Origin of the sequence: Pricia antarctica, assembly GCF_900101815.1 — a bacterium.
Lineage (GTDB): Bacteria > Bacteroidota > Bacteroidia > Flavobacteriales > Flavobacteriaceae > Pricia > Pricia antarctica.
Map to the genome: position 1 here is coordinate 318,713 of NZ_FNAO01000008.1, position 54,519 is coordinate 373,231.

Sequence of the window (54,519 nt, forward strand, 5' to 3'; positions counted from 1 at the left end):
CAATAATTTTCGAAATACACCTTATCGACACCCCAATTTTCCAAGGTCGTCTTTGCCCATTCCGCCGCTGTATAATACTGATCCGTTCCGGTCAGCCGAGGACCGTAAACATCGGACAAGTCGGAAATCAGACGCATGACCTGCGATTTCTGAAAGCCTTCGGTATTAATTTTAGAAAGTGCCTGTGATTTTGTTTGGCCGATGGCAGACCATCCTATTAAAAGGAATGCGATACTGATTTTAGAAAAGATTTTCATTCGATGATAGGGGTTTATTTGGTTACAATGTAACAAAGAATAACGAAAGCACAACACATCCCGCCAACGATAAGGGCCACCCTAATCTCTAGGGTGTTCGTAATCAGTATTTTAATGATGGATGGATAGCAAAACTACGGGATACGGTTTAAGAACGAGTAAATGAAGCCATTGGTTATGGATGTGATGGCTCTATCGTGAACATCAGACCGCGCTCACCAGACAAAACGAATGATGGCGTACTTTTGAATCAAGATTTTCTTCGTTGATAAAATCTGAAAACTAGAGCTAAGATTACACGCTTTTAGCTATTGGAATCCGCTATTTTTACCATGTCTAAGCTCAAACTCTTTTATAGCTAAAGGCATGTTAAAAGTATTTAAGCAAGGATTATAGGAGTCCATTGTTGAACACAAGTTTCAAAATAAATGAATATTAATCAAGAACATTTAAAAAAGCTCGTTTCTGACTTTAAAAAGAAATCGGATGAGTTAAAAGATATTATTAATCCTATTTTAAATAAAAACACACTCCCTCAAAAGGAAATATTAGAAGTTTGTCAAGTAGCAAAATTTTCCAAAGATATCAATGAATCGATTAAAATAATAGAAAAAGGATTCCCTCCGAGTCCAGATTTTATTATTGAGCATAAAGGTTTTTTGAAAGGATTAGAACATACTCGCATTTTTAACTCAAAAGGTGAAAATATTTCGAAGATAAGATCTTTAATTGAATATTCTGAGAGGATTTTTCTAGAAACATATCCTGAATTAAATATCCTAATTTATATTTCCATTCGGGAAGGCTTCGATTTCAAACAACATCAAAAGAAAAATATTGCTGAAATTATTGTTGACACTATTTACAAGAAATATTTAGGTAAAGAATACCAAATGCCTCCCTTTTTAACTCAATTGAAAATGATGTCACATTCTTTACTCGTTTTTGAATATGAGGAAAATTATGCAGCTCCAGAATATTTACCTAAAGAACTACTGATAACAAGAGTTAAAAACAAAGAGAACAATATAGAAAAATACAAAAGAGGTGAAAGTGGATTAAAAGAGTATTGGTTATTGCTATTATTAGATACAACATCTTCTACGTCTTATGTTCTTGACAAAAATGCGGACTATTCACTAAACACCAGTTTTGATCGTGTTTATTTAATGGAGGATTTAGGTTCCAAAATTATTAGAATTAACTAAAAGCCAGTGTACAACAAAATATTAAAACAATGCTTAAATTAGTTTCAAATAGAAATTCCGGGCTCGCTTGCTACGCCTGATTTTCCTAAAGGTAAAATCAAGCTTGCCAGCCGCACTGTTTTTATCCGAGACGTCAAAAATTTTAGTAAGTAAGAAAAGCAGTATGAAACAATATCACACCCTCCTAAAACACGTCCTAGAAACCGGCCATCAAAAAGGCGACCGCACCGGAACCGGTACGCTAAGCGTTTTCGGCTACCAAATGCGGTTCGACCTCAGCGAGGGCTTTCCGATGGTGACGACAAAAAAACTGCATTTGAAGTCCATCGTATATGAACTGCTTTGGTTTTTGAAAGGAGATACCAATATCGGCTACCTTCAAGAAAACGGGGTTCGTATCTGGAACGAATGGGCCGATGACAAGGGTGATCTCGGACCGGTATACGGCCGCCAATGGCGCAACTGGAACGGTGATGAAATCGATCAGATTAAAGAGGTGGTCGAATCCCTAAAAAACAATCCTAACAGTCGGCGTATGCTAGTTTCCGCTTGGAACCCGAGTGTGCTGCCCGATACCTCAAAATCATTTTCGGAGAATGTGGCCAATGGAAAGGCAGCGTTGCCGCCTTGCCATGCGTTTTTCCAATTTTATGTGGCCGACGGAAAGCTATCTTGCCAGCTCTACCAACGTAGCGCGGATATCTTTTTGGGGGTGCCTTTTAATATCGCTTCCTATGCCTTGTTTACGATGATGATGGCGCAGGTCTGTGGGTATGAGGCGGGAGAGTTTATCCACACTTTCGGTGATGCCCACATATACAACAACCATATGGAACAGGTCGAGCTACAGTTAAGCCGTGAGCCACGGGCGTTGCCCAAAATGGTGATCAATCCTGAAGTGAAGGATATTTTCGATTTTACGTTTGATGATTTTACGTTGACGGATTATAATCCGCATCCGCATATTAAGGGGGTTGTGGCGATTTAATTCACCTATTTAATCTCCCCGATCCTAATATTCCGAAAACTAACTTGCATCTCGTTGCCCGGATGCAATTGAAGTCCGATGGGGCCTTCTTCGGGTACATCGGCGGATTCGAAATTGAGCACTTCGGTACCGTTTATCCAAACGGTGTATACATTGGCGACGGCCTTGACTTTAATGGTGTTCCAATCTTTGGGTTTCAACACGTCGGCCACGCCTTCCGCCTCTACAGGATAACTCTTTCCGGGGATGTATGGTGAACCGGTCATATCGCGTTTTAACGAGCCGGATATGCCCATTTGTATTTGTTGGTCTTCGTTCCTTAAAAATATACCCGTGTCGACCGTGCCTTCACCGTATTTAAAGTCCGTTTCGATGATGAAATCTTTGTAATTCTTTTCTGTCCAAAGGATATTTCCCGTTTTTTTCGGGCCACTTTGGGCTAAGAGCAGTCCGTCTTTGGCGGACCACCAAATATTGTTTTCCGGCACGGTCCATCCCTTTAAATTCTTACCGTTGAACGCTTTTTTCATCTTTGGTTCTTGGGCGGTGGCCGTATATAGGCATCCTATAAAAAACAAAACTAGTATTCCGATTCTTATCATCGTGTATTGTATTTAAGGTTATTCCGAAGAAAAGTAAAAAAATAAATCCAATTTGTGACGTTTCTATGAATAAATTACAAATGCATCCGTCTAAAACTGTATTGAGCATCGGGCATCTTTTGGGGATTAATTATCTTTAAGGCCAAATAAGAATGCTATGATCCTTACCGATTCTCTCTTGGATTTCTTTCTGGAAACCCGACAACACACGGAAAATATTTGTGAACCGCTGGAAATCGAAGACTACGTAGTGCAGCCTATCGCTGATGTGTCGCCCCCGAAATGGCATTTGGGACACTCCACTTGGTTTTTTGAAGAGTTCATCTTAAAACCCCATGCACAAGGATATACCATCTTCGACACCGACTTTTCCTTCGTGTTTAACAGCTATTACGAAACAGTTGGGAAACGTGTGGTGCGCGCGGACCGCGGTAATCTTTCGAGACCATCCGTAGAAAAAGTATATGCCTATCGTGACCACGTTACTCAGGCCATCAAAAACTTTTTTACCGAAAATCAAGATCAAAAAGTGAATGATTTGTTGGAAATCGGTATCCATCACGAAAAACAACATCAGGAGCTTCTGCTGACGGACATCAAATATATTTTAGGAAATAATCCGCTACTTCCGAAATATTCGGAAGGTTTTGAAGAACATTCTATTGAAAGGCATGAAATGGATTGGATTTCGGTGGATGAAGGTATTTATGACATCGGGCACAACGCCGACAGTTTCTGTTATGATAATGAATTGGGAAGGCATAAAGTGTACCTACATTCTTACAAAATAGCCAATAAACTCGTAACCAATTCCGAATATATTGCGTTTATCGATGCCGGAGGCTACAAGAAGTTCGACCTCTGGCATGCAGAGGGATGGGATTGGGTCAACGCGAACAACATTTCCGCACCGCTCTATTGGCACGATGTCGAGGGAACATGGCAACATTATACGCTAAACGGACTCCAAAAAATAGATGGTGACGCCCCGGTGACCCACCTATCCTATTATGAAGCCTTCGCCTTTGCCCAATGGAAAGGCTGCCGACTGCCCACCGAGTTCGAATGGGAAGCGGCACAGGAATGCTTCCCGTGGGGAAAACGCTGGGAATGGACCGAAAGCGCCTACCTCCCCTATCCTGGCTACCAAAAGGCCGACGGGGCTTTGGGCGAATACAACGGCAAGTTTATGGTCAACCAAAAAGTGTTGCGTGGCGGTTCGGTGGCGACCCCAAAAAAGCATACCCGATCGACTTATCGCAATTTTTTCCAGACCGGGCTGCGGTGGCAGTTTACGGGATTGCGATTGGCCAAATAAACCATGTAACAGTGGCAGTAAGCAAATTGCAATAGTTGCGACTTACCGCAAATAAAGTGAGTGCTTTAAAATCAGGGTGAATATACCTGATAGCACATCGATTTCACAACATGGTAACCCAATTAAGTACCACCTACAATTCATAAACCTAGTATTCGTATGCAAGAACTTATTGCCCCCGCCTTAGAAACACAATTCGAAAAAGACGTTTACAAAGGCCTGACGGATTATCCGAAGCATTTGTCCTCCCAATATTTTTATGACGCGACCGGTGACAAACTGTTTCAGGACATTATGGACATGCCGGAGTATTATCTTACGGATCGGGAGTTCGAAATCCTATCCGAAAATACCGAGGAAATCGCACAACTTTTTGCCCAAGGAAACGCATCGTTTAAATTAACGGAATTGGGCGCGGGCGATGGTATGAAGACTAAAATCCTCCTAAAATATTTATCCGAGAACAATTTTGATTTTAAGTACCAGCCCATCGATATCAGTCAAAATGCGCTTGATGGGCTTGAAAAATCTTTACGGAACGAATTGCCGCAAGTACTCGTTGAAACTCGACAAGGCACCTATTTCGAGACCTTATCAGCCATTAACGCGGAGAATGGGACTAAGAAAGTCATCCTATTTTTAGGCTCGAACATCGGGAATTTGCTGCATCCGCAGGCTATGGAGTTTTTAAGAAATATTCAGGAAGTAATGCAGAAGGAAGACCTACTTTTAGTAGGCTTCGATATGAAGAAAAATCCGCAGATCATTTTGGATGCCTATAACGACCCGAAGGGCATCACGGCCACGTTCAACAAAAATGTGCTTACGCGAATAAATCGGGAACTTGACGGTAATTTTAATCTGGATAAATTCCGCCACTGGGAAGTGTATAATCCTGAATCAGGCACTGCCAAAAGCTATTTGGTCGCTATGGAAGGCCACACTGTGACCTTGGAAAAACTTGATTTGCAAGTGAATTTTGAAGCTTGGGAAACTATACATACCGAGATTTCCCAAAAATACGATGACCGAACGATTAAATGGCTGGCCGATAGGGCCGGTCTCAAAATCGTGACCGAATTCGGTGATGCCAAGGGTCAGTATAAGAATTATGTCTTCAGGCGGAAGAAAAAGCAGTAGCGGTAGTAGTAGCAGTAAATTACTTTTTCTAAACTCATAAACTTTTTTAGTATGAAAGCAACTTGGAACAATACCCTTATCGCCGAGAGCGACGCGACCGTAGTCGTCGAAAACAACCATTATTTTCCGGCGGACAGTATCAAAAAAGAATATTTTAAATCAAGCGACAAGCACACAACCTGCCCTTGGAAAGGAAAGGCCTCATACTACACTTTGGAAGTCGACGGAAAGAAAAACGAGGATGCGGCTTGGTATTATCCGGAACCTAAAGCGGCGGCGAAAGAAATTAAAGGTCATATTGCGTTTTGGAAAGGAGTGACCGTTCAGAAGTAAACTGTCGTTAAATTTACTTGGGCCGCTTGCGATGACGTCATAAAAAAAGCCGCAACGTTCTGAACGTTCCGGCTTTTATTTTTTGTTCGCTGAAGACTATAGCTCCAATACAGCGTTTTCGGCACCGGCGAAATCGTTCCATTGGTAACGATCGGCTTCTGGCTCGTTTACGTAGTTGCCATCGATGACGTATTTGAACTCGTATGTGTTTTCTTTTGGAAGTTCAAGAGTGCCCTTGAAGTTTCCGTTCTTCAATTTTTTCAAGGCACTGGCCTTGTTCGCTTTCCAGTTGTTGAAATCACCAACAACGGCTACTTTTTTTGCTTCATCGGCTGATACGGTGAAAGTTACTTTGCAAACCGGTTTTGTTTTGAGATACTGTTTTGAAATTGCCATTTTTTATTTATTTTTGGATTACTAATTAGTTACACATTAAAATTCGGCGCAAAAATAAGGGATTAAACTACTCATTGCCAACGATTAAGATAGATTTATCATTTTCGTACTTTATTTCGTGCTTATTGGCTTTCCTTTAGCAAAGCAGCATGGAATTTTAACTTTATGGAAAATCTATATGCCTGTTTTTAAGAGTTGCATAATGGTATCTATGTCTTTTTCAGTGTTATAAAAGTGAAAACTGAACCGAATTCCGTCACCTCGCTGCGAACAGACCACATTATTATCCTTTAATTTTTGAAATAGCGTCTCATCGCCCTTGATATTAAAAATGGTACTGTGCGATTTTCTGGCGACTACGGCATCCTCTAAAAGTTGGAGTTCGGTAAATTCCTTTTTTGCTTTCGAGGATAATTTTTTTAAGTGATTTTCGATGGACGTCTTTCCAATAGATTCCAAATAATCCAGGGAAAACTTTAGGCTTCCAAAGTTCAGGGTATCCAAGTGGCCGGGTTCGAAATGCATCGCAAAACGAACGTCATCTCGAGCCTTTATATCCGTATCGGCTGCGTTGAAACCCATGGTTTGTGATGAGAATCTATTTTTTATCCCATCCTTAAAAAGAAAAAAACCGTTACCGTATCCGCCCAACAACCATTTATAACCACTGGCGCCTAGTACGTCGATTCCCGAAGCTTCAAAATTAAAATCCGTCGTACCACAGAACTGGGTGCCATCGGCGATGATTATCAAATCGGGATACTCCTTTTTCAGGGATTTCAGGAAATCCATATCGATTTTGATACCATTGACCCACTGCACCAAACTTAAGGCGAGCACCGAAATTTTATCCGATTTTATTTTTTGGAGGATGTTCTCTTCCAAATTGGCATCCAACGCCACATAAGCAATTTTGAAATCCCGATATTCAAAAGGCCAATTGACCGAGGGATAATCGTTTTTCACCAGCAACACCTTTTCATCACCCTCCATGCCCTCGAGCAGCATATTGAGGCCCAGCGAAAAATTGGGTACCAAGGCCGTATTTTCAGGTTTGCCCCCAAAGAATTTCGCCACAGTTTTTCTGATTTTTGGGATTTCGGTATATCTCGCCTTTGTTTGCATGGTGCTACCACCGATCAAATAATCAAGATCGTGCTCTTGCCGCCATTCCATCAAATCATCGTTCAAAAGTCCGGCCGAGGCGGTATTGGCGTAAATAGAGTGGCTGAGTACGGGAAAGTGTTTTCGAGTATTTTCCATAGCATTGATCGGGTATTGGGCAATTGCCTTATCTTTGTAAATGAGTTATTTCTCAGGTCGGTATTCCAATATTCCGACGATTTAAAGGTACTACTTAGCATGTTCACGAAAAATAAAAACATGAGCGAACTTGACCTCGAACAGCACGAACTGCTCGAACACGCACAAACCCGTATCAAACAGAAAAAAACGCTCTACATTCACTTTATTATCTTTTTGATCGGGAGCGTCTTTATGGTCTTTATCAATAAAATCCTCAATTATTGGGCGACCTACGATTGGTTTATTTGGGCCATTACCCTTTGGGCCTTTTTGTTTATGATTCATACCATCAACGTTTTCGTGACCCAAAAATTCATGGGACAGGCTTGGGAACGAAGCCAACGCGAAAAACTGGTCAGAAAGCAAAAACGTCGCATCGCCGAAATGCAAAAGGAAATCGAGACGGATTTTCCACTGGCGAAAATCAATAAGGGAATCGAGCCAAAAAAGTTTTAAGTGAAATGCGTTCCTCAGCACCGAGAAAAAAGAACCTAAAAGAAATCAAAGCATGAATACCATTTGTATGATAGCCGCTGCAGGCGAAAACAATGCCCTCGCCAAAGACGGAAACCTACCTTGGCACCTACCGGATGATTTCAAGCGTTTTAAAAAATTAACATTGGGGCACCAAATTATTATGGGCCGCAAAACCTTCGACGGCTTTGACAAACCGCTGCCAGACCGTACCCATATTATCGTTACAAGGGATACCGAATATACCGTTGATTTCGAAGATTGCATTGTAGTACATTCTTTGGAAGATGCCTTAGACCTCGTCAAAACCGATGCGCTGTCGTTTATTATCGGTGGTGGGGAAATCTACAAACAGGGCGAAAAATTCGCCAATAAAATCGAGCTGACCCGAATTCATTACACTTTTGAAGGAGCGGATACCTTTTTCCCGGAAATCGATGAAGCGGACTGGGAACTCATTGAAGAGCAGTACCATCCTGAAGATGACCATCATACCTATGCTTTTTCGTATCTGACCTATCTGAAAAAATAATTCTCCCTAATTATATTTTGCGTCTTCACTTGCGCCTCCTTTTTGAATCTAAGGGAAGGTGATATTGCCATTTTAAAAGCTGAGGGGGGCAAGAACAGGTTAAGATAAATTTTCAATCCGCGGATCGGAGTTGATAAAAAAGCGGACATTGCCGACCGGGAGGTCGAATTCGGGTATAAAGTTTGACTAATACTTAAAATAAACGGTTCAACTGACCGCTTTAGAAACTATAGCAAGTGATTTTTTGGATAGCGGCAGCCCCATTGCAGCCTGATGTCCCTTTTCGGACATTTTTCGCCAAGTTTTACGAAGGATGTCGATAATCTTGTCCTCGGAATGTTCCCCAGTAAAAGGCTCGAAATAATGTTCAAGAAACACGAGGCAGATCACATCCTCCAAGGTCTGGGTATCCTCATTTTTCTTAAGTGCTTTCTTTTGTAATAGGAAGCCCACCTTGTCTATAGTTTCTTGGGAATAGCAGATATCTTCCAATATTTCGGACGCTTTTTGCACGTGAAACTTTTTAAGATCTTGACGCCATTTCAAATAACCCACCCTATTCATATCATAGGAATGTCTGGGGATTTCCCACCGACAGATATGCTGGCAACGTGCGGTCAATTGCAAGGCCTCCGAAGCATCGGGTGCAAAATCGTTCAGTTTTTCAGTCATGCGGATGGCGTACAATGCTTCCTTTGGGTAGGTATTGCCCATATATATTTCAGTATTGGGATCTTTCGCATTTGCATCGTCGAACCTTTGAAAAGCCTGTAACAATTTGTCAGTGGTAGCCATGTAACCTATTTTTGGGCTAAAATCTTAGTGCCTTAATTTGTGGCCTTTCTTCAATCAATCGTATACCCTAAAAATCCCTTTGCTGTACGGAGTAGAAAGCCTCGTTGTCTTTGAGGAAATCTATTAAAACATCTGGCTCCACGTTTGTATAAAACCGATGCCGTCCCGGAATTTGGGAAGGGTTTATCAAATCATTTTTCGCTAAAACCGCTTTTGTCTGCTTCGCCACGGCCTCCCCGGAATCGATAATCTGAACGTTAGCCGGAAGCAGTTCTTTTAAAACGGGCACCAAATACGGGTAATGCGTACAGCCCAATACCAAGTAATCGATACCATCATCTAGCATGGGCCTGATATAGGTTTGTAGCAAATTCAGCATCTCTTTCGAGTCGGTTTTCCCCTGTTCAATTAGTGGTACAAGTCCTACTCCCTCCCGTTCCATAATCTTGATGCCTTTGGCGTGCATTTCAGCTGTGCTATGAAAAAGTTGGCTCGATAATGTGCCTTTGGTGGCCAAAATGCCCACCGTTTTCGATCTTGATTGCAAAGCTGCCGGTTTGATGGCCGGTTCAATCCCTATAAAGGGCACCCGATAATTTTCGCGTAGATAATTGATTGCATTGGTGGTGGCGGTATTGCAGGCCACCACAATAGTTTTGCAGCCTTCATCCAACAGATATTCGGTATTTTTAATGCTCAGCTGAAGTATTTCCCCTGCCGATTTTTCCCCGTAAGGTGCATTTTTACTGTCCGCCAAATATAGGGTATCCTCGTTCGGCATCAGTTTTTGGATTTCCTTCCAAATGGATGTGCCCCCGACGCCGGAATCAAAAATGCCTATAGGATCGTTGTTCATTTATGTGAGGGCTCTAAAACCTCGATAATAGGATTCCCCGTTTCACCGCTGGGAAATTCAATGCCCAGTAAGGCCGCGATGGTGGCGGCTATATCCGGAATTTCTGTACGCGCAACGGTACTGCCCTTTTGAATGCCCATGCCATAAAATAAAAGTGGAGTGTGGGTGTCGTAACTGTAGGGAGAACCATGGGTCGAACCGGTACTGCCATAGGATACATAATCTGGTTTTAGAACAACGATGACATCGCCCGATCGCTTCTGATGATATCCATTCTGTATCAAATGGGGAATTCCGTGGGTGTATTCGTTCTGCCACATTTGGTAGGCCGTATACACATGCTCGACACCATCATAGGTCAACACCTCATTGGCAATAGCCTCTTGAACCTCCTTAGCGGACATATCGAGATTCTTTACCACCTCTTGATCCAAGAAAAATTGATAGTTAGAAAAGACCTTGACCACGTCGGTCGTTCCGAAAGTGTATTTTAGAAATTCATCGAATTTCGGCTTGTTATCGTTCCATTTTACATTCCCTGCGGGAATTTTCGAGTCCTTCAGATACGCTGCATTATCCATCCCAGCGTGATCGGCGGTCAGAAAAACGGTGTATTCACCTTGGCCAACTTTTTTGTCCAGCGCCTTGAACAATCTAGCGAGGTCTTCATCCAATCTCATATAGACATCCTGTACCTCCTTTGAGTTTACCCCGTATTTATGCCCTACGTAATCGGTACTCGAAAAGCTGACGGCCAGAAAATCGGGAATATCATCGGCACCCAACTTTTCCCCATCCAATGCGGCAATAGCAAAATCGGCAGTCAAACTGTTCCCAAAGGGCGTCGCCTTTATCATATCGAATTGCCCGTTGGCATCCCATAATTTGGGCAGGTCATGGGGAAATTCCGAAGTGTTTTCTCCATCAAAGAGGCCTTCGTAGTTATTTTTATCGCTACCGCTTTCCAAATAGGAATCTATGGGCTTCAAAGTCGTCCAAGGTTTTTTATATTTTGACGCCGCCGAGACATTGAAGTCATCGACCCATTTCGGTAGCTTTGACATGTAGTAGGAGCTAGTAATGAACTTGCCTTCATTTTTACCCTGAAACCAGTATGCTGCGTTGGCGGTATGCCCGCCTGGCATCACAGCCCCCCTATCTTTCATGGCAACGGAGATGGTCTTGCCCCGCATTTGGGTGGCCAAACGCAATTGGTCGGTGATGGTAGTAACAGTATTCCGGTGCGGTGACATTTTACCGGCATCGGAATCCGTTCCGACCGATTCATAGCGGTCATCACCTGCGCAGTAAACATCTTCACCAGTGGTCTTGTCGTACCAATCATTGGCAATGACCCCGTGGGTTGCCGGGGTAGTACCTGTGTATACTGAAGTGTGTCCAGGCCCAGTGGTGGTTGGCGCATAATTATAGTGGTTGTTCTTGCAATTGAATCCTTTATCGACCAAACGTTTAAAACCATCATCGCCGAACCGGTGATAAAACCGGGTAATATAATCGTAGCGCATTTGGTCGACAATAATACCCACTACCAATTTAGGATTTGTCCTTAGATGGTCGTCGGCCGCTTTTGATTTTTGTTGCCCGAAACCTTGAGAAGTAGAAAAAACGATTGAAGCAACCGTTAAACAAAGGATAAGAACTCTTCTGGTCATAGTGGATTTGTTTTTGGAGATATAGTTTTCTGCAAGCAACAAATGTAAATAAATTCTTCCTTAAAAATAGGCTGGCAGTCGGTCAAATCGATTGCTTATTGCTATTTTTACGCCAAGAAACCTATCTACATGAGCTATCTAGCATCGATCGGCAGCTATGCCATTATGGTAAAGGAGGTATTTAAAAAACCGGTCAAATGGCGGATCATGAAATCGCTGATCTTAAAGGAAATCGATGAGCTTATGTTCGGCTCGCTGGGTATTATTATCTTTATTTCCTTTTTTATCGGGGCGGTGGTGACCATACAAACGGCCCTAAATTTGACCAACCCTATCATTCCCAAATATCTCATCGGTTTCACTACCCGTCAATCCCTCATCCTGGAATTTTCGCCGACCTTTGTTTCCATTATCATGGCCGGTAAAGTGGGTTCGTATATTACCTCTAGCATTGGCACCATGCGGGTCACGGAGCAAATCGATGCCCTTGAAGTCATGGGCGTAAATGCCCTTAATTATCTAGTTTTTCCAAAAATCGTTGCCATGTTGTTGTATCCATTTGCGATAGCGATTTCTATGTACGTGGGTATCTTGGGCGGTTGGATTGCCGGTGTTTTCGGCGGATTTCTCACCAGCGCCGAGTTTACCGAAGGTCTACAAATCGATTTTATTCCCTATCAGGTGTTCTACGCATTTGTCAAAACCTTGGTTTTTGCCTGGGTCTTGGCTACGGTGCCCTCTTATCACGGCTTTTACATGAAAGGCGGGGCCTTGGAAGTGGGCAAGGCCAGTACGACTGCCTTTGTTTGGACGAGCGTCGTCATCATCATCATGAACTATATACTCACTCAACTTTTACTGGGATAATGATCGAAGTAAACGACATACACAAATCTTTTGGTGATACGCAAGTATTAAAGGGTATCAGCACGACTTTCAAAAAAGGAAAGACCAATCTTATCATCGGGCAAAGTGGTTCGGGAAAGACCGTTTTTCTGAAATGCCTACTCGGACTTTTTAGCCCTGAACAAGGCAGTATTTCCTACGATGGCAGGGATTATTCCAATCTTTCAGGGGATGAGCGCCGCGACCTACGTCAAGAAATGGGTATGGTCTTTCAGGGAAGTGCACTGTTTGATTCTATGACCGTGGAAGGCAATGTAAGGTTTCCGTTGGATATGTTCACCAAAAAATCAAAATCGGAGAAACAGGATAGGGTCGATTTCGTACTGAAACGCGTCAACCTTACGGAAGCCTACGATAGGTTTCCCTCGGAAATATCCGGGGGTATGCAAAAGCGGGTCGCAATTGCAAGGGCCATAGTCATGAACCCAAAATACCTTTTTTGTGATGAGCCCAATTCGGGATTGGATCCTAAAACAGCCACCCTTATCGACAACCTGATCCAAGAAATCACCGAGGAATACGATATTACGACCGTCATCAATACCCACGATATGAATTCGGTCATGGAAATCGGGGAAAAAATTATTTTTCTAAAGGATGGTATAAAAGAATGGGAAGGCACGAAGCACGAAATCTTCAAGACCGATAACGAGGCCGTTACCAGTTTTGTGTACTCATCCGAACTCTTCGAAAAGGTTCGGCAAATGTATGTCGAGGAGCGGAATTAGAGGATGGGGAATCCCAAGTACTAAATTCCAAGCACTAAATTCCAAATGAAAGGTGAACTTCCTACCCTAGAAACTCCTAAGAAACTGTTGTATCGGAAGCTATTCCCGAAGTTGCACCGTACTATCCTTCAATCGAATCTTCAGCCACTGATGCAGCTTTTTGTTTTCAGCGGATATTCTCCCGGCTCCTAAGCCTTCAGCCCACTGGACCTGAAAAATGGATACTGTGTCCACTTTTTTAAAATCTGTAATGAGCGCATTAGCGTACTCCAATGAGACCAAATCCTCATAGTTTACTTTGGCTTCCGCACTTACATCACGGAACGGAATCTGTTTGGAAACGGACTTTTTTAGGCGTGTCAATTCCGTTTCCAAAAAAACAATTTTATCATCCTTGCCCATAATCTGGTTCTTTTGCGATTCGTAAAGCTCGTTTACATACCGCAATTGATCGATCTGTTCATTTTTAGAACCCTGAACAATATGTAACTTGGCGTCCCTCAATTTTGGAAATTCCTCATTTTTTTGTTTTTCCCAAGTAGCGATAATGTTATCGGGAATGACCTCATCTCCCATAAAAACAAGTTCTATGTACGAATCGACACCGTGGTTGTAGTGAATATCGGTGAAATTATTCATAAAACGGCCCCCTTCCGAAAATTGGTATGGTGCTACTTTTTGATTGATAAACTGCTGTGCCTGATTACTGAAACTCGACGCTTTAAGGGCTTTGAAAAACGTAATCCCTGCAGGTATCATGACCAGCACCGCTATAGCCGACGCGATTCGGGCCGTCGTTCTCCGTTTCTGTGAATTGGCATACCGAACCATTGGAAAACGCAACAGCTTAATAACCAGAAATGTGGCCAGGGCAATAAAAATCGTATTGATTGTGAACAGATACAGAGCTCCCCAGGCGTAATCCCAATTACCGATGGCAATACCAAAGCCTACCGTACACAGGGGCGGCATCAATGCCGTGGCGATAGCAACCCCGAAAATAACACTGGCAATCGTACCTTTTTTGGCCCGGGCGATGACCAGGGCCAAGCCGCCAAAAAAAGCGATAAGCACATCCCGAATATCCGGAGCGGTGCGGGCCAATAATTCCGAGGATTCGTCGCGGATGGGGAATACCACAAAAAACAAATAGGCGGTCAGCACGCTCAGCACGACCATAATGGCAAAGTTTTTCAGCGAGCGGCGCAAGGTATCGACATCATTGATGGCCAAGGACATGCCCAAGCCTAAAATCGGACCCATAAGCGGGGAAATCAACATCGCACCGATGACCACCGCCGTTGAATTGGCGTTGAGACCGATGGAAGCAATGAATATCGAGCATATCAAGATCCATGAGGTATGGCCCCTGAAAGGAATATCGGCTACAATGGCTTCTTTGGTGGCTTCTTGATCCGTATTGGGGCGAATATCCAGGAGTTCGTGTAGAAATACTTTGGTACTTTCCAGAAGTCCCTTAAAATCCTTCTTGACCTCTTCCTTGCTGCCGGTAGGATCTTCGGTCGGGGTGATATTATCCTGGTTCAGATTTTCGCTCATGTTTTAAACAGCTAATTTAAGTGTAACTATCCCCGAATGCCTCCTTTACCTTGTTCAGCACCTTTTTGATATCCTGCTCCTTTGATTTGGGATAGATCAAAAGCACGTCTTCATTATCAACGATGATATAATCCTTAAGGCCATCGATTACCACTATCTTATTCTTTGGGGAACGGATCATATTGCCTGACGCATCCTCCGAAATGACTTTGGCGTTTACTACGGCATGGTTACTTTCGTCCTTATCCAATTTATCGTACAACGAGCCCCAAGTGCCCAAATCGTTCCAATCAAAGGTAGCCGGAAGCACATAGATCGATTTCGAACGTTCCAAAATGGCGTAATCAATGGATACGTTTTCCGCCTTCGGATAATTCTCTTCAATAAACGTAGATTCTTTCGATGTATTGTAGGAAGAAACACCTGATTCAAACAAGGCGTATTGCGAAGGCTGATACTTCTTAAACGTATTGACGATAGTATTCACTCCCCATATAAAAATACCGGCATTCCATAAAAAATTACCTTGGGCCAAGAATTTCTTTGCCGTTTCATAATCCGGTTTTTCACGGAACTGTCGGACTTTCTTGAGTCCTGAACGTTTCGGGGCGCGATCTTTCTCGTATTCGATATACCCGAAACCCGTATTGGGAAACGAAGGTTTTATGCCCAATGTACAGAGTACCTCTTCGTTTTCACACTGTTCGAAACAGGTGGTAACGTCTTTGGCAAAGGCCTCTTCATCTTCGATCCAATGATCACTAGGCGCAACAATCATCACCGCGTTAGGGTTCATTTTCTGGATTTTCAATGCGGCGTACAGAATACAGGGCGCCGTATTGCGCATGGCCGGTTCTAACACCACCTGATCTTGCTGTACCTCGGGCAATTGTTCAAGTACCAAATCGTTGTAGCGTTCATTGGTCAAGATGAGAATGTTTTCGGTCGGAACGAATGTATTCAATCGCTTGAAAGTCTTCTGTATCAAAGTAACGCCCGTACCTAACATATCGTGAAACTGCTTGGGATAAGAGGATGTACTTACTGGCCAGAATCGAGATCCGACCCCTCCGGCCATTAAAACCGCGTAATAGTTATTTTTCATTTTCTTTATCATTAATTTATCACTTCCACCTCGGCATTGGGCTGAAAGAGGTACATTCTACCGGTCGCCACCTCAACACATTCGTAACGCTTGACCCGCCGGTTGCCCTTCTTAAAAATCTTACCATTATAAATACGGAAAACACTACCGCTCGGCACCTCAAAAACATAGGTAATATCATTTTCTCCTCGATCGAAAGCCTTCAAAGCTATAGATAGTTTAGCATCGGTGCTACTGCTGGCCTTCGGATTTCGGAAATGATTGGCCAAAAGTGGCAACAACTGTAAAGGGAATATTTCGGGCCGGATAAAAGGAACCATCATATATTGAAACGTCTGTTTCCACTCCCGTCCATGGGGCTTGATACGACGCCCAAATTTTTCAAAAGCGACCAGATGTGCGATTTCGTGCACCAAGGTAATCAGAAACCTATATTTGTTCAAGTTCGTGTTCACGGTAATCTGATGGGCTCCGCTGGGCATACGCCGATAATCGCCATGTCGGGTCACCCGTTCGTTGACGATCTTTAGGTGGACGTTGTTCTGTTTGATAAGGCCTGAACACGGGGCTACCGCTCTTTCTGGGAGGTATTTTAGTAGGATTTTGTCCATTTTAATTCTTCATCGGTATAACCACTGCTATTCTGGATTTTGAGGTTTCGAGCATGTTTAAAAACCCTACTTCCTGAAAACCAGTATTTTGAGAACCATGGCGTCAAATTAAATAGGTTCCGTAAACCGATAAGCAACCGATTTAATTTATAGCCAGAACCTCAAACTCCTCTTTGTCAGTTTGCATTGTTTTAAAAAATGCTCTTAGCTATGGAATTTGAAATGCCATAAAACAAAAATACCGTTTTTCGTATGTCAATAAAAGGTCATGACTTTAATAAGAGACTATTTCGTATCGTTACTGTTATGATGAAGAATTTATGGCAGACTTAAAACTAAGGTTGGCTTTATCAGATTGTTGGAAATAATCGGAGAAGCTATTGGGTCGATAAGTACAAATACCGTAAAGCGATTTCCAGATGTTGAATGGGCAATAATTAAAAGTTTCCGTAATGTTTTAGCACATGAATATTTTGGAATAGACTATCAAATAGTTTGGAAAACAGTCCAATCCAGAATACCCGAATTAAAAAAAAATGCAACATATTGTTCAATAAATATAAGTATTTCTTTACAGGGGCTAAATTAAGGCGTACTATTAGAAACCGGCAACAACTTCCCGTTGTAAAATCGCTGTCCGGTCAAGGCGAACTCCATAATATATTCGGCCATTTCAAAGGCTGAATTCCGCGCCGTATAACCGGGAAAGGCTTCTTCGAGCATTTCGGTCTGCACGGCACCCAGGGCCAAAACATTGAATGATGGGCCGGTTTCCTTAAATTCCTCCGCCCAAAGTTCGGTCAGGGTAATGACCGCCGCTTTGCTTGAACTATATGCTGAAAGTCCGGGGAATTTCATACTGCCCTGTACCCCGCCCATGGAGCTAATGGTCAGCACATGTCCGTTTTTGGTCATTTTCGGGAGAATTGCTTTGGTAACCGCGGCCACGCCGAAAACATTGACCTTATATACCTGCTCGAATTCTTGGGCAGAAGTATCTAAAAAGTGTTTGTTCAAAAGCTTCCCAGCATTGTTGATCAGGATGTCGACGGATTCCCAGTTTTCAGTTACAAAATCGTTCATCTTTTTCAAATCCTCCGATTGTGTGATATCAAATGGGAACGACGAAATATGCTTATGATTCAACTTGGATATCGGGGAATCATTTCGGGAGAGTGCCAAAACCTCGTGGCCATCATCCGCAAAAAGTTGTGCCAGTTCTAAGCCGATGCCCCTGCTGGTACCTGTAATTATAACGTTTGCCATTAAGTGTACTTAATTTATTTAAAGCCGCATTAACAATGCCCTCCATAATCCTAATGGCACCGACTTTTTTACGGTTTGTAAACGGAATCGTTTTTGGACCCTAGCTCAATTGGTAGTTCTCTCGTTCCATTACGAAACGGGTTCTTTTTGGAACCGACAATAGAATCGATTCCCTCTATATCACTGGGCTTTTTATAGAGTTTTTCAGGGATATAGTTAGCTCCTACCGGCTCTTTACGTTTCAAAATAACCGATTCTTCAAGTTTAGTTGATCCACAACCGTAGGCCATGACCGACAATACTATCAAGCAAAGGATTCTCTTTATCATTTTAGATTATTTGGATATTCATAAATTGTTTTGAACCATTTCGCAACAAAGTACTCATAAAAAAAGGCATCCCAAAATAAAATACTCCTGCCGTTCGGAAATTCCGGTTTTTGAGTCCTTCTTTTTCCCTTCGCCGACGTTAAAATTTTAAACTATAGCCCCAGCCATACTTGAAAATTTTGTCTTGGTAAAGAAAAAAGGGTTTTCCAAAATTCACGAATTTCTACTGGGCAGGCGTATTAAGGATGCTTTTTCAATTTTATATCAGTCGTCTTATGCCAGCATCGTAACCGGATTCTCCAAATACGTCTTTAAAGTCAATAGAAATTGGGACCCTGTAGCCCCATCGACCGTACGGTGGTCACAGGCCAAAGTGACCTTCATGATGTTTCCAACGACGATTTCCCCATTCTTGACAACGGGTTTTTCCACGATTGCCCCAACGGACAGGATAGCGGAATTAGGCGGATTTATTATCGAGGTGAACTCCGATATCCCGAACATCCCTAGATTAGATACCGTGAAGGTACTTCCTTCCATTTCGGTGGGAGTCAACTTTTTATTTCTTGCTTTACCCGCAAGTTCTTTTACGGAGCCTCCTATTTGGGTGAGCCCCATCTGATCGGCAAATTTAAGTACCGGCACCACTAACCCATCGGGTACGGCAACCGCAACCCCAATGTGAATGTGATGATGGTATAACATGGCATCATCGCTCCAAGACGTATTGACCTGAGGATGCTTTTTGAGTGCCATTGCGCATGCCTTGACCACCATATCGTTGAAGGATATTTTGGTTTCGGGCATATCATTGATCTGTTGCCGTGAAGTCATGGCATTATCCATATCTACCTCAATGGTCAAATAGTAATGGGGGGCGGTGAATTTAGATTTGCTCAAGGTGTTGGAAATGGCCTTGCGCATTTGCGAATTTTTGACCTCTTCGGTGCTCTCCTCGCCTACCGGCAAATTAATCGGGGCTGCGGATTGTGCGGGACTTGATTCTTGCTTAGTTGCCTTGGCCTGTTCTTGCGACTGCGATTTTGCTGACGGCTTGAAGTTCTCGATATCCTTTTTAACAATCCGGCCATTATCGCCGGATCCAGAAATATTCGTTAGATCAATACCTTTGTCCTCTGCCATTTTTTTGGCCAAGGGAGATACAAAGATGCGCTGGCCTTCATTGACCGCTTTTGAACCGGAATCGGATTTCTCAGATGATTCCGAATCTTGTTTTGAGGCTTCGGATGTCGACTCCTCCTTTTTATCCTTTGAAGTACTTTTCTTTTTACCGCTGGATGGCTTTGCATTCAATACCGCATCGACATCGGTACCTTCCGGACCGATTACCGCCAAAACGGCATCAACGGGGGAGGATTCCCCTTCCTGAATCCCGATATACAACAAGGTGCCGGAGTAAAAGGATTCAAATTCCATCGTGGCCTTGTCAGTTTCGATTTCGGCCAATATATCGCCTTCCTCAACTTTGTCACCGACCTTCTTCAACCAAGAGGCCACCGTACCTTCTTCCATGGTATCGCTGAGACGTGGCATTTTGACTATTTCTACGCCATCCGGAATTTCGGAAGTACCGCTATCCGAATCATCGTCCTCAGCACCGGAATCTTTAGTATCTTTTCCTTCGGGTGTTTTACTTTCGTTTTCCTTTGTATCGGTTTCTTCCTTTTCATCTTCATCCTCTGAAGAATCGTTATCCTCTGAAGAATCATCCGAAGACGCCTCCTTTTCATCATCGGAATCGCCATCACTACCGTTCAACAATCCCGAAATATCCTCTCCCTCTTCCCCTATAATGGCCAAAAGGGAATCGACCGGCGCACCATCGCCTTCTTCAATACCGATGTGCAATAAGGTACCCTCGTAAAAGGATTCAAATTCCATTGTAGCCTTGTCCGTTTCGATTTCCGCTAGAATATCGCCTTCCTCAACTTTGTCACCGACCTTTTTCAGCCATTTGGCCACGGTACCCTCTTCCATGGTATCGCTCAATCGGGGCATGTTTATCACTTCTGCCATCTATCTTATAATTTATGTTGTACAAACGGAAAATCTTCTTGCTCGTAGACCATGTCGTATAATTGTTCTACCGGCGGATAGTCGGATTCGTCGGCAAACTTTTCACACTCCGCGACCCGTTCCTTTACCTTCTTGTCTATGGCCTTTATCTCATCTTCGGTCGCATATTCGTTTTCCATAATCACATCGAGTACCTGCGTTATGGGATCTATCTTTTGATATTCCTTAACCTCATCTTTCGTGCGGTAATGCTGTGCATCGGACATGGAATGCCCTCTATAACGATAGGTCTTCATTTCCAGAAAAGTAGGGCCACCCCCACCTCGCGCGCGATCGATTGCTTTGCTAACTTCTTGCGCCACGGTTACGGCATCCATTCCGTCTACGGGGCCACAAGGCATTTCGTAGCCAAGGCCCAGTTTCCAAATTTCAGTGGAATGCGAGGTCCTAGCGACGGATGTCCCCATGGCATAGCCATTGTTTTCACAAATAAACACCACAGGCAGTTGCCAGAGCATGGCCAAGTTCAGGGCCTCGTGAAAAGCACCTTGACGTACGGCGCCATCGCCCATATAGCAAAGAGTAACATTGTCCCTACCCGCATATTTATCGCCAAAGGCCATACCTGCACCGAGGGGAATCTGCCCCCCCACGATACCGTGCCCTCCATGAAACCGGTGTTCCTTGGAAAAGATGTGCATAGATCCGCCCATACCTTTTGAGGTACCGGTGACCTTACCGTAAAGTTCAGCCATCACCCTCTTAGGGTCGACACCCATTCCTATAGGTTGTACGTGGTTTCTGTAGGCCGTTATCATACGGTCCTTAGTAAGATCCATGGCATGCAACGAACCGGCCAAAACAGCTTCCTGTCCATTATATAAATGTAGAAATCCCCTAACTTTTTGTTGAATGTACACTTGGGCCAGTTTATCTTCGAACTTCCTCCAGAAGTACATATCCTCGTACCATTTCAGATAGGTTTCCTTGGTAATTTTTTCCATTGAAATCGTTTCATAAAATTTTTAATCCCTTGAATCCATTTACGGAGCTATCGAAATGGGGCAAGAAGAACAAAAATACATATTAAATCATTAGTTGGAAAAAAAAAGGACGGGAGACCTTGAACGCTCGATCAAAAAATCTCTCATAAAAAGGAACTATCAAAACCCAAAGGCAATATATCGGCAATCGAATTACATTGCAGCACTTTACCGGTCTCGCCCATCAATAGTAGTCGAATGGGTTTTTGCTGCTTCGTCTCATACTCCAATATGGCCTGCCGACAGTTGCCACACGGGGCAGCGGGGGAATCGACTACATGATTTCTGGATGTTGCGGTAATGGCGACCGTTTTAATGGGTATGCCCGGATATAATGCCCCAGCCTGAAAAACCGCTACCCGCTCGGCACAGAGTCCCGATGGGTAGGAGGCATTTTCTTGATTGCTACCGATGATCGTTTTCCCATTTTCCATAAACACCGCCGCACCAACTTGAAAGTTGGAATAAGGGGCGTACGCATTCTTTCGCGCCGCAACGGCTTTTGACATCAGGGTTTGATCTTCTTTCGAAAGTTCCGCCAATCCGGCAAAAATGGTCAGTTCAAAACTTAGTTTTCGTTTTTGCATGGATGAGATTAGTGAAAAAAATAACAAAACCCGCACAAGGCAGGTTTGTTACTATACCTATATATGTATCAACTTAATCATTGATAAACTCCTCGCCCAAATTAAAGGTCAACGAGAACCGAAGCGAATTTTCGATCGGGTTGGTAATTTTCGAGGTAGAGAAAAGATACGACAAGTCAATTTGTGCGGACCTATACCTAAATCCTGCGCCGAGGGTAAAGAACTTCCGGAATCCCTTTACATCGCTTTCATTGAAATATCCCGTTCGGAACATAAAGGCTTCTTGATACACATATTCGGCACCTAGGGCCCAGGTCATTTCCTGCAACTCTTCGCTGAAACCGTCAGGAGCATCACCGAACGACTTAAATACACCGCTTAAAAAGCCGATGTTTTGGTACTCGTCGTTATCGGCGGCATTAAGCTGGCCATCCCCGTTAAAATCTTGGGGAGTTGGTACTAAAAGCTTATTGAATTCCGCTGTAAGGCCCAGTACATTATCCTGATCCAAAATAAAATCGAATCCAGCGCCGAACTTTAGGTTGGCAGGTATGAAGTTGTCCTGTCCGTTTTCGTCGTAGGAAATCTTGCCCCCAAGATTGGAGATATTGAAACCGGCCCTCCATCGACCGTCAAAATTGTTATAGCCAATTTCCCGGGAACGGTAATACCCGGCGACATCAACGGCGAAGGTACTGCCAGGCTTCGTATCAATGCTGGTCTCATTAGGGAACTTCAGGTTAGAACGAATGTAACGCCCTGCGACGGCCATGGAAAAAGTGGGACTCAATTTCAAGGAATACGAGCCGTCGAACGCCAGTTCGTTAGGTTTGGCTATCGTGGCCATATCTTGAAAAGTTTGTCTTAATTCTATCTCGCCCAAAGTGAAATAGCGCAAACTGATCGCAAAGGCACTTTGGTCGTCGATCTTGTTGAAATAGTTCGCGTTTAAAAGACCAATGTCGGAAACTACACTGCTCAAATAGGGCGTATAGCCGAGAGATATTCCCATTTTATGCTCGGCAAAAGCAAATTTTGCAGGATTCCACTGTTGCGAATAGGCATCGGTAGAAGTAGCTACACCCACATCTCCCATACCGGCGGCACGTGCGTCGGCGGTAATATTTAAAAACGGAACGGCCGTAGTTATGACGCGATCGCGTGCTTCGATCGGATTTTGTTGTGCAGAAAGTTGGCAAACACCGAAAAACAAAAGCAGTACTGATAATTTTTTCATTTTTAAACAGGTCTAGATTTAACGGGCAAATATGGGCAATCGCATCCAATTTATAAAATAAATTAGACGTATTACATGCAAAACGGGGTTTTTGGCAATATCTTATATTACGAACCCGTTATTTTTGGTATTGGCATTCCCGTTATCTGGAAAGGGTTCCGCAACAATACGAAGAATACTCGTAATTTCGCATAAGTAGATGAGCTATCAAAGCGTGGCACATACTGACAGCTTGTTCAAAAAGAAACAGTCAAGGCCATACTATAATCCTATTTATCCCGTTATTCCATTGAAGAACTGCCCTGCGTTTTCAATAGTTGCATCGGCATCGTTAAGATAAAATATTTTTTGGAAGATAAAATATTATGGAGGTTTCATCGTTTTATATGCCGAAAGTGATATTAAAATTAATCAAAATACAAATTCCGACGACCCATAGTAGTTAGTAGTCGAACCATTTGAACTCAAGTCCTAATTATGAAAAAACAGTTTATCAAAGTTGTACTTTCTTGTGCAGTTGTTGCAGGAGGTTTTACGGTTACCAGCTGTAAAAATTCCGGCAGCAAAGATGTATCGAGAGCCACAGGTTGGAAAATCAATTCCAAGGAGGGCGGTTTTCAATACAACACGGATTTCAAGGAACAGGAGACCGCTCCTGGTCTTGTTTTTATAGAGGGAGGTACGTTCACAAAAGGTAAAGTGCAAGATGATGTGATGCATGATTGGAACAATACGCCGACCTCGCAGCATGTACAGTCTTTTTATATGGACGAAACAGAGGTCACCAATGTGATGTATCTGGAATACCTCGATTACCTCAAAAGTGTTTACCCCCCTGAAAATCCAATGTATACCAATATTTATAAAGGGGCATTGCCCGATACTTTGGTTTGGCGAAACCGATTGGGGTTCAACGAAACGATGACCAACAATTATTTGCGACACCCTGCATACGCAGAATATCCTGTAGTGGGAGTCAATTGGGTACAGGCCACCCAATTTGCTGAATGGCGTACCGACCGTGTCAACGAGATAATGTTGGAAAGGGAAGGCTATTTGGCCAAAGATGCCAAATATCAGGCCGCCACCGGTGAGGTTGCCGGTACTTTCAGCACCGAGACCTATTTGAACCGCCCCGAATCGGTTTACAATGGCCAGATCGATTCTCTTCAAGGAAGTAAGAAAAAAGACAGTATCAATACCTATGCAAGTAGAAGCAGTGGCGTTATCATGCCCGAATACCGATTGCCTACCGAAACGGAGTGGGAATATGCCGCACAGGCCAATCAAGGTACTCGTGAGTACAATAATTATAGAGGCAGAAAAAAATATCCTTGGGATGGTGAGTACACCCGTAACGGCCAACGTGTAGGTCGAGGGGACCAACTGGCCAACTTCAAGCAAGGCAAAGGAGATTACGGTGGAATCGCGGGATGGTCAGACGACGGAGCGGATATCACAGCTGAGGTAATGTCTTACAAGCCGAACGATCTTGGTTTATATGACATGGCCGGTAACGTAGCCGAGTGGGTAGCCGATGTCTATCGACCCATCGTTGACGACGAAGTAAGTGATTTCAACTACTACCGTGGTAACATCTATATGAAGACGGCCATTGGCGAAGACGGGAAAGTGAACATACTTCGTGATTCGGTCATGTACGATACGCTTCCAAACGGTAAGATTGTTGCGGTGAACCTGCCGGGTGAGATTAAAATGGTGCCCGTTGGCGAAGAAGAGACCTTTTTACGAACGAATTTCTCTTCTAGCGACAACAGGGGCTATAGAGATGGTGATCCAAGCTCTTCAAGATTTTTCGATCAGTTCGCCGATGAGAATCAGACCTCGGACAGTGATAAAATGTACAACTCGCCCAAAAATAAGATCGAGGTCGATTCAGCGGGCAATCTAGTCCGTGAATATGACAAATCGAACAACAGGAGCACTTTGATCAACAACGAGGTAAGGGTCTACAAAGGGGGTTCGTGGAAGGACAGGGCCTACTGGCTCGACCCCGCACAACGACGTTACATGCCCCAGTATATGGCTACTGATTATATCGGATTCCGATGTGCCATGTCAAGGGTAGGGTCAAAATCCCAAACAAAGAACAAAACCCCTCGCGGTAAGAAAGTAAGATAATACGATTCACCAAATTTGATGAAGCCCTGACCTAGCGTCGGGGCTTTTTTTTTATCTTAGTAGTATGGAAATAGAGAAACTTCACCAACGCTTTTTAGCGCATCCCCGAGTATGTACCGATACCCGAAAAATTAGTAAAGACAGTATCTTTTTTGCACTAAAGGGGGATAATTTCAACGGAAACACCTATGCCGCGGAAGCTTTGCGCAAAGGGGCCGCGTTTGCCGTGGTCGATGAAGACGAGTATGCGATTTCCGATAACTATATCTTGGTAAACGATACCCTTGGCGCTTTACAGCAATTGGCCACCTTTCATAGAAATTTCAGGACCGCCAAAGTCATCGCCTTGACCGGCAGCAATGGCAAGACCACCACCAAAGAATTGATCAATGCCGTACTTTCAAAAAAGTACCGCACGATTGCAACCGTCGGCAACCTCAACAACCATATTGGGGTTCCGCTCACTTTGTTGACCATTACAAAAGACACTGAAATCGCAATTGTCGAAATGGGCGCCAACCACCAAAAGGAAATCGAATCTTTATGCAAAATCGCCCGGCCCGATTTCGGCTACATTACGAATTTTGGAAAGGCGCATCTCGAAGGTTTTGGCGGTGAAGAAGGCGTCATTAAAGGGAAAAGCGAGCTGTACGATTTTTTAATGGCGAACGATAAATCCATTTTTATGAATGCGGATGATTCTATTCAATTCCAGAAATTGGGTGACCACATCAAAAAGTTCGGATTTAGTGCGGAAAAAAAGGAATTCTATCGCATATCCTTCGCTAGCGCAAATCCTTTTGTCAAAATCAATGTGGAAGACCAAACGATAACCTCCCAATTGATCGGAAGCTATAATTTTACCAACTGTGCGGCAGCTATTGTAATGGGCAAATACTTTAATGTACCCCTTTCGGATATTAAAAAGGCCATCGAGGGATATGTTCCAAAAAACAACCGCTCGCAACTTTTGGAAAAAAACGGACATCGCATTATTTTGGATGCCTACAATGCCAATCCGACCAGTATGGTCGCCGCCCTTGAAAATTTCGACGGGGTGGACGCCGTTCCCAAAATCGCTTTTTTAGGGGATATGTTCGAGTTGGGCGCAACCGCGGCCATCGAACATCAGGCCATTGCAGATCTAGCCGCTTCAATGCATTTAAAAGACGTATTTTTAATCGGAGGGAATTTCAATCAAACGGATAGTGAACTAAAAAGCTTCGATACTTTCGAAGCCTTCTCGAAACATCTTACGGCAAATCCCATTGAGGAGCGTTCCACCGTTCTTATCAAAGGATCAAGAGGCATGGCCCTAGAACGGATTTTGGAATTGCTATAAAACTTTTTGGTGGGACATACTGGATTCGAACCAGTGACCTCTGCCCTGTCAAGGCAGCGCTCTAAACCAACTGAGCTAATGACCCTAAAATCGTTCGCCAAAGATAAAGCTAATTTTGAATTCCGAAAACTTAAATTAAAATACTGTATTTTTAATCCTGAAAAACACAGCGAAAGTTATGAAAACATACAATAAACGAAGGGATTTTATCATGAAATCGGCTTTGGCTACCGGTGCTGGAATTATTGCGCCGTCATTCACCTTTGGAACAACACATTCAAAAAATACAATGAAAGAGACCGTAGGCCATGGTGATTTTACATACACCGTAGATCAGGAATGGGGGGTGCAAGATCCCGCTAAGACCCCTGTTAACGACTGTCATGAAATGGTGCTCGACAGCAAAGGACGTATCTTAATGACCACTACCGGAGCTGACAACAACAATGTCATCATCTACGATAGGTCCGGAAAAGTGTTGGATTCCTGGGGCACCGAATTCCCCGGGGCCCACGGATTGTCAATTATGGGCGAGGGCAGCGACCAATTTCTTTTCATTACCGATCCCGAAACCCATCAAGTACATAAAACTACTTTAGACGGCAAAATTCTAATGACCCTTGGTCGCCCAAAAGAGGTCGAGGGCTACACCAGTGACGACCAGTTCAAGCCCACAGAGACCGCCATTATGCCCAACGGCGATTTCTACATCGCCGACGGCTATGGCGAAAATTATATCATGCACTATGATGCCAAAGGCAATTACATCCGCCATTTCGGGGGCAAAGGCGAAGGCGATGGAAAATTTAATTGCTGCCACGGTATTACCTTGGATACTAGGGATGCCAACAATCCGACACTCTTAATAACCTCCCGTGCCAGTCAAGAATTCAAAAGGTTTACTTTGGACGGGCAACATTTGGAGACCATCTCCTTACCCGGATGCTCCATTTGCCGTCCGGTCATCCATGACGGGCATATCTATTTTGCCGTAATCGTTACCAAGACCTGGGATAGCTACGACGGCATGCTCGCCGTTCTGGATGCCAACAACAGAATTATATCCCTTCCGGGAGGAAGTGCGCCCGATTACAGCACCGGAAAACTTTCAGAGCCTCTTTATGATGGTAAGACCTTCCGCAACCCACACGATGTATTAGTGGATGACGATGGCAATCTTTATGTACCGCAATGGGCTTCCGGAAAGACCTATCCCATTAAACTCAATAGGGTTTAATGCTAAAAAAAATGGCCCTAGTTTAAACTAGGGCCATTGCCTATAAACACTCCAAAATAATCAATCCTTAAAAATCCTTGGGACACATTATATGGGCTTAAAATCAATCTATTCCCTCACTAGCGGAATAGTATGTTTCGAATCGGCCGAAATTAAGGTAAGGTAATAAACTCCCTGAACCTGTCTTCCCATAGTTGAAAGTTCTAATTCAACATCAGATCGGTCTCCACTGAATTGGCCTTGTTCGAGTTGTACACCCAATGCATTCGTTACAGAATACTTAACATTACCTGAGATGCCCTCGGGAAGTTTAACGCCTACCCTACCGTCCGATTTTATCGGATTGGGATAAGCAAAGGCAGCAGCCTTTGCCGTATTTCCTCGAGTCACCGTAAAACGAATTGTTTTCAAAGAAACTACACTACCCGAACCAGCATTTCCCGAATAAGCTGTGGCTTTCAGGGTATAGGAACCGCTGTTAAGATTTCCGGAAAAATAATTCCCATTTGTATCCCCAAAGAGAGCAAAAGGGGCCACATCTTCTAATCGCGATGTAGAGGTTGCCCCAGAAAGGGACAATAAAACACTTTTGGTAGTGGATGGGGCGGTAGCCCTTATATTCATATTCTGGGCATTAGAAGAACTTAGGCTCATTCCATCGGTTAACGACCCAAGGCTGGAGTTGGAAGAAGAACTCACCAAGGTAAAGCTCAAGGAAGGATTTGAAGGTGGTGGTAACGTAGGCGTAGGCGTACCTGAACCAGCAACAATATTCGCCGTTTTGGTAGCGGTAGCACCATCGTTATCGGTCACCACGACCTTAATTGAATAATTGCCGGCTTTGATTCCAACAATGGGATGTGGTGTAAAATTAGCTGGATCGGTATCCACCAAACGGCCATTCACGTAAATTTGATGTTTGACGATACTTCCGTCACTATCACTGGCTTTGACACCTACGCTGACCGTGCTCCCCACAGCCACGCGCTGACCCTCCGTAATGTTAGAAAAAGCAACAACTGGTGCCGCATTTCCTCCGCTGGGTGGAGTCGGTGGGGTGGGCGGAGTCGGTGGGGTTGGCGGAGTCGGTGGGGTAGGATTTGTTGGAGGGGGGCTAGTCGAACCGGCCACAATATTTATCGCTGTGGTAGCAGTGGCACCGTCGTCATCGGTAACCGTAGCCCTAATAGCATAATTGCCCGAAGCTATATTGGATATTGGATGGGGTGTATAACGAGATCCATCAGTATCGACCAAGTTGCCATTGACAAAGATTTGATGTTTTACAATACTTCCATCGGTGTCCCTAGCAGACAGCCCTACGGAAACACTACTCCCGGAAGAAAATCGCTGTCCGTTGGTAAGGTTTGAAAAGGTAACTGTAGGAGTATTGTTGCCCGCGGGGGGTGTAGGAGTTGGTGTCGGTGTTGGTGTAGGAGTTGGTGTCGGCGTTGGCGTAGGTGTTGGCGGCGGGTTGGAACCTCCGGAACATTTGGTCTGTGACCGAGACAAGCTGGTAGCTTGCGAATCCGAGTAACTACTGGTTTTATAGAGCACCATTCTATCAATTGTGTGGCCATTGGACCTACCCGATACTTGAATGGTATACACCCCTGGGTTGTTGAACGTAGCGTATATACGATGAGGGTCATTGTCACTCGTATAGGTATTCCAACTCCAGTTTACCGCACCTGTATAAATCTTGAACCACCCATTTTTAGTCTGTCCCTTTGCTACGGGACTTTTACCGGATCCGCCTGGATAAACCGTGCTAGAACCCTTTAAACCATAAAAGTTGGAGGCATTGATTTTAAGCCAAGAATCATTGTGCTCGGATGAAGGACTGGAAGACGCTATAATACTGATTTTACTACGCCATGCAAAGCGGTAGGTTCCAGGCGAATTGATTTTAACATTATAGGTAATTGTGGAATTACCAGGTGATCCAAAATTATCCGATCCCCGGTTGGTCAATGCAGAACCTCCTGAAGCTCCCGCAATTGATTCTTTTCTCCAACTTCCGGAGACTTTAGAATCCATTTCTAGAATAGCAATACCGTTTTGCTCCTCGAAGTCCGCACCGCTACATTGGGCAAAGGCTTCGTAAGACCCCATGGTAACCATAAAAACAAATAGGGTAGTTTTCAATCTCATAAGTAGTAATTTTGAGGATTAATACTAATTAACGCAGCGCTAAAAAAAAATCAACACCAACTGTTTTACACAGCTGATGCTTTTGAAAAATCATTTCTTTACAGCACAAATTCTTAAATAAAACTTTAAGTTTAACAAAAAGTTTGATTAAAGAATCGACGAAACTACAGTTTTAACCGTCAAATTACCTAAATTTTAACAAAATAAAAGGCTTTGTAGGAGTTATGATTGTTTAACTTCTTAAAATTATCTCACTTTTTTGACCAAATAGAAAGTATTACAGAAAATTCCACAAAAAAATCAAGAATTTTAAATTAACGGAAGATATTGACCTTCCATTTCAGGACTCCAAACTATAAGGCATACTGACCTTTCAGTCTTAAATTTACTACGACGTCCTCGTCACTGGCATTTCTGAAAAACCATCCGTGTTTTCCCTCATAAGGTGCATAAAAAGTACCCACCATATTATTAGAATTGGCAATGGTGTAACTTTCAAAGTAAACTTCCTTGACCTCTTTTTCTTGTTTTACCTCTCCGTGAAAATCGAAATAGAGAATTTCATTATTAGAGGTAGTCCATTCGTATTTCATCTTTCCGTATTTGAGCATATTTATTTTGAATTCGATACCTTTTCCTGCAGGAACAACCACCTTTGTTTCATCTTCACGAGAACTTAATGGTGTGGTCGGAGGCGGATTATCGGCCTCTACAGGTCTGTCCACATCAGGCCCTGAACCTGCTTTTTCAAGTTTGATTATTTGATTTGAGGGATTTGATGCCATAGTTCCTAGACTAGTTGTCCCGGCTTCTTCAGGTACATAAAGTTTGCTAAATCCTAATAATTTTCCCGCACCTGTCGGATCCATTCCGAATTCGGCCGGTAAAACCGCTACAACCAATAATACCGCACCTACAAGAAGTGAAATGAGGGTTGCTTTTATAATTTTGCTTTTCTCCAATATTGGATGATTCATTTCTGACATAGTTAATTTTTTTTTAAGATGTAAAGTAGCCTGTTAATTGAAAGCCGAGCAGTAAAAACCCGGCGGCCATAAGGGCTGTATTTGCAATTGTTGAAAAATTCATAAAACTACGTTGTCTTCTCCATACCGTTATAAGAATAAACACTACCGCTAAAGCAATGAATTGTCCTATTTCTACACCTATATTGAAACCAATTAGGTTGGTAAAAAGGCCTTCTTGGTCAAATTTGAATTCTTGTAACTTACTGGCAAGACCAAAACCGTGGAAGAGACCAAAAATCAAAACGGCTGCCTTGGTGTTCGGCTGTTTCCCGAAGAATCGCTTAAATCCGCCTAAATTATCGAATCCTTTATAAACGATAGATAGCGCTATAATCGCATCGATTAAGAATGCATTAATGTTGATGTCAGCCAATACACCTAAGAGCAAGGTGGTACTGTGCCCAATGGTGAAAAAACTAACATATAAAAGCACCTCTTTCGGTTTATATAGAAAGAAAATAACACCGACCAAAAATAACAAGTGATCGTAGCCTGTTATCATATGTTTGGCACCTATATATAAAAATGGTCCGAAGGCAACACCGCTGTTTCCCAACAGAAATGTTTGCGTGTCTTCATCCACTCCGTGCGCGAATGCGGTAGCACAAAGCGCGCAAACGATGGTCAATACCAGAAAGGATATTATCTTTTTTAATTTTATGGTAAATTTGATTAAATCCCATTACGCGTTAACGCATACTAGGATTATGATTGTTAATGGGCGTGCCCGTGGGATTTGACCTGCTCTAAACTATCCATTGTCTTTTTTTGATTCATCTGGATGCTATCCTGATTCCTGGTCATATCTGCATTGTTGCCTTTAGTAACATTCTCTTTAACTTCTGGAGTAGCTTCCTCCTTTTTTGTTTCCTTGCAAGATGCCAATAGGGTCAATGCAACTGATGTAATAAAAAATACTCTTTTCATAATTTATTGATTTTGATATTAGTGTTTAAAATTTATTAATCTATGTTCGTTAATTTGAAGTGATCTGAAATCAAAGGCTTTTCCTTCGGTCTAAGAAACAAGAACACCATCAGTAACAATGATAGTGTGAGGATGCCACCGTAGAGAAAATCCTTCTCAGGGAAATTGGTTCCCAATAATCCAGCTATCGGATAAGAAATCGCCCACCACAGATGTGAAAATGCAAAATGGGAACCATATACTTTCTCCTGTTCTTGATCAGGAATATTTTCACCAATAAGTGTTTCCGAAGGTATCTCTGCCAAACTTTGTCCTAAACCAGCAATAATCCAAAACACAAAGAGTAGGGAAAAATTCAGGTAATTTGCAGCACTTATTGCGAGACCTAATGTCAATGCTCCAAGTATCAACGAAACCTGTCTGGATTTAGATTTATCTATGGCCCCGGAAACAAAGGCAGCCACCGTTGCACCAATACCGAAGGAAGCCATAATCAAACCGTATTCCCTATCGGCCAGGCTCAATCCACCTTTTACAAGAACAATGCTATTTACCAATATAAAGGCCCCGGCCATCGCCGATACAAGTTCTATAAAAAGGGCAAAACGGATGTATTTGTTTTTAAACAAAAGTCTTGCGCCCTTAGTAACATCTTGCCAAGTGGTAGGGTGTTTCTTCGGATCATCTTCTTTCGGAACATTCAGAAAACTTTTCGGAAGGCTCATAAGCAAAATACCTGCGATAATAAATGTAGCTGCATCGATCAGAAATATTTCCCGGGCACCTAGCCAGATTGCAAATATACCTGCTAATCCCGGACCCAAAACCCCCAATAATTGATAAGTAGCAGCCGATAAACCGATAGCTTGCCGATATAATTTTTTGTCAACTATTTGTGGAATAATAGACCTGTAGGTAGGACTGAAAAAGGCATTGAAAACATTCATAAGAAATACCAGGACATAAATTTGCCATTCTGCGGAAATAAACGGCAGCAAAGCAACGAGACCCATTCTAATAAAATGGGTGGTGTATAAAATCCTTTTTCGGTCTATCCTGTCCGCAAGTACGCCTGCAAAAGGCGAGAATATGATGAAGGCTGTTACCCGCAAAGTGAGCGCCGTGGCTAAAATTACCGCAGCCCTTCCTTCCCCAAACTGATAGGCAAGCAATGCCAGGCCCACCCAAGTAAAGGCATCACCCAACAAGCTGATGGTCTGCGCGAGATATACTTTTGCAAACAATCTGTTTTGTAACGCCTGAAAAGGTTCAGTTAATTTAGATAAAACCTTGCCGATTTTCATTCTGTTCTGGAATATTTTTTTTAATTGGAACTATTCTTCCTCAGAATTCCGCAATGCGGACAAGATGGAATAAGCGTTCTTGGTAACAGGCTTAAAATTGTTGACATCGGCACTTTCGGAAAACGTTATGGCCGTGTATCCTTCCTGCTCAATTCCCTTTTTAACCTGTTGCATTCTAAATGTATAACCGCTATCAGAGTTTTCCGTTTGAAGGATTATAAAATCCTTGCCCTCATATTGAACGATAGCTTCGGAGGGAATTGCCATTTGCTTATTGGTTCCGCTTTCAATCCAAGCTTTTACATACATACCGGGCAAAAGACCTTTTTCATCTCCCGTATTGATATGGCAATGCACCGGGGTTATACGGTCGCTACCGGTCGCTTTTCCAATTAAGAAAACCTCGGCGGTACGGTCGAACATATTGTCATTGGAAAGTGAAAATTTAACGCTTTGGCCAATCGCTATCTTTTCCAGATCTTTTTCAAAGGCATTCAATGCCAAATGAATATCGTCTAAATTAATTACTTCAAAAAGCACATCTTGTGGAGACACATAATTGCCGATATTCACATTGCTCTCTTTTATAAAACCTGTAATAGGGGAATAAAGGTTCGCCGTCCGGGAAATATTTCCATTTTTAACGGAGTTTCTACTGATTCCCGCAAGCGCAAGTTGTTGCTCGTATGCCTTAACCCGGCCTTGTGTTATTTTATAATCCGAAGAAACCTGCTGAAAGGTTTTTGCCGAATTGATATCTTCCTCCCGTAATTGCTTTTGTCTGTTGTATTCTTCTTCCAGAAATTGGAGTTTGCTTAAACTTTCCAAATAATCCTGTTGGATTCGGATAAATTCAGGATTTTCAATCGTAGCCAAGACCTGTCCTTTTTTAATCTCTTCACCGGGTAATCTTCCAGCGGTTTTTAAATATCCCCCTAAAGGTGCAGATACAGAGGCCATACTTTTTGGTTCTACATCAACGACACCGTTCAGTTTTACGATGTTACTAAGATTTCTCATTTCAATTTCCCCGGTTTCAATACCGGCGAGATCGTATTGATCTTTGGTAAAATTGATTTGTTTTGATCCGTCGGCAGCGGGCTGTTCTTCTTTCATCGAAGATTCTTTGTAAGTCTCCATTTTTTCTGAATCCTTATTGCCACAGGCTACTATAAGTAGGGCGGATAAAATGAGTAGTGAAATTTTTGTATTGAATTGAATTTTCATCTTTTTATATTTTAATATGATATCATTGGATTTCACAAGCCCAATAAGGCTTCTATAACTATGATGGACTGATTATATTGATAAAGTGTATTTAAGTACTCTGTCTGAATGCTATTTGCCAAAGTGAGGTTTTGCAAATATTGCGCATAGGAAACATTCCCGCTTTTAAAGCTCTTTTCCGAATTATCAATGATGAGTTCCGCTTGTGGCAGGGCTTCATTTTGATAATAGTTGAAAGTACCTTGAAGCTTGTAATATTCCTGCAACAAATTTTGAAGTTCTCCTTCTAATTGGTTCTGGTTCAGCTCAATTCGGGATTGGGCAATATCCTCTTCAATTTTTGCAGCATTTATCTTGGAACGATGCCCTCCCGGAAAAATCGGGATGGCTACACCTATCTGAAAAGAAGAGAACCGGTCATCGTTACCAAAATTTTGGTTTGTCTCACTAAGTGTTTGGGCACCATTGAAGGTTTGGCTATTATAACCTAACATTAAATCCGGTAAGAGTTTGTTCCGTTCCACATTGGTCTCCCGTTCCCTTACCTCCAACTGTTGTTTTAAATAAATGTACAACGGGCTTTGTTCCACAGATTGGCTTTCAATATCCAGATTTACCTCCCGAGGAATCAGCTTGGCATCTGTAACACCTATATTATAATTGGTGTTCAAAACTACCTGCAGTCGCTTTTTTGCAATTCGCAAATCGGCCTCGTTCTGTTGAAGCTTATTTTTAATCTGCATCGATTGTGTCGCCGAAGTCACACTCTCCAGTTTTGTGGATTCGCCAGTTTTATAACGCATTGAGCTCGACCGATCCAGATTGCTGTACAGGCTATCTTGGCGCTGTAACAACTGTTTGTTCTCCATTAAGAACACATACCTTAAATAGGCAACTTTTACATCCGCAATCAGTCCATTTTCTTCGATGACCCTCAGCTGCTCACTACTATTTACCTTGGCTTTCGCCAACTTGAACTGACTGGTATATACGGTCGGAAAATTAATCCGTTGCGTAACCCCAAAAAGGTTGTCCATTATCGCAGGCGTATTAAATTCACCGTTTGAATAGGAGAATTCTGTTTTGGGAATGGTTATCGCACCATACTTTCCTGTTTCCTCAACCTCTATTTCATATTGCGCGATCTTAATCCGGTCATTGTTCTCAAGTGCAATTTCAATGGCCTGTTCTAAAGTAAGTTCCCGATCCTGCACCTGATTCATTTCTTGCGCTTGGAGTTGTGTCGCCGGAAAGAACAGTCCACCGATCACGATTAAAGTGGTGGCTATCTTGTTTTTCCGGAAATTGGATCTAGCTTTCCTATCCGTAAAATAGATATACAAAACTGGCAGGACAATAAGGGTTAATGCAGTGGCCGTAATCAATCCACCTATAACTACGGTGGCCAATGGTCGCTGTACCTCTGCACCTGATGAATTAGACAATGCCATCGGCAAGAAGCCCAGGGCAGCTACGGTAGCGGTCATTAATACCGGTCTCAGTCTCACACTTGTCCCTTTACGAACACGTTCATAAATATCCGTAACCCCTTCCTCTTTAAGCCTGTTGAATTCTGCGATAAGTACGATTCCGTTTAAAACGGCAACACCGAACAGCGCAATGAACCCGACCCCCGCGGAAATACTGAAGGGCAGGCCTCTTATAAGTAAAGCGAAAACACCTCCAATAGCCGATAATGGTATGGCCGTAAAAATGAGCAAACCTTGTTTTAGGGAACCAAAAGCAAAATAGAGCAGTATTAAAATAAGCAATAAAGCTACTGGTAAAGCGATCATTAACCGTTGGTTGGCTTCTTTCAGGTTCTGAAATTGTCCTCCGTATGTTACATAATAACCTGGTGGCATATCCACCTTTGCCCCCATAATCTGCTTGATATCCGCAATAATACTTTGAACATCCCTGTCACGTACATTAAAGCCGACCATAACCCGACGTTTTGCATTATCCCGTTGTATTTGGACGGGGCCAGGCTCAAAGGATACATCGGCAACCTCACTAAGTGGGACTTGTTGGCCTTTAGGAGTACCTATATATAGATTTTCAACATCTGTTATATCGCCACGGCTTTCTTCTTGCAGACGCACCACGAGGTCGAAACGCCTTTCCCCTTCAAATACCATTCCCGCTGCTTTTCCGGCGAAACCGGTTTCAATGGCATTATTAATATCCGCTACATTCAAGCCATATTGCGCAATTTTATCACGGTTTAATTCAATCTTAATTTGAGGTAAACCTGTAATCTCTTCCACATATAAATCGTTGACCCCTTCTACAGATTTTATTTTCTGTCCTACTTCATTGGCCAAATCTGAAAGAGTGGACAAATCTTCACCATAAATCTTCAAGACCACATCTTGTTTTGCGCCTGTCAGTAATTCATTAAAACGCATCTGTATGGGCTGCTGAAAACTAAATTTGGCATTGGGGATTACCGATAGGGATTTCTGCATTTTCGCAATTAATTCCTCCCGTTCTATGTCGTTTCCTTCTGGCGAAAGAATGATCATCATATCGCCCGCTTCAATAGGCATTGGGTCTGTTGGGATTTCCCCTGAACCGATTTTGTTGACCACTTGGTCAACTTCTTCTGGATATTCTCTTAATAATATCGTCTGTGCTTTTTGGGAAACATCGACCATCTGTTGAATGGAACTTCCCACAGGCACCCTGGTTTCCACGGCAAAATCCCCTTCGTCCAATTGGGGAATGAACTCGCCCCCCATATTGGCAAACACTACCAGTGTAATAACAAATAAGCCTACGGCCAATCCAACCACTAGAAGTTTTGCGCGCAGGGCAGCTTCTATAACGGGGCTATACATCCGCTGAAAGAAATCCATCATTTTATCTGAAAAATTCCTTTTATGTTCTGTCTTACGACCTAAGGCAAGGGCGGACATCATCGGGACATAGGTAAGCGATAGGATCAATGCCCCCAAAATAGCAAACATCACCGCTTGTGCCATTGGGTGGAACATTTTTCCTGCAACCCCGCTTAAAGCCAAAATAGGCAGGTACACGATGAGTATTATGATTTGTCCAAAAGCAGCGGAATTCATCATTTTACCCGCTGAGCTTTTTATTTCAATATCCATTTGTCCAGAAGTCAACTTTTCCACTCCCGCATACTTCTTTTTACTGGTATGAATCCCGAACATTACAGATTCAACAATGATGACGGCGCCATCTACGATAAGGCCAAAATCTATTGCCCCCAAGCTCATCAGATTCCCCGCGACCCCAAAAAGGTTCATCATTGCTATTGCAAACAACATGGAGAGCGGTATTACCGATGCGACCACCAAACCACCTCGCAGGTTGCCCAAGAAGAGTATCAAAACAAAAATAACGATCAGCGCCCCTTCCGTAAGGTTGGTTGTCACCGTTCCTATTGCGCGATCTACCAGTTTTTTTCTATCCAAAAAAGGTTCAATGGTTACCCCTTCGGGAAGGGTTTCCTTTATTTGTTCAACTTTATCTTTTACCCTTTTAATGACCGCAGAAGAATTTGCCCCCTTTAGCATCATTACGATTCCCGTAACCACTTCACCTTCCCCGTTGCGGGTAGCGGCACCATAACGAACCCCGTGACCAAACTGTACTTTAGCGACATCCCTTATCAGTATGGGGGTTTCATTACTTTCCCTGATAAAGATTTTATTTATTTCATCGAGATTGTTGACCAAGCCTTCACTTCTAATAAAGTATGCATTGGGGCCTTTATCAATATAGGCCCCGCCCGTATTCTGATTGTTCATTTCAAGTGCAGTGAAGATATCTTCAATGGTTATATCCATACTTTGAAGGGTATTGGGGTCTATGGCAATTTCATATTGCTTTAATAAACCTCCAAAACCACTCACTTCGGCAACTCCTTTCGTTCCCAATAACTGCCGTTTAATGATCCAATCCTGTATCGTTCGCAGTTCGGTAACATCGTATTGGTCTTCATAACCTTCTTCGGGATGTACCACATATTGGTATATTTCTCCAAGGCCTGTTGTAACCGGTGCCATTTCAGGTTTTCCGACACCTTCCGGTATTTCGTCTGCCGCGGAGGATAAACGTTCTTGCACTTGCTGCCGTGCCCAATAGAGATCGGTATCTTCCTCGAACACTATGGTTACAATAGAAAGTCCAAAGCGTGAAAAAGATCGCATATCCTTTATTTCAGGGATGCTTACCATGGTCTGTTCGACCGGAAATGTAACAAGTTGTTCGACCTCTTGTGCGGCAAGCGTGGGGGAAACGGTTATGACCATTACCTGGTTATCTGTAATATCTGGTACGGCACTTATGGGCAGTTCGGTAAGCGAATAGCTTCCCCACCCAACAAGGAACAAGGTTAATATTCCGACAACAAGCTTATTGTTGATAGAAAATTGAATGATTTTATCTAACATTATAGTAGAATAATTTTAAGATGGAAAACGAAAATAAGAATCACCAAGAGCCGATTTTATACACCTTTTAACAGATGTATGATTTGTTGATGCTAGAGATGAATAAGGGAATAGATATGACAAAAGAGTATTGCATAACTAAATAGCGATATACGTAGTATCAAGTCCAGTTGAAGCTTGAATACTAAATATCACTTTAAGAAATTAACAAGAAGGAGGTCCCCGAAGGGTATGTGAAGATAAAAAAGTTGTAAAATATGGAATTATCGGATAATCCCGAAAGCGTTGTTTTTCAAAGTTTGCGTGCCAAATAAACTGATTGTCTATATCAACGATTAAGGCGGAATTTTGTAGAATTTCTGTCTTAACATTTAGATTTTTAACATCTCCAGTTACATATTTTAAAGTCCTTTCGTTGGGAGAATGCTGAAAGTGTTCGAATATATGGCCTAATTCTGAATGTTCTTGAGCTATTTGCTGAGAATCTGTTGTAGAAACAGTAGAGAGAGAAATATCTTCGCCTTGGGATAAATGATTATGGGGCACAACGTCGTGTCCTATCATAATGAAGGCTGCGGTAAAGAATAGTATATTTCTAAATAGCTTCAAAAATTTATTCTAAAAATTTAATTGCGAAAATAGCTATTTAATTTTAGAATGTAAAACTTAAAAAACTCAATGCTTATGCATATTATCTTTTAGCACAAAAAAGTAAAGCAAAAAGTCAGCTATGTATCCTTCTGTACCCAAGTTTGCGGCCTTGAAAGTTTTAATATAATCCAGCTTCTCCATAGTGGTGTTTCGGCCTAAAAATTGAATTATTAGATTTTTATAAAATTCTGTGTGAGTAATTGGCCCTTTTTGAGATTCCCAAAACAATAAGGGTAAGTTACCATAAAATAATCGTACAAATCATAAAATGCAAAAACCCCAACCTATTTATCATCAAATAGTTGAGGTTTTTATAGTGGGCAATGAGGGATTCGAACCCCCGACCCCCTCGGTGTAAACGAGGTGCTCTGAACCAACTGAGCTAATTGCCCTAAAACGTGCCGGACCGACCATTCTGAAATAGATCTTTCTGGCGGGTGCAAATATAGAACTCTTTTGGTAATGCCAAAAGAAAATAATATAAAATATCACACCACCTCCGCCACCGTAAAGGTACTCCCCCCGATAAAAATAAAATCACCGACATCGGCATTCTGTAGTGCGGCATTATAGGCATTACCGACCGAAGTAAAGCATTTTCCTTTCAACCCGAAAGCTTTTGCATTTTGCTGGAGTACCTCTACATCTAAACCTCGGGGAATGTCTGGTCTACAAAAGTAGTATTCCGCATTTTTTGGAAACAAGGGTAAAATCGCATCGAGGTTTTTGCCCTTTACAAAACCTAGAACAATATGCAGTCGGTCGTAATCCTGTTGAGCGACCTGTTGCAACACCAACGCCAGGCCTTCGCTATTGTGCGCCGTATCGCAAACTACCTTAGGCTCGATGCGCATCATTTGCCATCGGCCCATCAAGCCAGTGTTTTGGGTCACGTTCAGAAGTCCATCTACGATATGCTCTTCCCGGACTTCAAAACCTTGAAGTTCTTGCAAAACGGCAACCACACCATTTACATTTTTTTTCTGATAGTTACCTAAAAGGGATGTTTTGTACTTCTTTTTTAGGGATTTTTCTGCATATATCACCTTTGCAGTTTTTGAATTCGCAACCCGTTCAAAAATCTCAGCAGTATCATTTTGATATTCGCTAATGACAATCGGAATATTTTCCTTGATGATTCCCGCCTTTTCGAAAGCTATTTTGGCCAAAGTGTCACCGAGCAGATCTACATGGTCCAACCCTATATTAGTAATCAGGGCGACTTCGGGAACAATAATATTCGTGGAATCTAATCGGCCGCCCAGCCCTACCTCAACAATCGCGATATCGACCATTTTCTCGGCGAAGTAAGTGAACGCCATTCCCACGGTCATTTCAAAAAATGAAAGCCGATGTTCTTCAAAAAAAGATTGGTTTGTTTGGATGAAATCGACGACAAATTTTTCGCTGACCATTTTTCCATCTATTCGGATGCGTTCTCGAAAATCTTTTAAATGTGGAGAAGTGTAGAGTCCGGTTTTGTAACCTGCTTCCTGTAAGACAGAAGCGAGCATGTGGCTGCTGGAGCCCTTTCCATTTGTGCCGCCGACGTGTATGCTCTTGAATTTTTTTTCGGGATGGTCGAGGTGGGCGGCAAAGGCCAGCGTATTGTCCAGTTTGGCATTGAAGGCGGACTTCCCCTTTTGTTGGTACATTGGAAGTTGGGCGAACATCCAATCGAGGGTTTGTCGATAGGTCACTCTCCCAGTTTGAAATTGACCACTACGAACCCGACCTGCTGGCTGGGCGCATTGGAATCTTGGTTCCATTTGTGCTTGAACGCTGTTTTCTTGGCGGGGTCCAATAAACAGGGACTGTTGTTCGTGGTTCCTTTCACGCCTGGTTGCGCACTTACCACGTTTCCATTTCTATCAACCACAATTTTGACTACGACCCTTCCCTCTTCGTTACATTCCTGTTTGACCGCACCTTTACTGGCTAAGGAACGGCCATTTAGGCCATAACCGCCCGTGCCGCTTCCGGAACCGGGACTACCATAATAACTTGTAGCATAGGGGTCGCCGTCGGGAGAACCTTTGTCGCCGGCCCTGTTGTCATCGCCCTCCGAACCTGAGGCCGTACCGTCCGATTTATTGAGGCCACCCATTAGTTCATCCAATTTTTTCTTCTTGGCGTCTTGCTCCTTTCTGGCCTTTTCCTCGGCATCCTTTTTTTGTTGGGCCACCCGTGCTGCCTCTGCTTTTTTCTTTTTCTCGGCGTCTTCGGCTTTTTTCTTGGCCGCTTTTTGGGCATCCTCGGCTTTCTTTTTTGCCTCTTCCGCTTTTTTAATCTTTATGGCTTCCTCATTTTCTTGGGTAAGCACTTTCTCGGCAGGTGCTTCTTCCGCTACTACTTTCTCCGGCGCTTCCTCCTCAACAACCTCTTCCTCTACGATTTCTTCGACCACTTCCTCTTCTTGTTCGACAGGTTCAACGGGAGGGGTATCTAAAGGTTCGGACTGTATCTTTTCTTTGGGCTGCACGTTTCCACTACCAAAATCGGTGGTGCCAAAATTGACAGAGATTCCGTTTTCGATCGGGGGATCCATGTAGGTCATGCCGATATAGAACAATATCAGCAACAACACGCTTAATAGGAAAGTGGTCAGCGTGAAAGATTTCTTTTTGTGTCTGGTGTCCAGGTATGGCATATTGCCTATTTAATTTTGATCTGTTGTTTGTTTTGCAAAATGCAATCTGCAAACGTATAGTTTGGATTTTCGTTTTGCGTGTTTCGCCATGCGCCCTTATTCTGGGAGGCGTAAAGGGTTCATTGAATTTTTTTCAACAACACAATGGCTGTCAATAGGTCAAAGTCTTTACTAAAGATATGAAACTCTATTCATTATAATTCGAATTCAATTCGGTCGCACGGCCAAGATGACCTTGTAACTATTTCGGTTGGCGATGTCCATGACACGGACCGCCTCTTTGATGGCCACACTTTCTTCGGCCCTTAAAATAATGGTAGGCTTATCTTGCCCTTCTAAAGCCTTTTTGAGTTCGACTTCGATATAATCTCCGTTGATTTTCTCGTTGTTCACAAAATATTGTAGGTTCTTATCAATACTTACCGATACGTTTTGGGTGTTAGTAGATTTCCCTTTCGCCTTGGGCAATAAAAGATCCAGTGCATTGGGCGAGTTTGCCGTCAGCATAAAGAAAATCAACAACAGGAATACGATATCCGTCATCGATGACATGCTAAAATCGGGGCTTACCTTATTTCTTCCCTTTAATTTCATGGTATGGAATTATAGAGGTTCGTTCAATAAATCTAGAAACTCAACAGCATTAGCTTCCATCTTATGCACGACCTTATCGATCCGGTTGACCAAGTGGTTATAGCCAATATACGCTATGATACCTACAATAAGGCCCGCCACCGTTGTGGTCATGGCCGTATAAATCCCAGATGCCAACGAGCCCATTTCCGCTTGGCCGCCGCTGGAAGCCATTTCGTGAAAGGCCAGAATCATACCTATTACCGTACCCAAGAATCCGATCATGGGGCCGGCTCCGGCAACAGTGGCCAATACGCTCACATTTTTCTCGAGCTTGTATACCTCCAGGGTTCCGGCATTTTCAATGGCCGTGTTAATATCGTCCAAGGGTTTTCCGATCCTTGAAACTCCTTTTTCGGTCAACCGCGCCACGGGAGAATCGGTTTGGGCACATAACAATTTTGCCGCCTCCAATTTACCATTGGTAACATGGTCACGAATCTGGTTCATGAAATTACTGTCTATTTTAGAAGCAGCCTTTATGGCAAAAATGCGCTCAAAATAAATGTATAACGCCACAAACAGCATAATGAACAATATGGAAATAATAAGTACACTTCCTGTACCGCCATTAAAAATAAGATCGATTATGGAAAGGGTCTTTTCTTCGGACATAACATCCCCAACTTGAGGATCTTGCGCCACATCTTGAAATAACATCATAGAATTCTTAGGTTAAATACGCTTTTAGCAACGTGTTCGGTCTTGCCTCTATAACGGTAGTTTATCGATTAAATTATGCATTTAACACAAAATTTCTAATTATTGCAAATACGGCCGCACCGCCAATAAATCCGAGAAACGCCAACCACGCTATTTTTTTCAAATACCAGAAGAAATCGATTTTTTCCATTCCCATGGCGACAACTCCCGCTGCCGAGCCGATAATCAACATACTTCCGCCCGTTCCGGCCGAGTAGGCGATAAAATGCCATACCGGATCGTCTATAGGTACCGAGAACATGCCCATACTGGCCGCTACCAAAGGCACATTGTCGATTACCGCCGAACCGACGCCCAAAATCAGTACCACGAGGTCGGATACCAGTTCCCCGTGTGATTCCGTACCTAGCATGGGCACGTTGGTTTCTAGGCTTTCCGCAAAATGAAAGAGCATTCCCAAAGATTCCAGGGCGGCCACCGCCAACAATATTCCCAAGAAAAAGAGAATACTCGGCATTTCTATCTTGGAAAGGGAGGCATGTACGGGACTATGGTGTCCTACGGTGTCATCGCCTTCTCCCTCTATGTTCGAAATACTAAACTTTGAACTACTATAAATTTCCGCAAATGTTGCTACTACCGCCAAAGACAGCATCATACCGACATACGGCGGCAAATGGGTAATCGTTTTAAAGAACGGCACAAATACAATGGCACCAAGGCCCAAATACAGCATGGTAGAACCGAATTTTGATTTTGGGACATCAATTTCATCCGCATCGCTCACGATGTTCCCCTTAAAGGCACTGTATCGGCTCGCCACTAAACCCGGAATAACCATACATACGATAGAGGGTATCAACACATGTTCTATCAATACGGGAGCGGTGACCTTATTACCGATCCAGAGCATGGTCGTGGTAACATCGCCGATGGGCGACCAGGCCCCCCCGGCATTGGCGGCAATGATGATAAGACCGGCAAACCACAATCGGGTCTCACGTTCGTTAATGACCTTTTGCAAGATAGTTATCAGAACAATAGTTGCCGTTAGGTTGTCGATGATAGCCGATAGTATAAAGGCCAAAATCGAAAATAGCCATAACAGCTTGCGTTTGCTTTTGGTTTTAATGTACCCTTTAATGGTCGCAAAACCGTCAAAGTAGTCGATGATCTCGACAATGGTCATAGCACCCAAAAGAAAGACCAATATTTCGGCGGTTTTACCCAAATGATGCAACAATATTCCGTCGATATCCGAGGGTTCAAGCTCTTTTAGGTCTGTATTAACCTCGTAAACATCCATATGGGCCAGAGCAATTATCGCCCAAAGTATCGCCATCATCGCCAGTGCGGGAATGAGTTTGTCAATTTTCAGGTTATGCTCCATGGTTATCGCCAAATAACCCACAACAAATACAATAATGATAATGGTCTCCATACTCGATCGGTTTTTAAGGTTCTATATTAGTAGTTTCAATGCGATTTCAGAAGCGGTCGGGCGGATGTTCTTTCCGGACGGATTTTTTCTAAAGATATTCAAAATTGCCTTTCTTAGGATATCGGAGGTGGTATTAATTGTCAATTCATCCTCCCCTGAAACCAAATTGTCCGTTTAATCGGTCAAAATCCTGCGCATTCCATAATTGGAACGAACAAATATAAAAATTTGAAACAGAATCCGTCTTAAACTTTTTATTTTACCGTTCATTGATCGCTCCGGGATGCATTTTGCGCGAAAAATACCCCTTACGCCCTGTTCTATCCTATTTCATAGCCCTATATTTGTAGGAAGCCTATAAAGACACACACCTATGGATTTTTCACTATCGGAAGAGCATCTTATGATACAACAGGCTGCACGCGATTTTGCCCGCAACGAGCTACTGCCTGGGGTAATCGAAAGGGACGATGCCCAAAAGTTCCCCACTGAACAGGTCAAAAAATTGGGTGAACTTGGCTTTCTGGGGATGATGACCGACCCGAAATACAAGGGTAGCGGTATGGATACCCTGTCTTACGTCATCGCCATGGAAGAACTTTCGAAAATCGACGCATCGGCCTCGGTCATCGTTTCGGTAAACAATTCTCTGGTGTGCTGGGGCCTGGAAGCGTTCGGCAACGAGGCGCAAAAACAAAAATACCTTTTTCGTTTGGCCGCGGGAGAGATTATCGGGGCGTTCTGTCTTTCGGAACCCGAAGCGGGCAGTGATGCGACCTCCCAAAAAACTACGGCCATCGATAAAGGGGACCACTATGTTCTGAACGGGACAAAGAACTGGATTACCAATGGCAATTCTGCAGAGGTCTATCTGGTCATTGCCCAAACGGATAAAGAAAAAGGTCATAAGGGAATCAACGCCCTGATCGTCGAAAAAGGGATGCCCGGTTTTGAGATCGGCCCTAAAGAAAATAAGCTGGGCATTCGTGGTAGCGATACCCACTCCCTCATTTTCAATGACGTCAAAGTGCCCAAAGAAAATCGTATCGGCGAAGACGGGTTCGGATTCAAGTTCGCCATGAAAACCTTGGCAGGCGGTCGCATCGGTATCGCCGCACAAGCTTTGGGAATTGCCGCCGGAGCCTATGAACTGGCCCTAAAATATTCCAAGGAACGTAAGGCCTTCGGTACGGAAATCTGCAACCATCAGGCAATTGCCTTTAAACTGGCGGACATGCACACCCAAATCGAAGCGGCACGCCATCTTGTTTACAAGGCCGCTTGGGATAAAGACCAAGACCGCGACTATGACCTTTCAGGGGCCATGGCCAAATTATATGCCTCCCAAGTTGCTATGGATACCACAATCGAGGCCGTACAGATTCACGGGGGCAACGGCTATGTAAAGGATTACCATGTCGAACGTCTGATGCGCGACGCTAAGATTACCCAGATTTATGAGGGTACTTCGGAGATACAGAAGATTGTGATTTCACGGAGTATTTTGAAGGATTGAGTATTGCCCATCAATCGGTATTCACACTACGAAATCCAAACTCCCCTAAAAAAAAGGCCATCAGACCCTTATTCTGATAGGGTTAAAATATAAATTAAGCGTTAAAAATCATATTGTACCCATATAAAAAAGGGGTCAAAGTAACAAATGTAACACCTAAACTTGTTTACCCCCCTAAATCCTATTTAAATGAAATCTGAAAAGGTTAATTTTATCAATCTGATAATTTATGGACTTGCAAAATCCATATTTGAGGTTTATTTAACATTCTATTCCAAACGTTGAATTTTTATCCGATTAAATCGAAATCTCTGCTAATAATTTAGTAAAAACACTATTTTTGAGAAAATACCATATCAAATGACATTAAGAAAACAGGGCCTTTACCTACCAGAATTTGAACATGATAATTGTGGCGCCGGATTTATCTGTAGCTTAAAAGGAAATAAATCCAACGATATCATCCATAAAGCTTTGGAGATATTGCACAAACTGGAACACCGTGGTGCCGTCAGCGCCGACGGCAAGACCGGTGACGGTGCCGGCATACTTATCGATGTTCCCCATGATTTTTTTCAGGCGGTATGCGATTTCGAGCTTCCGGAACCCGGTGCATATGCCGTAAGTAACGTGTTTCTTCCCCAAAAGGAAAATCAGCGTAATTTTTGTATTTCTGTATTCGAAGAAAATATCAAAAAACAGGGACTACGACTTTTAGGCTGGCGCAATGTGCCCGTGAACCGTTCCATACCTGGGCGGATCGCCATGGAGACCGAACCTTTTATAAAGCAGATTTTTATTGCCAAGGAGAACGATACTCAAGATTATTTTAATTTTAACCTAAAACTCTTCATTGCACGAAAGGTCACCGAGCATACCATTATCAACTCAAAACTTTCGGAAAGTAATTTCTTTTACGTACCCAGCCTATCCACAAAAATTATAATTTTTAAGGGTTTGCTAATGCCTAAGGATATCAGCCTGTATTATGAAGACCTTATGGACCCCCGTGTGGTGACCCGTCTGTCTTTGGTACACCAACGCTTCTCGACCAATACCTTCCCGACCTGGGACCTCGCCCAACCCTTTCGGTACATGTGCCATAATGGTGAAATCAATACCCTTCGGGGCAATGTTTCCCGTATGATATCGCGCGAAGAATTGATGGAAAGCGATTGGTTCGGTGATGAGATCAAGAATATTCTACCGATTATCCTACCCGGCAAATCCGATTCCGCCACGATGGACATGGTTGTAGAACTGCTATTGATGACCGGCCGTTCCTTGCCCGAGGTGATGATGATCTTGGTGCCGGAGGCTTGGGAAAAAAATCCGTACATGTCGGAGGCCAAAAGAGCATTTTACGAATACCACTCCTGTATGATGGAGCCGTGGGACGGACCTGCATCCATCCCATTTACTGACGGCAACTTTATCGGGGCGCTTTTGGACCGGAACGGTCTTCGTCCTTCAAGATATTCGGTAACCAAGGACGGTTATGTAATCATGTCCTCAGAAACCGGGGTGATGGACATTGCACCGGAAAACGTTCAGTTTCACGGCCGTTTGGAGCCCGGCAAAATGTTCTTGGTCGATATGGTAGAGGGTCGTATCGTAAACGATGAGGAAATCAAAGAGGATATCGCCAAACGACATCCCTATAAAAAATGGTTGGACGACAATCTCGTTCATCTAAAAAACATACCTTATAACGATTGTCCGTTGTTTTTGGGAGAGGAATCTATTGCCAAACGGAAGTCGATTTTTGGCTATACTTTGGAGGATATCGACACCATCATCCTCCCTATGGGAAAAAATGCTAAAGAGCCCATCGGGTCCATGGGTTCGGATACCCCAATCGCGGTACTATCCGAACGGCCCCAATTGATCTATAACTATTTCAAACAATTATTCGCCCAGGTCACAAATCCGCCTTTGGATGGTATCCGCGAGGAACTGATTACCGATATCAGCCTTACTTTGGGCAGCGACCATAATATTTTCGATTTCTCGGAACTGCATTGCCGGAAACTGAAAATACAGAACCCGGTCATTTCCAAAGAAGATCTCGACAAGATCAAGAATTACGATGCGAGTCCCGATTACAAAGTGGTCTCCATCCCTACGCTTTACGATATCGAGAAAGGCTATAATGGTCTTGAGGATGCGCTCGAAGCCATTTTGGCCCAAACTACCAAGGAAGCCGACGAGGGCGCCAACATTATAATACTTTCGGATAGGGGCGTCGATAAAGACCACGCTCCCATTCCCGCATTATTGGCGTGTTCGTACGTAAACAGCGGTCTACAAAAACTGGGCAAACGGAATAAGCTCAGTATCATCGTAGAATCCGCGGAGCCTCGGGAAGTGCATCACTTCTGCCTACTGTTCGGTTTTGGGGCCAGTGCCATCAACCCCTATCTGGTCAACGAAATTATCGGCGAACAGATCGAGGAACACGATATCACGGATTTCACGTTCGAGGAAGCGGTCGAAAATTATAACAAGGCCGTCGGGAAGGGCATCCTTAAAGTCATGAACAAAATAGGAATTTCTACCCTGAACTCCTATCGTGGGTCGCAGCTGTTCGAATGTGTCGGCATAAATACCAAGGTTGTCGACAAGTATTTCCCGAATACCCCTACACGTATTCAAGGTATAGGTCTCTATCAAATAGAAAAAGAAATCGCCAAACGGCATAGTAATGCCTTTTCCAAAAAAGAAGTGGCCGCCACTCTTGATCTTGAAATAGGGGGTGAATACCGTTGGAGAAGAGATGGGGAAAAGCACATGTTCAACCCATTGTCCGTCGCCAAGTTACAGAAAGCGGTGCGGGGCAACGAAGCGAATACTTACAAAGAGTATGCTGAAATGGTCAACGGGCAGACCAAAAACCTGATGACCATCCGGGGACTTTTCGAATTCTCAAACTACGACCCGATTCCCTTGGAAGAGGTAGAGCCGTGGACCGATATTGTCAAACGTTTTAAAACGGGCGCCATGTCGTACGGTTCCATTAGTAAGGAAGCACATGAAAATTTGGCCATTGCCATGAACCGGATCGGCGGTAAGAGTAACTCCGGCGAAGGCGGTGAAGATGCAGACCGTTTTTATAAGAATGCAACCGGCGATTGGCGTAACTCTGCGATAAAACAGGTGGCTTCGGGCCGTTTCGGGGTAACTTCCGATTACTTGACCAATGCCCAAGAGATACAGATTAAAATGGCACAAGGGGCCAAACCTGGGGAAGGCGGTCAATTGCCAGGACCCAAAGTGAACCCCGCTATTGCGAAAACGCGGAATTCAACACCCTACGTGGGCCTCATTTCGCCGCCGCCGCATCACGATATCTATTCTATAGAAGATCTGTCACAATTGATATATGACCTAAAATCGGCGAATCGCAAAGCGAGGATCAATGTAAAACTAGTATCGGAAGTCGGTGTGGGGACCGTTGCAGCGGGCGTATCGAAGGCCAAGGCCGACGTAGTACTGATATCCGGATTCGATGGTGGTACCGGAGCTTCACCCCTGACCTCTTTAAAACATGCTGGTCTCCCTTGGGAACTCGGTATTGCCGAAGCCCAGCAGACCTTGGTGATGAACGATCTTCGTAACCGAATCGTTTTGGAGTGTGACGGACAGCTTAAAACGGGCCGTGATGTTGCCGTAGCCTGTCTATTAGGTGCCGAAGAGTTCGGATTTTCTACCGCACCACTGGTAGCCTCTGGCTGTATCATGATGCGCGTTTGCCATCTGAACACCTGCCCGGTAGGCATCGCCACCCAAAACCCCGAACTTCGCAAAAAGTTCGAGGGCAAACCTGAACACGTGGTCAATTATATGTATTTCGTTGCCCAAGAATTACGCGAGATCATGGCACAACTTGGCTTCCGTACGGTAAACGAAATGGTAGGTCAGGTCAAAAAATTGGACCGTAGGAAGGCAATCGAACATTATAAGGCCAAAGGTATCGACCTGACTCCGATTTTGCATCAAGTGGATGTTCCTGCAGGCACAAAATTCTATAATACCCAAAAGCAGCAGCATAACATCGATCAGTCCATCGAGTTCGATATCATCGCGAAAGCCAATCCCTCATTGTTCCGAAAAGAGAAGTTGACACTTGACTATCCGATAAAAAATACGGACCGTGCCGTAGGAGCCATTATCAGCAATGAAATCTCTAAGGTTTACGGCGCTCAGGGTTTACCCATCAATACCTTAAAACTCAATTTTACGGGTTCTGCCGGTCAAAGTTTCGGAGCTTTCGCTACTCGAGGTTTGACCATGATCGTAAACGGCAATACCAACGATTATCTCGGAAAAGGACTTTCGGGAGCCAAATTGGTCATTAAAGTGCCCGAAGGCTCTACTATCGTTCCCGAAGACAATGTGATTACCGGAAATGTTACCTTGTATGGTGCGACCGCCGGTAGGGCTTATATCAATGGCAAGGCCGGGGAACGTTTTTGCGTTCGTAATTCAGGGGCAAAAGCGGTCGTCGAGGGCATCGGTGATCACGGTTGCGAATATATGACGGGTGGCGTTGCCGTAATTTTAGGAGAAGTGGGGCGAAATTTCGGCGCGGGAATGAGCGGCGGTATCGCCTATATTTTCGATGAGAAAAAGACCTTCGAGAAGAACTGCAATACCGAAGACTTGAATTTGCTCGCGGTAACCGAGGACCAAGATGTCAAGCAGCTAAAAGATTTGATCGAAAGCCATTATAACGCCACCTTGAGTCCGCTTGCACAACGTATTTTAGAAAATTGGGAGGAATGTCTGCCCAAATTCGTAAAGGTATTGCCAGAGGAGTACCGAAAAGCGTTGATCCGTTTGGAAGAAGAGCGATTAGAAACCATTTAAAACCAAACTACACTAATTTACAATCGAAACATGGGAAAGATAACAGGATTTTTGGAATTCGATAGAAAAGTAGAAGCATACGCTCCCGTCGAGGAGCGCGTACAAAATTATAAGGAGTTTTCTGTGCGCCTTCCCGAGAAGGAAATCAAGGAACAAGGTGCCCGCTGCATGGACTGCGGTATTCCGTTTTGCCATAGCGGATGCCCGCTGGGCAATCTGATTCCCGATTTCAACGATGCCGTATATCGCGGTAAATGGGACAAGGCGGCCCATATTCTACATTCAACCAACAACTTCCCGGAATTTACCGGACGATTGTGTCCCGCCCCCTGTGAGGAAGCCTGCGTGCTGGGAATCAACGAGGATCCGGTCACTATCGAGAACATCGAAAAGAACATTGCCGAGACCGCCTTCGAAAATGGATGGATAAAACCCGAACCCCCAGAAATCAGAACCGGTAAAAAAGTGGCCGTAGTAGGCTCCGGCCCTGCGGGATTGGCGGCCGCACAGCAATTGAACCGTGCAGGCCATTGGGTAACGGTCTTCGAACGGGACGAAAAACCAGGCGGACTTTTACGATACGGTATTCCCGATTTCAAAATGGAAAAGCACATTATCGACCGAAGGTTGAACGTGCTGGAAGCCGAAGGAATAGAATTTAAATGCGGTATAAATGTCGGGGTAGATGTCAAAGGCGAAGAACTCCAAAACGATTTTGATGCCATTGTGCTATGTGGAGGCGCCACAATCCGCAGAAACCTGCCCATAGAAGGTGCCGACTTGAAAGGTGTCGTACAGGCGATGGACTTCCTTCCCCAAAACAACCGTCGCGTGGACGGAACTACAACATTCGAAAACGAGCTGTTGGCCACTGGTAAGGATGTTGTCGTTATCGGCGGTGGAGATACCGGATCGGATTGTATCGGAACATCGTTCAGGCATGGGGCAAAATCCGTATCCAACTTCGAGATTATGCCTATGGCCACTGTTGAACGCCCCGAGGACCAGCCTTGGCCGTTTTGGCCCATGCGATTGCGTACCAGTTCGTCCCATAAAGAAGGTGCGGAACGTTTTTTCAGCATTTCGACCAAGCGGTTCGTAGGTGACAAGGACGGTAATTTGACGGGGTTGATAACCTCTCAGGTGGAATGGGTCAGAGAGCCCGGAAAAGCAATGGTCTTAAGAGAAGTCGAAGGCACCGAAAAAGAATGGAAATGCGAATTGGCCCTGCTGGCCTTAGGTTTCACCGGTTCGGAGATGACAATAGCAGAACAATTGGGGCTTGAAGCCGATGCCAGAACCAACATTAAGGCCACAGAAAGAGATTATAAGACCAATGTACCCGGCGTATTTGCCGCAGGAGATCAACGCCGCGGACAATCCCTCATCGTTTGGGCGATTTCCGAAGGACGACAAGCGGCCTATCATATCGATACGTACCTAATGGGAGCATCTGAACTACCGTTGAAGGGCGATGGGGATTTGCCGAGAGTGTAGCGCTTCAGTATTACAAGAATCGTGAAATAGAAGAAGCTTGTAGTTGGATAATTGTACAACAGTTTTTTTGCATAATTATCCGACAATAATCCGCCTTCTTTAGTTCAAATATGTTAGTTTAGGTAGCCATCTAATTACTGTTGACATATGATCGAAAAGAAAATACGGAAGCATCTTTCCATAACGCGTACCCGGTTAAACCAAAAAAAAGAATTTGAGAGAATCGCCAAATACAACAATAAGACCTTAAATACTATTGTCGAATCCCTATCTAAAGTAAAAAACTCTGATTTTACGGATGAAGACCGTCAGTCGTTCCAAAATTGTGAAAAATACAGAACGAACCTCCTGGAAGACGAAACCCTGATTTCATACGAAATTTTCGGCTCCGATAAAACAGCGTTGGTCAAGGATATTTGTAAAAATGCGGCATCAAGTAAAAAATGGTGTGAGTTCTTATATTTCCTTTCCAAAAAAAATAATCCTTCTACCATTTTAGAAATTGGAACCAATCTTGGTATCTCGGGATGCTATGCCCTAGAAAGTATTAAAAATGATAGCATCGCCAAATTTATTACCATGGAAGGGCTTCCGCAGTTATGTAAAATAGCAGGCCATCAGTTTTCATCCATCGCCCCGACTTCAAAATATGATATTAGGAAAGGTCTGTTCGAGGCCACCTTTCCCCAACTTTTAAAAGAGGATATTTTCTTCGATCTTCTATTTATCGACGGCAATCACCAAAAAGAACCTACCATTACCTATTTCAAGGCATTAAAAGATAAAATCAAATCCCCGGCAATTTTCGTTTTTGATGATATCAATTGGAGCCATGAAATGAAGGAAGCCTGGGATTTTATAAAAAATGACAGCGATGTCAGTTTTACGATAGATCTGTACAAGCAGGGAATCGTAATTATCGATGAAAATGAATCTGAAAAGAATGTGCAGTTTGAACTGCATCTAGGGTATTGAGGTTGAACCCTTCATCGATTATTAGTTACTTTCTCTTTTAATGTCCTTTCTTACTTTGCACTTCTCGTAACCTCATTATCTTTACATTCTTAAACAAATCAAGAGATGATGCGAGATATTAGGGCTGTTTTTTTAAGGTTGAGTATGGCCATAGCCGGCCTGTCGATTTTTGCACAGGTTTCCGTAACCGGTCACGTAACCGATTCCGGGGGCACCGCCTTAATCGGGGCGCAAGTTATGTCTTCACCTATTTTCGTGTACAACTACTACCGGTGTTTACAGTAAGATGGGTCTACCCCTGTAATCCAGTTAAAATTAACGCACCCGGTTTGGTGGGGGCTTCCAAGAGGGCGGCCCGTTTCTTGCGTTGCGGATCCCGTTTCCGGGCACAAAAAAAGGTCCCGATCGTGAACGATCGGGACCTTCGAGGTAAGGCGGCATCCTACTCTCCCACCTTTCGGCAGTACCATCGGCGCTGGCGGGCTTAACTTCCCTGTTCGGAATGGAAAGGGGTGGGCCCCGCCGCCATGGCCACCTGGGTCTTCGGTCCGGG

Annotated in this window: 47 protein-coding genes, 2 tRNA genes and 1 rRNA gene (1 of these 50 running past the window's edge); 18 read left to right on the forward strand and 32 right to left on the reverse strand. The window is 43.5% G+C overall.

All coding sequences use genetic code 11. The annotated features are described in order from the left end of the window. On the reverse strand, positions 1-257 hold the beginning of the coding sequence (locus BLT07_RS16850) for a M20/M25/M40 family metallo-hydrolase (RefSeq protein WP_091872092.1). 1,294 nt of this gene lie to the left of the window's left edge; 257 of the gene's 1,551 nt are visible here — the first part of the coding sequence; it begins with the start codon at positions 255-257; the stop codon falls past the left edge of the window. Between the two features lie 428 nt (positions 258-685). On the opposite strand from BLT07_RS16850, the gene BLT07_RS16855 reads away from it, so the two are divergent. Further along, positions 686-1,465: a hypothetical protein gene (locus BLT07_RS16855; RefSeq protein ID WP_091872095.1), complete on the forward strand. Its 780-nt coding sequence runs from the start codon at positions 686-688 to the stop codon at positions 1,463-1,465. 163 nt (positions 1,466-1,628) lie between these two features. Next, entirely contained in the window at positions 1,629-2,453 is an 825-nt protein-coding gene (locus BLT07_RS16860) for a thymidylate synthase (protein WP_091872317.1), read from the forward strand. A 5-nt stretch (positions 2,454-2,458) separates the two neighbouring features. On the opposite strand, the gene BLT07_RS16865 is transcribed toward BLT07_RS16860, so the two are convergent. After that, the gene (locus BLT07_RS16865) at positions 2,459-3,055 is read right to left on the reverse strand and encodes a 3-keto-disaccharide hydrolase (protein ID WP_091872099.1); all 597 of its coding nucleotides are present in this window, start codon (positions 3,053-3,055) and stop codon (positions 2,459-2,461) included. 157 nt (positions 3,056-3,212) lie between these two features. On the opposite strand from BLT07_RS16865, the gene egtB reads away from it, so the two are divergent. The 3 genes from egtB (at position 3,213) to BLT07_RS16880 (ending at position 5,846) form a co-directional block, all read left to right on the forward strand. Continuing rightward, the gene (gene egtB / locus BLT07_RS16870; protein WP_091872103.1) at positions 3,213-4,373 is read left to right on the forward strand and encodes an ergothioneine biosynthesis protein EgtB; all 1,161 of its coding nucleotides are present in this window, start codon (positions 3,213-3,215) and stop codon (positions 4,371-4,373) included. 159 nt (positions 4,374-4,532) lie between these two features. Next, complete coding sequence (locus BLT07_RS16875) at positions 4,533-5,513, forward strand: L-histidine N(alpha)-methyltransferase (protein WP_091872107.1); 981 nt, start codon at positions 4,533-4,535, stop codon at positions 5,511-5,513. A 51-nt stretch (positions 5,514-5,564) separates the two neighbouring features. Further along, positions 5,565-5,846: a DUF427 domain-containing protein gene (locus BLT07_RS16880; RefSeq protein WP_091872110.1), complete on the forward strand. Its 282-nt coding sequence runs from the start codon at positions 5,565-5,567 to the stop codon at positions 5,844-5,846. A gap of 96 nt (positions 5,847-5,942) precedes the next feature. Here the strand turns inward: BLT07_RS16880 and BLT07_RS16885 are convergent, their stop codons facing one another. Beyond that, positions 5,943-6,242: an isoamylase early set domain-containing protein gene (locus BLT07_RS16885; protein ID WP_091872113.1), complete on the reverse strand. Its 300-nt coding sequence runs from the start codon at positions 6,240-6,242 to the stop codon at positions 5,943-5,945. 174 nt (positions 6,243-6,416) lie between these two features. Further along, positions 6,417-7,505 (reverse strand): aminotransferase class V-fold PLP-dependent enzyme, encoded by a 1,089-nt coding sequence (locus BLT07_RS16890; protein WP_091872116.1) that lies wholly within the window; start codon positions 7,503-7,505, stop codon positions 6,417-6,419. 99 nt (positions 7,506-7,604) lie between these two features. On the opposite strand from BLT07_RS16890, the gene BLT07_RS16895 reads away from it, so the two are divergent. Both BLT07_RS16895 and BLT07_RS16900 read left to right on the forward strand, forming a co-directional pair. Continuing rightward, positions 7,605-8,003: a 2TM domain-containing protein gene (locus tag BLT07_RS16895; RefSeq protein ID WP_091872121.1), complete on the forward strand. Its 399-nt coding sequence runs from the start codon at positions 7,605-7,607 to the stop codon at positions 8,001-8,003. Positions 8,004-8,055: 52 nt separating this feature from the next. Further along, positions 8,056-8,553: a dihydrofolate reductase gene (locus BLT07_RS16900; RefSeq protein WP_091872124.1), complete on the forward strand. Its 498-nt coding sequence runs from the start codon at positions 8,056-8,058 to the stop codon at positions 8,551-8,553. Between the two features lie 207 nt (positions 8,554-8,760). Here the strand turns inward: BLT07_RS16900 and BLT07_RS16905 are convergent, their stop codons facing one another. The 3 genes from BLT07_RS16905 to pafA all read right to left on the reverse strand — a co-directional run bounded on the left by BLT07_RS16905 (position 8,761) and on the right by pafA (position 11,877). Then, positions 8,761-9,348 (reverse strand): DUF4202 domain-containing protein, encoded by a 588-nt coding sequence (locus BLT07_RS16905; protein ID WP_091872126.1) that lies wholly within the window; start codon positions 9,346-9,348, stop codon positions 8,761-8,763. 67 nt (positions 9,349-9,415) lie between these two features. Continuing rightward, entirely contained in the window at positions 9,416-10,204 is a 789-nt protein-coding gene (gene murI, locus BLT07_RS16910; protein WP_091872129.1) for a glutamate racemase, read from the reverse strand. Continuing rightward, a complete protein-coding gene (pafA, locus tag BLT07_RS16915) occupies positions 10,201-11,877 on the reverse strand; it encodes an alkaline phosphatase PafA (protein ID WP_091872132.1) in 1,677 nt (558 codons plus the stop codon). Before pafA ends, murI begins: the two co-directional genes overlap by 4 nt. A gap of 129 nt (positions 11,878-12,006) precedes the next feature. Between pafA and BLT07_RS16920 the strand changes: the two genes are divergently transcribed. Together BLT07_RS16920 and BLT07_RS16925 are read left to right on the forward strand one after the other, a co-directional pair. Next, complete coding sequence (locus BLT07_RS16920) at positions 12,007-12,744, forward strand: MlaE family ABC transporter permease (RefSeq protein ID WP_091872135.1); 738 nt, start codon at positions 12,007-12,009, stop codon at positions 12,742-12,744. Beyond that, positions 12,744-13,511 carry an ABC transporter ATP-binding protein gene (locus BLT07_RS16925; protein ID WP_091872138.1) on the forward strand — a complete coding sequence of 256 codons (768 nt, stop codon included), beginning with the start codon at positions 12,744-12,746 and terminating at the stop codon, positions 13,509-13,511. Before BLT07_RS16920 ends, BLT07_RS16925 begins: the two co-directional genes overlap by 1 nt. Positions 13,512-13,610: 99 nt before the next feature. Here the strand turns inward: BLT07_RS16925 and BLT07_RS16930 are convergent, their stop codons facing one another. Genes BLT07_RS16930 through BLT07_RS16940 form a run of 3 tightly spaced genes read right to left on the reverse strand, consistent with a single transcriptional unit; the run spans position 13,611 to position 16,787 of the window. Then, positions 13,611-15,071, reverse strand: coding sequence for a DUF389 domain-containing protein (locus tag BLT07_RS16930; protein WP_091872142.1), 1,461 nt, complete (start codon positions 15,069-15,071; stop codon positions 13,611-13,613). A gap of 16 nt (positions 15,072-15,087) precedes the next feature. Further along, entirely contained in the window at positions 15,088-16,176 is a 1,089-nt protein-coding gene (locus BLT07_RS16935) for a mannose-1-phosphate guanylyltransferase (protein WP_091872322.1), read from the reverse strand. An 11-nt stretch (positions 16,177-16,187) separates the two neighbouring features. Further along, the gene (locus tag BLT07_RS16940) at positions 16,188-16,787 is read right to left on the reverse strand and encodes a SprT-like domain-containing protein (protein ID WP_091872147.1); all 600 of its coding nucleotides are present in this window, start codon (positions 16,785-16,787) and stop codon (positions 16,188-16,190) included. Between the two features lie 316 nt (positions 16,788-17,103). Here BLT07_RS16940 and BLT07_RS21760 point away from each other — a divergent pair, with 316 nt between their 5' ends. Further along, positions 17,104-17,376, forward strand: a complete 273-nt coding sequence (locus BLT07_RS21760) for a HepT-like ribonuclease domain-containing protein (protein WP_091872150.1) — start codon at positions 17,104-17,106, stop codon at positions 17,374-17,376. Here the strand turns inward: BLT07_RS21760 and BLT07_RS16950 are convergent. From BLT07_RS16950 to porV, 6 genes are all read right to left on the reverse strand, one after another. Further along, positions 17,373-18,053, reverse strand: a complete 681-nt coding sequence (locus BLT07_RS16950) for an SDR family NAD(P)-dependent oxidoreductase (protein ID WP_091872154.1) — start codon at positions 18,051-18,053, stop codon at positions 17,373-17,375. The two genes, BLT07_RS21760 and BLT07_RS16950, sit on opposite strands and share 4 nt — an antisense overlap. 68 nt (positions 18,054-18,121) lie before the next feature. Next, the gene (locus BLT07_RS16955) at positions 18,122-18,382 is read right to left on the reverse strand and encodes a hypothetical protein (RefSeq protein WP_091872157.1); all 261 of its coding nucleotides are present in this window, start codon (positions 18,380-18,382) and stop codon (positions 18,122-18,124) included. Positions 18,383-18,655: 273 nt separating this feature from the next. After that, positions 18,656-20,419, reverse strand: a complete 1,764-nt coding sequence (locus BLT07_RS16960) for a pyruvate dehydrogenase complex dihydrolipoamide acetyltransferase (RefSeq protein ID WP_091872161.1) — start codon at positions 20,417-20,419, stop codon at positions 18,656-18,658. A 5-nt stretch (positions 20,420-20,424) separates the two neighbouring features. Continuing rightward, the gene (pdhA, locus tag BLT07_RS16965; RefSeq protein ID WP_091872165.1) at positions 20,425-21,423 is read right to left on the reverse strand and encodes a pyruvate dehydrogenase (acetyl-transferring) E1 component subunit alpha; all 999 of its coding nucleotides are present in this window, start codon (positions 21,421-21,423) and stop codon (positions 20,425-20,427) included. A 143-nt stretch (positions 21,424-21,566) separates the two neighbouring features. Next, positions 21,567-22,049 carry a cytidine deaminase gene (gene cdd / locus BLT07_RS16970; protein ID WP_091872170.1) on the reverse strand — a complete coding sequence of 161 codons (483 nt, stop codon included), beginning with the start codon at positions 22,047-22,049 and terminating at the stop codon, positions 21,567-21,569. A 73-nt stretch (positions 22,050-22,122) separates the two neighbouring features. Beyond that, the gene (gene porV / locus BLT07_RS16975; protein ID WP_091872174.1) at positions 22,123-23,286 is read right to left on the reverse strand and encodes a type IX secretion system outer membrane channel protein PorV; all 1,164 of its coding nucleotides are present in this window, start codon (positions 23,284-23,286) and stop codon (positions 22,123-22,125) included. A gap of 477 nt (positions 23,287-23,763) precedes the next feature. Between porV and gldJ the strand changes: the two genes are divergently transcribed. Together gldJ and BLT07_RS16985 are read left to right on the forward strand one after the other, a co-directional pair. Continuing rightward, positions 23,764-25,428 carry a gliding motility lipoprotein GldJ gene (gene gldJ / locus BLT07_RS16980; protein WP_091872177.1) on the forward strand — a complete coding sequence of 555 codons (1,665 nt, stop codon included), beginning with the start codon at positions 23,764-23,766 and terminating at the stop codon, positions 25,426-25,428. A 64-nt stretch (positions 25,429-25,492) separates the two neighbouring features. Then, positions 25,493-26,770 carry a UDP-N-acetylmuramoyl-tripeptide--D-alanyl-D-alanine ligase gene (locus tag BLT07_RS16985; RefSeq protein WP_091872181.1) on the forward strand — a complete coding sequence of 426 codons (1,278 nt, stop codon included), beginning with the start codon at positions 25,493-25,495 and terminating at the stop codon, positions 26,768-26,770. 7 nt (positions 26,771-26,777) lie between these two features. Here the strand turns inward: BLT07_RS16985 and BLT07_RS16990 are convergent. Next, a tRNA-Val gene (locus tag BLT07_RS16990) sits at positions 26,778-26,855 on the reverse strand. A 93-nt stretch (positions 26,856-26,948) separates the two neighbouring features. Between BLT07_RS16990 and BLT07_RS16995 the strand changes: the two genes are divergently transcribed. Continuing rightward, a complete protein-coding gene (locus BLT07_RS16995; RefSeq protein WP_091872184.1) occupies positions 26,949-28,007 on the forward strand; it encodes a 6-bladed beta-propeller in 1,059 nt (352 codons plus the stop codon). 108 nt (positions 28,008-28,115) lie between these two features. On the opposite strand, the gene BLT07_RS21080 is transcribed toward BLT07_RS16995, so the two are convergent. The 14 genes from BLT07_RS21080 to nhaD form a co-directional block, all read right to left on the reverse strand. Continuing rightward, positions 28,116-30,161, reverse strand: coding sequence for an Ig-like domain-containing protein (locus tag BLT07_RS21080; RefSeq protein ID WP_091872188.1), 2,046 nt, complete (start codon positions 30,159-30,161; stop codon positions 28,116-28,118). Positions 30,162-30,514: 353 nt separating this feature from the next. Further along, positions 30,515-31,147 carry a hypothetical protein gene (locus BLT07_RS17005; protein WP_091872192.1) on the reverse strand — a complete coding sequence of 211 codons (633 nt, stop codon included), beginning with the start codon at positions 31,145-31,147 and terminating at the stop codon, positions 30,515-30,517. Between the two features lie 13 nt (positions 31,148-31,160). Further along, positions 31,161-31,817, reverse strand: a complete 657-nt coding sequence (locus BLT07_RS17010) for a HupE/UreJ family protein (protein ID WP_262503259.1) — start codon at positions 31,815-31,817, stop codon at positions 31,161-31,163. Positions 31,818-31,903: 86 nt separating this feature from the next. After that, positions 31,904-32,116, reverse strand: coding sequence for a hypothetical protein (locus tag BLT07_RS17015; protein WP_091872202.1), 213 nt, complete (start codon positions 32,114-32,116; stop codon positions 31,904-31,906). A gap of 35 nt (positions 32,117-32,151) precedes the next feature. After that, positions 32,152-33,420: an MFS transporter gene (locus BLT07_RS17020; RefSeq protein WP_091872205.1), complete on the reverse strand. Its 1,269-nt coding sequence runs from the start codon at positions 33,418-33,420 to the stop codon at positions 32,152-32,154. Positions 33,421-33,450: 30 nt separating this feature from the next. Continuing rightward, positions 33,451-34,647 (reverse strand): efflux RND transporter periplasmic adaptor subunit, encoded by a 1,197-nt coding sequence (locus BLT07_RS17025; RefSeq protein WP_091872210.1) that lies wholly within the window; start codon positions 34,645-34,647, stop codon positions 33,451-33,453. A gap of 32 nt (positions 34,648-34,679) precedes the next feature. Beyond that, a complete protein-coding gene (locus tag BLT07_RS17030) occupies positions 34,680-39,071 on the reverse strand; it encodes a CusA/CzcA family heavy metal efflux RND transporter (protein WP_091872214.1) in 4,392 nt (1,463 codons plus the stop codon). A gap of 204 nt (positions 39,072-39,275) precedes the next feature. Continuing rightward, complete coding sequence (locus BLT07_RS17035) at positions 39,276-39,680, reverse strand: hypothetical protein (RefSeq protein WP_245726580.1); 405 nt, start codon at positions 39,678-39,680, stop codon at positions 39,276-39,278. Between the two features lie 359 nt (positions 39,681-40,039). Beyond that, positions 40,040-40,114, reverse strand: a tRNA-Val gene (locus tag BLT07_RS17040). A 96-nt stretch (positions 40,115-40,210) separates the two neighbouring features. Then, positions 40,211-41,422, reverse strand: a complete 1,212-nt coding sequence (locus BLT07_RS17045; protein WP_091872217.1) for a bifunctional folylpolyglutamate synthase/dihydrofolate synthase — start codon at positions 41,420-41,422, stop codon at positions 40,211-40,213. Next, positions 41,419-42,372, reverse strand: coding sequence for an energy transducer TonB (locus tag BLT07_RS17050; RefSeq protein WP_091872222.1), 954 nt, complete (start codon positions 42,370-42,372; stop codon positions 41,419-41,421). The genes BLT07_RS17045 and BLT07_RS17050 overlap by 4 nt, the downstream gene beginning before the upstream one ends. Before the next feature lie 207 nt (positions 42,373-42,579). Further along, positions 42,580-42,966, reverse strand: a complete 387-nt coding sequence (locus BLT07_RS17055) for an ExbD/TolR family protein (RefSeq protein ID WP_091872226.1) — start codon at positions 42,964-42,966, stop codon at positions 42,580-42,582. Between the two features lie 9 nt (positions 42,967-42,975). Then, the gene (locus BLT07_RS17060; protein ID WP_091872230.1) at positions 42,976-43,668 is read right to left on the reverse strand and encodes a MotA/TolQ/ExbB proton channel family protein; all 693 of its coding nucleotides are present in this window, start codon (positions 43,666-43,668) and stop codon (positions 42,976-42,978) included. A 73-nt stretch (positions 43,669-43,741) separates the two neighbouring features. Then, the gene (gene nhaD, locus BLT07_RS17065; protein ID WP_091872234.1) at positions 43,742-45,109 is read right to left on the reverse strand and encodes a sodium:proton antiporter NhaD; all 1,368 of its coding nucleotides are present in this window, start codon (positions 45,107-45,109) and stop codon (positions 43,742-43,744) included. Between the two features lie 373 nt (positions 45,110-45,482). Here nhaD and BLT07_RS17070 point away from each other — a divergent pair, with 373 nt between their 5' ends. The 5 genes from BLT07_RS17070 (at position 45,483) to BLT07_RS17090 (ending at position 54,251) form a co-directional block, all read left to right on the forward strand. Then, on the forward strand, positions 45,483-46,625 hold the full coding sequence (locus tag BLT07_RS17070) for an acyl-CoA dehydrogenase (RefSeq protein ID WP_091872237.1): 1,143 nt from the start codon (positions 45,483-45,485) through the stop codon (positions 46,623-46,625). Between the two features lie 360 nt (positions 46,626-46,985). Beyond that, positions 46,986-51,494, forward strand: a complete 4,509-nt coding sequence (gltB, locus tag BLT07_RS17075; protein WP_091872240.1) for a glutamate synthase large subunit — start codon at positions 46,986-46,988, stop codon at positions 51,492-51,494. 30 nt (positions 51,495-51,524) lie between these two features. Next, positions 51,525-52,991, forward strand: coding sequence for a glutamate synthase subunit beta (locus BLT07_RS17080; RefSeq protein WP_091872244.1), 1,467 nt, complete (start codon positions 51,525-51,527; stop codon positions 52,989-52,991). Between the two features lie 147 nt (positions 52,992-53,138). After that, positions 53,139-53,966: an O-methyltransferase gene (locus BLT07_RS17085; protein ID WP_091872247.1), complete on the forward strand. Its 828-nt coding sequence runs from the start codon at positions 53,139-53,141 to the stop codon at positions 53,964-53,966. Positions 53,967-54,071: 105 nt separating this feature from the next. After that, positions 54,072-54,251, forward strand: coding sequence for a hypothetical protein (locus BLT07_RS17090; RefSeq protein ID WP_091872250.1), 180 nt, complete (start codon positions 54,072-54,074; stop codon positions 54,249-54,251). A gap of 144 nt (positions 54,252-54,395) precedes the next feature. Here the strand turns inward: BLT07_RS17090 and rrf are convergent. Then, positions 54,396-54,505: ribosomal RNA gene (rrf, locus tag BLT07_RS17095) — 5S ribosomal RNA — on the reverse strand. Between the last annotated feature and the right edge of the window lie 14 nt (positions 54,506-54,519).

Bases quoted from the DNA above. Each gene is read 5' to 3' on its own strand.
- BLT07_RS16855 (WP_091872095.1), top strand. From the start codon at position 686: ATGAATATTAATCAAGAACATTTAAAAAAGCTCGTTTCTGACTTTAAA.
- BLT07_RS16860 (WP_091872317.1), top strand. From the start codon at position 1,629: ATGAAACAATATCACACCCTCCTAAAACACGTCCTAGAAACCGGCCAT.
- BLT07_RS16865 (WP_091872099.1), bottom strand. From the start codon at position 3,055: ATGATAAGAATCGGAATACTAGTTTTGTTTTTTATAGGATGCCTATAT.
- egtB (WP_091872103.1), top strand. From the start codon at position 3,213: ATGATCCTTACCGATTCTCTCTTGGATTTCTTTCTGGAAACCCGACAA.
- BLT07_RS16875 (WP_091872107.1), top strand. From the start codon at position 4,533: ATGCAAGAACTTATTGCCCCCGCCTTAGAAACACAATTCGAAAAAGAC.
- BLT07_RS16880 (WP_091872110.1), top strand. From the start codon at position 5,565: ATGAAAGCAACTTGGAACAATACCCTTATCGCCGAGAGCGACGCGACC.
- BLT07_RS16885 (WP_091872113.1), bottom strand. From the start codon at position 6,242: ATGGCAATTTCAAAACAGTATCTCAAAACAAAACCGGTTTGCAAAGTA.
- BLT07_RS16890 (WP_091872116.1), bottom strand. From the start codon at position 7,505: ATGGAAAATACTCGAAAACACTTTCCCGTACTCAGCCACTCTATTTAC.
- BLT07_RS16895 (WP_091872121.1), top strand. From the start codon at position 7,605: ATGTTCACGAAAAATAAAAACATGAGCGAACTTGACCTCGAACAGCAC.
- BLT07_RS16900 (WP_091872124.1), top strand. From the start codon at position 8,056: ATGAATACCATTTGTATGATAGCCGCTGCAGGCGAAAACAATGCCCTC.
- BLT07_RS16905 (WP_091872126.1), bottom strand. From the start codon at position 9,348: ATGGCTACCACTGACAAATTGTTACAGGCTTTTCAAAGGTTCGACGAT.
- murI (WP_091872129.1), bottom strand. From the start codon at position 10,204: ATGAACAACGATCCTATAGGCATTTTTGATTCCGGCGTCGGGGGCACA.
- pafA (WP_091872132.1), bottom strand. From the start codon at position 11,877: ATGACCAGAAGAGTTCTTATCCTTTGTTTAACGGTTGCTTCAATCGTT.
- BLT07_RS16920 (WP_091872135.1), top strand. From the start codon at position 12,007: ATGAGCTATCTAGCATCGATCGGCAGCTATGCCATTATGGTAAAGGAG.
- BLT07_RS16925 (WP_091872138.1), top strand. From the start codon at position 12,744: ATGATCGAAGTAAACGACATACACAAATCTTTTGGTGATACGCAAGTA.
- BLT07_RS16930 (WP_091872142.1), bottom strand. From the start codon at position 15,071: ATGAGCGAAAATCTGAACCAGGATAATATCACCCCGACCGAAGATCCT.
- BLT07_RS16935 (WP_091872322.1), bottom strand. From the start codon at position 16,176: ATGAAAAATAACTATTACGCGGTTTTAATGGCCGGAGGGGTCGGATCT.
- BLT07_RS16940 (WP_091872147.1), bottom strand. From the start codon at position 16,787: ATGGACAAAATCCTACTAAAATACCTCCCAGAAAGAGCGGTAGCCCCG.
- BLT07_RS16950 (WP_091872154.1), bottom strand. From the start codon at position 18,053: ATGGCAAACGTTATAATTACAGGTACCAGCAGGGGCATCGGCTTAGAA.
- BLT07_RS16955 (WP_091872157.1), bottom strand. From the start codon at position 18,382: ATGATAAAGAGAATCCTTTGCTTGATAGTATTGTCGGTCATGGCCTAC.
- BLT07_RS16960 (WP_091872161.1), bottom strand. From the start codon at position 20,419: ATGGCAGAAGTGATAAACATGCCCCGATTGAGCGATACCATGGAAGAG.
- pdhA (WP_091872165.1), bottom strand. From the start codon at position 21,423: ATGGAAAAAATTACCAAGGAAACCTATCTGAAATGGTACGAGGATATG.
- cdd (WP_091872170.1), bottom strand. From the start codon at position 22,049: ATGCAAAAACGAAAACTAAGTTTTGAACTGACCATTTTTGCCGGATTG.
- porV (WP_091872174.1), bottom strand. From the start codon at position 23,286: ATGAAAAAATTATCAGTACTGCTTTTGTTTTTCGGTGTTTGCCAACTT.
- gldJ (WP_091872177.1), top strand. From the start codon at position 23,764: ATGAAAAAACAGTTTATCAAAGTTGTACTTTCTTGTGCAGTTGTTGCA.
- BLT07_RS16985 (WP_091872181.1), top strand. From the start codon at position 25,493: ATGGAAATAGAGAAACTTCACCAACGCTTTTTAGCGCATCCCCGAGTA.
- BLT07_RS16995 (WP_091872184.1), top strand. From the start codon at position 26,949: ATGAAAACATACAATAAACGAAGGGATTTTATCATGAAATCGGCTTTG.
- BLT07_RS21080 (WP_091872188.1), bottom strand. From the start codon at position 30,161: ATGAGATTGAAAACTACCCTATTTGTTTTTATGGTTACCATGGGGTCT.
- BLT07_RS17005 (WP_091872192.1), bottom strand. From the start codon at position 31,147: ATGTCAGAAATGAATCATCCAATATTGGAGAAAAGCAAAATTATAAAA.
- BLT07_RS17015 (WP_091872202.1), bottom strand. From the start codon at position 32,116: ATGAAAAGAGTATTTTTTATTACATCAGTTGCATTGACCCTATTGGCA.
- BLT07_RS17020 (WP_091872205.1), bottom strand. From the start codon at position 33,420: ATGAAAATCGGCAAGGTTTTATCTAAATTAACTGAACCTTTTCAGGCG.
- BLT07_RS17025 (WP_091872210.1), bottom strand. From the start codon at position 34,647: ATGAAAATTCAATTCAATACAAAAATTTCACTACTCATTTTATCCGCC.
- BLT07_RS17030 (WP_091872214.1), bottom strand. From the start codon at position 39,071: ATGTTAGATAAAATCATTCAATTTTCTATCAACAATAAGCTTGTTGTC.
- BLT07_RS17050 (WP_091872222.1), bottom strand. From the start codon at position 42,372: ATGCCATACCTGGACACCAGACACAAAAAGAAATCTTTCACGCTGACC.
- BLT07_RS17055 (WP_091872226.1), bottom strand. From the start codon at position 42,966: ATGAAATTAAAGGGAAGAAATAAGGTAAGCCCCGATTTTAGCATGTCA.
- BLT07_RS17060 (WP_091872230.1), bottom strand. From the start codon at position 43,668: ATGATGTTATTTCAAGATGTGGCGCAAGATCCTCAAGTTGGGGATGTT.
- nhaD (WP_091872234.1), bottom strand. From the start codon at position 45,109: ATGGAGACCATTATCATTATTGTATTTGTTGTGGGTTATTTGGCGATA.
- BLT07_RS17070 (WP_091872237.1), top strand. From the start codon at position 45,483: ATGGATTTTTCACTATCGGAAGAGCATCTTATGATACAACAGGCTGCA.
- gltB (WP_091872240.1), top strand. From the start codon at position 46,986: ATGACATTAAGAAAACAGGGCCTTTACCTACCAGAATTTGAACATGAT.
- BLT07_RS17080 (WP_091872244.1), top strand. From the start codon at position 51,525: ATGGGAAAGATAACAGGATTTTTGGAATTCGATAGAAAAGTAGAAGCA.
- BLT07_RS17085 (WP_091872247.1), top strand. From the start codon at position 53,139: ATGATCGAAAAGAAAATACGGAAGCATCTTTCCATAACGCGTACCCGG.
- BLT07_RS17090 (WP_091872250.1), top strand. From the start codon at position 54,072: ATGATGCGAGATATTAGGGCTGTTTTTTTAAGGTTGAGTATGGCCATA.